Origin of the sequence: Rahnella perminowiae, from assembly GCF_019049695.1 — a bacterium.
Taxonomy (GTDB): domain Bacteria; phylum Pseudomonadota; class Gammaproteobacteria; order Enterobacterales; family Enterobacteriaceae; genus Rahnella; species Rahnella perminowiae.
In genome coordinates, this window is the sequence record NZ_JAFMOT010000176.1 from 57554 (window position 1) to 115224 (window position 57671).

Consider the following 57671-nt stretch of genomic DNA (forward strand, 5'->3'; position numbering starts at 1 on the left):
TTCAGCACTCCGATTTGTCCTCAGCCATTCCGGGCGAGGCCGATCTGTTTGTGATGGCAAAGGACATCGCTGCCAGCGCCAGTATTCCTGAAAACCAGCTGGTGGTGATCACTAACATCATTGATATTAATGAACTTGAAACAAAACTGATGGCTCACTTTGAAAAGCATCCGGTGTCCTGACCGGCACGGAATAACCCTACAAATAAAACAAATAGACAAACGAGGTGGATATGTTTATCCAGGAAACGCTCAAGTTTGTGGTCGATATATTAAAAGTGCCTTCTATACTGGTGGGGCTCATCGCATTAATCGGTCTGGTAGCGCAAAAGAAAAACTTTTCTGATGTGGTGAAAGGCACGGTTAAAACAATACTGGGCTTTTTAGTCTTAGGCGGTGGTGCCACAGTATTAGTCGGTTCATTAAATCCTTTAGGCGGCATGTTTGAACATGCCTTTAATATCCAGGGTATTATTCCTAATAACGAAGCGATTGTTTCCATTGCGCTGGAGAAATTCGGTGCGCCGACAGCGTTAATTATGGCGTTTGGTATGGTGGCAAACCTGATCGTGGCCCGTTTCACCCGTCTTAAATATGTGTTTCTGACCGGTCACCATACGTTTTATATGGCCTGTATGATCAGCGTTATTCTGACAGTGGCCGGTTTCGAAGGCGTTTCACTGGTGTTCACCGGCTCCCTGACGCTCGGCCTTATCATGGCGTTCTTTCCGGCGCTGGCGCAACGCTATATGCGTAAAATCACCGGTAGCGATGACGTCGCATTCGGTCATTTCGGTACTATCGGTTATGTCTTATCGGGCTGGATAGGCAGCAAGGTCGGTAAAGGTTCACGTTCTACGGAAGAAATGAACCTGCCGAAAAACCTCAGCTTCCTGCGTGACAGTTCCATTTCTATCTCGCTCACCATGATTATCATTTATCTGATTATGGCGGTATTCGCGGGGCAGGTCTTTGTTGAAGCAACCTACAGTGCAGGTCAGAACTATCTGGTGTACGCCATTATTATGGCAATTACTTTCGCGGCGGGCGTGTTCATCATTCTGCAAGGGGTGCGTCTGATCCTGGCGGAAATCGTTCCGGCATTCGTCGGCTTCTCCGAGAAACTGGTGCCTAATGCCCGCCCGGCGCTGGATTGCCCGGTGGTGTATCCGTACGCGCCGAATGCGGTGCTGATTGGCTTCCTGTTCAGCTTCCTTGGGGGGCTGGTGGGGCTGTTCCTGTTAGGGCAGATGCATCTGGTGCTGATCCTGCCCGGTGTAGTGCCGCACTTCTTCACCGGTGCAACGGCGGGCGTGTTTGGTAATGCCACCGGCGGGCGTCGCGGGGCGATGGTCGGTGCATTTGCCAACGGCGTGCTGATTACCTTCCTGCCGGTTCTGTTGTTACCGGTACTCGGCGCGCTGGGCTTTGCCAATGCAACCTTCTCTGATGCGGACTTCGGCGTTATTGGCATTCTGCTGGGTAACCTGGCCCGCTTCATGTCGAAGGAAGGCATCATGGCGCTGATTGTCGGAATCTTCGCGGTACTGGTTGCCTGGAACTATCTCGGTAAAAAACCGGTGGCTGAGAAAGAAGCCACTGAGAAGTAATAGCCTGCATCACTGCGTTTTTAACTCCATCCGGGAAACACTGTCCTGCCTGTTAGAAATAACAGGCCAGGATAAGCATTCATTAAAATAAGGACCCATGAAGATGAAAGATGTCCAGAAGGTTCGTGATCTTGCCCGCCATATCCGCATCGAGACGCTGAAAATGCTGACCGGTCTGGGATTCGGGCATTATGGCGGCAGCATGTCCGTGGTGGAAACGCTGGCCGTGTTGTATGGCGATGTGATGCGCATCGATCCGGAAAAACCAGACTGGCAAGATCGTGATTATTTCGTGCTGTCAAAAGGCCATGCGGGGCCGGCGCTGTATGCCACGCTGGCACTGAAAGGTTATTTCCCGGTCAGCGAATTACACACACTCAACCAGAACGGAACCCGTCTGCCGAGCCATCCGGACCGGCTGCGCACCACGGGCGTGGATGCGACCACCGGCTCGCTGGGACAAGGCGTGTCCATTGCGGCGGGCATGGCGCTTTCGCATAAGCTGGCCGGTCGCAGCAATCGTGTTTTTTGCATTCTTGGCGACGGTGAGCTGAACGAAGGTCAGTGCTGGGAAGCCTTCCAGTTTATTGCACACCACAACCTGCATAACCTGACGCTGTTTATTGATTACAACAAACAGCAACTCGACGGCACGCTGGATGAAGTCATCAAGCCGTTTGATCTGGCCGGAAAATTCAGTGCATTTGGCTTTGATGTGCAGACTATTAAAGGCGATGACATTGCAGCGATAAGTGAGGCAGTCACACCGGTTCGTCATGCTGAGCAACGTCCGCTGGTGGTGATACTCGACAGCATCAAAGGGCAGGGCGTGAAGTATCTCGAACAACTGGCGAACTCGCACCATCTGCGTCTAACGCCGGATGTGAAACTGGAAATCGAAAATGCTATCGCTGAGCTGGAGGCCACCCATGTTTGAAGTCTCTCTGGAATTACAAAAAGACGCGGTGGAAATGCGTAAAGTTTACGCCAATACCGTGCGTCAAAAGATCGTAGAGAACACGCCGGTTATCGCGCTTGAAGCCGACCTGATGAGCTCGATGGCGATGGACGGCGTGCATAAAGATCACCCTGATCATGTGATTAACTGCGGCATTATGGAAGCCAACGTGATCGGCGTTGCAGCAGGTTTGTCGCTGACCGGTCGCGTGCCTTTTGTGCATACTTTTACCGCATTCGCCAGCCGCCGCTGTTTCGATCAGCTGTTTATGTCACTGGATTATCAGAAAAATAATGTGAAGATTATTGCGTCCGATGCGGGCGTCAGTGCCTGCCATAACGGTGGTACGCATATGTCGTTTGAGGATATGGGTATCGTGCGCGGGCTGGCGAGTTCGGTGGTGATGGAAGTTACCGACGCCGTAATGTTCCGCGATATCCTGTTGCAGCTGATGGATTTGAAAGGCTTTTACTGGGTGCGCACCATCCGTAAACAGGCCACGCAGGTTTATCAGGAAGGTTCGACATTCACCATCGGCAAAGCCAATGTGCTGCGCGATGGCAAAGACGTGACGCTGATTGCCAACGGCATTATGGTCGCTGAAGCACTGAAAGCGGCAGAAATGCTCGGGCGCGAAGGCGTGAGTGCGGCGGTCATTGACATGTTCACCCTCAAGCCGATTGATAAAGACATCATCATTCAATACGCCGCGAAAACCGGCAAAATAGTGACCTGCGAAAACCACAGTATTCACAACGGGCTGGGATCTGCGGTGGCGGAAGTACTGGTAGAAAATCAGCCGGTGCCGATGCGCCGTGTCGGCGTGAAGGAACGTTACGGTCAGGTGGGCACGCAGGAGTTTTTACAGCAGGAATATGGCCTGACGGCTGAGCATATTCTGGAAGCCGCGAAAACATTGCTCTGAATTTTTATCGAAAGAAATGCGACCCAAAAAAAACGCCGGATATTAAGTCCGGCGTCTTACCTTCAGAAGTTCTGACTTATTTAGCCGGAACAGCCGCTTCTGCCTGAGCAGACTGAATCGCTGTCAGTGCAACGGTGTAGACGATATCGTCTACCAGTGCGCCACGTGACAGGTCATTGACCGGTTTACGCATACCCTGCAACATCGGTCCGATTGAGACCAGATCCGCAGAACGCTGTACCGCTTTGTACGTGGTGTTACCGGTATTCAGGTCAGGGAAGATGAACACGGTCGCTTTACCCGCAACCGGCGAGTTTGGCGCTTTGGACTGAGCAACGTCAGCCATGATAGCGGCGTCATATTGCAGCGGGCCATCGATGATCAAATCCGGGCGTTTTTCCTGTGCCAGACGGGTCGCTTCACGCACTTTTTCAACATCGCTACCTGCGCCGGAATTACCGGTTGAGTAGGAGATCATCGCAACACGTGGTTCGATACCGAACGCCGCAGCAGAATCCGCAGACTGGATTGCGATTTCAGACAGCTGTTCAGCGGTAGGATCCGGGTTGATCGCGCAGTCGCCGTAAACCAGAACCTGGTCAGGCAGCAGCATGAAGAACACAGAGGAAACCAGCGAGCTACCCGGTGCGGTTTTGATCAGCTGCAACGGCGGGCGGATGGTGTTTGCTGTGGTGTGAACCGCACCGGAAACCAGACCGTCAACGTTACCTTGTTCCAGCATCAGAGTGCCCAGAACCACGTTGTCTTCGAGTTGTTCACGTGCAACCACTTCGGTCATGCCTTTGTTTTTGCGCAGTTCAACCAGACGGGCTACATATTCTTCACGGACAGCCACCGGATCAACGATTTCGATGCCTTTACCCAGCGTCACGCCCTGAGCTGCTGCAACGCGTTTGATTTCGTCAGGATTACCCAACAGTACGCATTCAGCGATACCACGTTCAGCACACAGCGCTGCCGCTTTTACGGTACGTGGCTCGTCGCCTTCCGGCAGAACAATACGTTTACCGGCTTTACGGGCCAGTTCGGTCAGCTGATAGCGGAATGCCGGCGGTGACAGACGGCGTGAACGTTCGGAATGTGCGCTCAGGGAGTTGATCCAGTCAGCGTTAATGTGAGACGCCACGTACTGTTGCAGTTTCTCTACACGCTGATGGTCATCTGCAGGTACTTCCAGATTAAAGCTCTGCAGGCTCAGGGAGGTCTGCCAGGTGTTGGTTTCTACCATAAAGACAGGCAGGCCGGTCTGGAAGGCACGTTCACACAGGCTGTTGATGCGTTCGTCGATCTCATAACCACCGGTCAGCAGGATAGCGCCAATTTCCACGCCGTTCATGGCGGCCAGACAGGCTGAAACCAGCACGTCAGGACGATCAGCAGAGGTCACCAGCAGAGAGCCCGGACGGAAATGCTCCAGCATATGCGGAATGCTGCGTGCACAGAATGTTACGGATTTCACGCGGCGGGTTTTCACATCGCCTTCGTTGATAATACGCGCGTTCAGATGCTTAGCCATGTCGATTGCGCGGGTGGCAATCAGCTCGAAGCTCCAGGGAATGCAGCCAAGAACCGGTAGCGGGCTGTTAGCGAACAACTGGGTCGGGTCGATATTCGCCACGCTGGCTTTGGTGGAATCATCAAAGATTTCGGACAGGTCAGGACGTGTACGACCCTGATCGTCAACCGGTGCATTCAGTTTGTTAATGATTACGCCGGTGATATTTTTGTTCTTGCTGCCACCGAAGCTGGAACGGGCCAGTTCGATACGTTCTTTCAACTGTGCAGGAGAATCATTGCCCAGCGCCAGCACAAAGACGATTTCTGCATTCAGGGTTTTGGCAATTTCATAGTTCAGCGCATTGGCGAACTGGTGTTTACGGGTAGGCACTAAGCCTTCAACCAGCACCACTTCCGCATCTTTGGTATTTTCATGATAACGCGCGATGATTTCTTCCATCAGTACGTCTTGCTGGTTTGAGCTCAGCAAGGTTTCCACATGGCTCATTTTCAGCGGTTCTGCAGCGGTCACGCTGGAGTTAGCACGAATAATGGTGGTGGTTTGGTCAGGAGCATCTCCGCCAGTACGCGGTTGGGCGATAGGCTTGAAGATACTCAGGCTGACGCCTTTTTGTTCCATGGCACGGATCACGCCCAGGCTGACGCTGGTCAGACCGACGCTGGTGCCTGTAGGGATCAACATAATTGTACGGGACACGGCTAAACCTCTTTAACGGTTGCCAGGCAGGGACCTTCGCAGGTTTGTACAGAGAGGATAATGATCAGCATAAGCGCGATGATTATCCTGCGCGGTGCGTCCAAACGGGCGGCGTTTGCCTATAAGTGAAAAATTGCCCGCATTACGCGGGCAGTCTTGAATCGAATTATGCAGTCAGACGCGCGGCGTCTTGTGCAATCACCAGCTCTTCGTTGGTTGGAATAACCAGAGCGGCGCGGGTGCCTTCTTTGTTGATCGCCCCGGATTTGCCAAAACGCGCAGCCAGGTTACGTTCGTGATCCACTTCAAAGCCCAGCAGACCCAGTTTAGCCAGCGACAGTTCGCGAACCATTGCAGCGTTTTCACCGATACCACCGGTGAATACGACGGCATCCAGACGGCCTTCCATCAATGAGGTATATGCACCGATGTATTTCGCCAGACGGTGGCAGAAGACGTCCATGGCACGTTTAGCATCTGCTTTGGTGGTGTAGTTATCTTCAACATAACGGCAGTCACTGGTGACTTCAGTCAGGCCCAGCAGACCTGATTCTTTGGTCAACATTTTGTTGATTTGATCAACGCTCATGCCCAGTGAATCGTGCAGATGGAAGATGATGGCCGGGTCGATGTCACCGCTGCGGGTACCCATCACCAGACCTTCCAGCGGGGTCAGGCCCATGGAGGTATCAACACATTGACCGTTACGGATTGCACTGACAGAACCGCCGTTACCCAGGTGGCAAGTGATCAGGTTCACTTCTTCCACGGGTTTGTTCAACATTTTTGCGGCTTCCTGTGTCACGTAGAAGTGACTGGTGCCGTGTGCGCCATAACGACGGACGTGATGATCTTTATACAGGCTGTACGGCAGTGCGTAGAGGTAGGATTCTTCTGGCATTGTCTGATGGAAAGCCGTGTCGAAAACGGCAACGTTTTTATCAGCCAGTTTAGGGAATGATTTCAGGGCTTCATCGATACCGATCAGGTGAGCCGGATTATGCAGCGGCGCAAACGGAATAGATTCTTTGATACCCTCAATAACCGCGTCGTTGATCAGCATTGATTTGGTCAGCTTTTCGCCGCCATGAACGATGCGGTGGCCGATCGCAACCAGTTCTGCGGACAGCTCAGGTTTTTTGCTCAGAATGTTATTAACGATGAATTTCAACGCTTCACTGTGTGCGGCACCCGCACCCAAAGCGGCTTCTTCTTTGCCACCGTCCATTTTCCATTTAATGCGCGCTTCTGGCAGATGGAAACATTCGGCTAAACCTGAAATGTGCTCTTCGCCGTTTGCAGCATCAATGATGGCAAACTTGAGGGAAGAACTACCACAGTTAAGAACCAGTACAAGCTTACTCGACATGGAAGTACCTATTTATTGTTGGTGCTGTTTAAAAAAACAATACACGTGGTTAATAAATCGTCAGTCTGACATCAAGCGTAGCGCATAATGGCGGCGACAATTATGATTAACATCATGCCAGAGAGCCAAAACGGACATGACGATGAAAAAGCTGAAGAATCGCCGGGCTTTGGTTTTTTTAAGCGTCCGGATAACAGAAATAAATCAGTAAACAGCACTGTATATTTCGGTTTACACGTCTTCAGGATGTTACTAATCAGTAAAAACACTAACAAAAAATACAATAACTAATTACAAATCCTCTCAGACCGAGGCACTATGCTTATTATGGGGATGAAAGATTGCAATTCACCGCTTTCACCCCAACTTTATATTGATCCCGTTACCTGAGAGGGTTGCGAGGCTGCGATAGAATACCGACAGGTGCCAGCAAAAACAAAATATATTTTATCGTGGTAAACTCCAGTTTGTGTTTTACAACTATTTTTTAAATTTTATACGCGAAGTTGAGGTGCAACGATGACGAGTAAGCCAACAGGCTCCGTAGGCTGGTTCCAGGTATTCCAGCGCGGGCAGCACTATATGAAGACATGGCCGTCAGATAAGCGCCTGGCTCCGATGTTTCCCGAGAACCGGATTTCTACGGCTACGCGTTTCGCCGTGCGCATCATGCCGCCGGTAGCGGTCTTTACCCTGACGTGGCAAATCGCTTTAGGTGGACAACTCGGTCTGGCCGTCGCCACGGCGATTTTTGCCTGCAGCCTGCCGATGCAAGGATTATGGTGGCTGGGTCGCCGTTCTCTGACGCCGCTGCCGCCGGGATTACTCGGCTGGTTCCATGATGTACGCAACAAGCTCGCTGAATCCGGACTGGCACTGGCACCGATTGAAGGTACGCCGACGTACCAGTCACTGGCTGATGTCCTTAAGCGCGCGTTCAAACAGCTGGACAAAACCTTCTTAGACGATCTGTAAGCCTGGTTTCCCCGCTTGCTGCGCCTGTCATCAATGACAATCTTTCATAAGTCGTATCTCGCCGGGGAAATCTCCCCGGTGATTATTTCAGGTGAGATCCCGACTCAAATCAAAGAATGGTGTGCTTGCGATTTCGCAGAACTTTGCGCTATGCCATGCTTTGCGCATTATGCAGACATGAGGATTTTCACGATGGAAATGACGAACGCTCAACGCCTGATTTTGTCCAATCAATACAAAATGATGACCATGCTGGATCCCGATAATGCGGAACGCTATCGCCGGTTACAAACCGTTGTAGAACGGGGTTTTGGTTTGCAAATGCGCGAGCTGGACAGAGATTTCGGCGAATTGCCGGAGGAAACCTGTCGCACAGTGATTAATATCATGGAAATGCATCATGCGATGCAGGTGTCCTGGACCCATTTGAAAGATACGCAAGATTTGGATCGCCGCCGTATTGATTTTCTGGGTTTTGATGCCGCAACGGAATCCCGCTATTTAAGCTATGTTCGCTTTATGGTGAACACCGAAGGACGTTACACCGATTTTGATGCAGGCACTCACGGGTTTAACTCGCAGACCAAAATGTGGGATAAATACCAGCGTATGCTGGCGGTCTGGCAGTCGTGCCCGCGTCAGTATCATCTGAGTGCGGTAGAGATCGCGCAAATTATCAATGCCTGATGTCAATACTTAAAGGAGTCGCCTGTGCTTTGTAAGGGTTTTTTGTTCGACCTTGATGGAACGTTAGTTGATTCATTACCTGCAGTTGAGCGTGCCTGGGTGAACTGGGCGCTTAGCCGGGGCATCAGCCCCCAGGATGTACTGGCGTTTATTCATGGCAAGCAGGCGATCACTTCTTTGCGTCATTTTATGGCGGGTGAAAGTGAAGAAGCGATTCAAAAAGAGTTTCTGAAGCTGGAACAGATTGAAGCCACGGACACCGAGGGGGTAGCCGCGCTTCCCGGCGCCCATTTGCTGTTAAGTGAACTCAACCGGCAGAATATTCCCTGGGCAATTGTGACATCCGGTTCCTTGCCTGTCGCCAGCGCGCGCCATAAAGCGGCGCATTTGCCTGAGCCTGAAGTGTTTATCACCGCTGAACAGGTCAAACATGGCAAACCACAGCCTGACGCCTATTTGCTGGGAGCAGAACGTTTGGGTCTGGCACCGGAAGATTGCGTGGTGGTTGAAGATGCCGCCGCCGGTGTGATGGCCGGGCTGGCCGCGGGCTGCAAAGTCATTGCTGTAAACGCACCGGACGATACGCCCGGGATTGAAAATGTCGATTTCGACCTGACGACATTGGAAGTTCTGCTGATCAGCCGTACCGGCGAAGGTGTGAAAGTCAGTCTGCGTTAAGGTCAGAAAAAACACAATTTCCCTGTTTAAATTGATATAAACCCCGCCTGTGCGGGGTTTTTTTATGCCATTCTGGTACCCGTTCCTGCCTCTCAATCTCAACGCAAATGGAGTGTGTTTTGACCGGTGAATTGCTTTGGGTCGTCACGTTGCTGGCTATTGCGATGATGCTGTTTGCACGCAATACGCTGCGAATGGATATTGTTGCTTTACTGGTCATTATTGCTTTTGTGCTCAGCGGCACGCTGACTATCAATGAAGCACTGGCCGGATTCAGTGATCCGAACGTTATTTTGATCGCGGCGCTGTTTGTGGTCGGCCACGGGCTGGTGAGAACCGGTGTGGCGTATCAGGTCGGTGACTGGCTGATGAAAGTGGCGGGCAACAGTGAAACGCGGATGCTGGTTTTGCTGATGCTTACCGTCGCAGGTCTGGGCGCTTTTATGAGTTCAACCGGCGTGGTCGCGATCTTCATTCCTGTGGTGATGAGCGTCTCGGCGCGCATGAAAACCTCTCCCGCACGACTGATGATGCCGCTGAGTTTCGCCGGGCTTATCAGCGGTATGATGACATTAGTCGCTACGCCGCCGAACATGGTAGTCAACAGCGAACTGTTGCGTGAGGGATTCGACGGTTTTGGTTTCTTCGGCGTCACCCCGGTGGGACTGGTGGTACTGATAATGGGTATCGGATATATGCTGATTGCCCGTCGCTGGCTGTCATCAGAAGATGCGGCACGAGGTCAGCAACACTGGAAGCGGCGAACTTTCCGGGATTTGATCCGTGATTATCATCTGACCGGCCGTGCGCGTCGCGTCACTATCCGCCCCGGTTCGCCTTTGGTCGGGCGTACACTTGATGATGTGCATCTGCGTTCCCGTTACGGCGCGAACGTCGTAGGCATTGAACGCTGGCGTAAATTTCGCCGTGTGATGGTCAGCGCGACGGGGAATACGGAACTGTTTGCCCGCGATGTGTTACTGCTCGATATGTCGGATCCTGACATCTCCATCAGACAATTTTGCACTGACGAAATGCTCGAGCCTATGGTGCTACGTGGTGAGTATTTTTCTGAGCAATCGCGGGATGTCGGGATGGCCGAAGTGTCATTAATTCCCGATTCCGAACTGCTCGGCAAAACGCTGCGTGATGTGGCATTCCGCTCCACCTATGGCTTAAATGTTGTGGGTATCCGCCGCCAGGGTGAAGCGCTGGAGGGAAAACTGGTGGATGAGGAATTGCAGCTGGGCGATATGCTGCTGGTGATTGGCGACTGGAAGCTGATCCGCCAGCTTCAGCAACAAATGCATGATTTCATTGTACTTAATCTTCCCGCTGAAGTGGATGAAGTCGCGCCCGCTCTGAGCCAGGCACCCCATGCGCTGTTTTGTCTGGCGCTGATGGTGGCGCTGATGCTCACCGATGATGTGCCTAACGCTATCGCCGCCATTATTGCCTGTATTCTGATGGGTAAATTCCGTTGCATCACGATGGAAAGTGCTTATAAAGCCATTCACTGGCCTAGTTTGCTGCTGATCGTCGGGATGATGCCTTTTGCGCTGGCTCTGCAGAAAACCGGCGGTGTGGCACTGATTGTGAAGGGATTAATGGAGATAAGCGGCGGCTATGGCCCGTATGTAATGTTGCTGAGCTTATTCATTCTCTGTGCAAGCATCGGGCTGTTTATTTCTAATACTGCAACGGCTGTCCTGATGGCGCCGATTGCTATTGCGGCGGCACACCAGATGGGGGTATCACCGTACCCGTTCACCATGATTATTGCTATTGCGGCTTCTGCCGCTTTTATGACACCGGTATCGTCACCGGTAAATACGCTGGTTATGGTGCCGGGCAACTATCAGTTTGGCGACTTTCTCCGCATCGGTGTACCGTTCACTTTGCTGGTGATGGTCGTCAGCATATTTCTGGTACCTGTCTTATTCCCGTTCTGATCGCAGGTTCAGAGCGGCGAATCGAGACTGATTTCGTCCAGCGAGAGGCTGAAACTCGGAATGAAGACTTCCATAAAGTAATCCATTTCCGGGCTTTTTCTGTCTGCCAGCGTTTTCTCCAGACGGGCTTTCGCCAGGGTGAATTCGTTATTGCCTGCCGATAATTCCTCCAGACATTTCAGATAGGCGCACAGCGCATCAGCCTGTTTTACGGTCAGTTTTTCTTCTTCCGTATAATAATGTTCGTCAATCAGCGGGCGGAAATCCTCCTGTAATTCCTTCGGCAGCATTTCAATCAGTTTCTGCTGGGCAATTTTCTCAATCTTTTTGTACTCATGGGCAATCTGCGGATTGTAATACTTGATTGGCGTCGGCATATCTCCGGTAAGCACTTCGCTGGCATCGTGGTACATGGCGAGCAGAGCAACGCGTTCCGCACTCAGATTGCCATTGAATTTACGGTTCTTGATCACGGCTAAAGCATGGGCGACGAAAGCGACTTGCAGACTGTGCTCCGACACGTTTTCAGTACGGACATTGCGCATCAGCGGCCAGCGGCTGATCAGTTTAAGGCGGGAAAGGTGGGCGAAAAAATGGCTCTGATTCATAACACTCTCGATTACTGCGGTGAATGAATGACTATTGTGAGCAGTGCGAAACCGTTATGCAAATGCGGAAATTGAAAGGAAAGGCGAAAGGGCGCTGTCGTCAGCGCCCTGGCTTCATTACTGGCGATAGGTTTCGAGGAAACGTCCCAGTTTATTGACAGCCATTTCCAACTCATCCACACGTGGCAGCGTCACGATACGTACATGATCCGGATACGGCCAGTTGAACGCAGAACCCTGAACCAGCAATACCTTTTGCTGTAACAGTAAGTCGAGCACCATTTTCTGATCGTCATGGATGTTGAAACGTTTGGCGTCAATGCGCGGGAACATATACAGGGCGCCCTTTGGTTTCACGCAGGAAACGCCTGGAATTTCATTGATCAGTTCCCATGCACGATCGCGTTGTTCGACCAGGCGTCCGCCCGGCTGAATAAACTCGCTGATGCTCTGATAGCCGCCCAGTGCAGTCTGAATGGCATGTTGCATCGGCACATTGGCGCAAAGGCGCATCGAGGCCAACATTTCCAGACCTTCAATATAACCTTTCGCATGTTTCTTCGGTCCGTTCAGAACCATCCAGCCCTGACGGAAACCGGCTACGCGGTAGGTTTTTGACAGACCGTTAAAGGTGACCGTCAGTAAATCCGGTGCCAGGGAGGCGATGGAGATGTGCCGGGCTTCGTCATACAGGATCTTGTCGTAAATTTCGTCGGCAAAAATAATCAGATTATGTTCCCGGGCGATATCCACAATCTGCATCAGTAATTCTTTACTGTATACGGCGCCGGTCGGGTTATTCGGGTTGATAATCACAATGCCACGGGTACGCGGTGTGATTTTGTCACGAATATCGGCAATGTCAGGGAACCAGTCCGCCCCTTCATCACACAGATAATGCACAGCATTACCGCCTGATAACGAAACGGCTGCTGTCCACAACGGGTAGTCGGGCGCAGGGACTAACATTTCGTCACCGGTATTAAGCAGTGCCTGCATGGACTGAACAATCAGCTCTGAAACACCGTTGCCGATATAGATATCTTCAACCGTGATGTCACGCATATCGCGCGCCTGATAATGCTGCATGATCGCTTTACGTGCAGAAAACAGGCCTTTCGAATCACAATAACCTTGCGCGGTTGGCAGATTGCGGATGACATCGACCAGGATTTCATCAGGCGCATCAAAACCGAATGGCGCGGGGTTGCCGATGTTCAGCTTGAGGACTTTATTACCTTCTTCTTCAAGACGTTTTGCTTCTTTGAGCACCGGGCCGCGAATGTCATAACAGACGTTGTCCAGTTTGCGGGATTTTTCAATCGGGGACATGTAAGTGAGAGCCTTTTGCAGTAAAGCCTGTTCTTCCCTGGTGCCGAGCGACCGTAGAACAGTGCGAAGGGGTCAATTTACTCTCCCGCAAAGGGCATGAGAAGGGCTGTGCACCGTTTTGGTGAAAAACAGTATTAAAGCGGTCCGTGGTGGGGTATTACCGTATAGCACCTGAGTCTTAATGGTTAATTGTGCTAATTTATAGAGATATAACGATTTTATATGTTGTGATTGTGGGTTTTTTGTACAATAAATTCACTGTTTTTGCTGCCCTGCGCGCGTCCCCTGACCGACCATTTCATTGCCTTTAGGCACAGAACATCACGAAATCTTACCAAAGCTCGACAAATTCTGAAAAAAATTCAGGAAGCTTTGTTTTTCCGCTAAAAAACCTTAGCAAGAATTAGTTTTATTTATCTAATCATTAATAGTGAATGCTGGATGAATGATCATGTTCTAAGTAAAGTCTCAAACGTATTTCCTTTGATTATGTAAATGCTTTTGCTGCATATATTTCAGCAGGTCAGTGTAAACTAAATTTGATGAAACAAGAAAAATCTTAATGTTACTTAAAGATAAGCCTTGGGGCTTAAAATGATTATTCATGTGACTTAATGAATTTATTGAATTATATTTCCAGTAGTCACTTTTATCGGTTAATTTGGCTTATGTTTGCGCATGATAATATTGCCGAATGTCGGCTTTATGTTAGCAGCAGGCGGTATTGCAAGGGATATGGAACGGTTGGCGGCAACAGGCTATATTAAATAAGTAAATCTAATCATTTAGCCTTTGTGGGGAATTATTATGCACAGGTTTAATGACCGAATGCCCACAATGTTGAAAACTTGCATGCACAAATATTTCTCAATTTAGGTTATCAAATGAGTGAGTATCCGACATATCTGGTATTCTGCTTTTTGCGGGTACTTTGACGCACCATCAGGGTAGCTTGTTATTAGATTCTATAAAGTGAAGAAAAACTATGACAATTGCAAATCGTCCAATCCTCAATCTCGATCTTGATCTGTTGAGGACATTTGTAGCTGTTGCTGATTTAAATACGTTCGCTGCGGCTGCTGCTGCGGTGTGTCGTACTCAGTCGGCGGTAAGCCAGCAAATGCAACGTCTAGAACAACTCGTTGGAAAAGAACTGTTTGCCAGACATGGACGCAATAAATTATTAACTGAACACGGTATTCAGTTGTTGGGTTACGCACGCAAAATCCTTCGTTTTAATGATGAAGCCTGCACATCTTTGATGTATAGCAATGTTCAGGGTGGGATAACGATTGGCGCGTCAGATGATACTGCTGACACCATTTTACCCTTCCTGCTCAGTCGTGTGACATCCGTATATCCGAAGTTGTCTATTGATGTCCGCGTTAAACGCAGTCCTTTCATGTTGTCGATGCTCGAAAGTGAAGAAGTGGATTTGGCCATCACGACGATGACGAATACCGATCACCCGCACATCGTTCTGCGTACATCGCCCACACTCTGGTACTGTTCAGCTGATTTTGCGTATCCTTCCGGCGATAGTGTTCCGCTGGTGGTGCTTGATGAGCCAAGCCCGTACCGGATGATGGCAATAGAGCATCTGAGTCAGGCGGGGATCCCGTGGCGTATTGCTTATGTCGCCTCGACATTATCGGCAATTCGTGCGGCCGTGCGTGCGGGACTGGGCGTGACAGCCCGTCCTATCGAAATGATGAGCCCGGAGTTGCGTGTTTTGGGTGAACAGGATGGTTTACCACGTTTGCCGGATACGCAGTATGTGTTGTACAAAAATGCCCGTTGTGAAAATGAACTGGCAATGGCGATTTTCAATGCCGTTGAGCAAGGGAATGATCCATATTCTCTCAGTGCCTATGGTCCCCGTCCGGTAGCGGATGACGATCATGAGTTCCTGGCAGACTCTCAAAGTTAAGATAATCCCCCGGCTTTACCTTCCGCCTCCGTCTGACGGGGCGGGGGTAAAGGTTTCTCCCTCTTTAGAAGTAGCAAAATGATTACTTTTAGTGATTTTGTTTACTATCCTTTCTAAAACCCCTGTTTTGATTTGTTTACCTTCCGTGTCCCCCGCAACGACTGTTATCATCATCAACTATCACCGCAGTAAACCACGCAAAATGCTGGCTTTTCCAGGTTAAAAAAAAGCATAAAATTTTTCCGTAAATCGCTTGTCGTTTTTTGAAAATCAATAAAACTTGTTAAATGTATGGCTTTTTTTCTCTCAAAATTGACAGAACTCTGACATGGATCAAAAAAATAACCCTATTAAGAGAGTGGAAGCGGTGTCTATTCCTGCGACAATAGTAAAGTACGTAAGATGTCATCACTCCCGACACAGGCCCATGCTTTATCTCAGTATTTAACTGACACGATTTAGCTTAAGTTCCGGCGCATGATATGTTAATTAAATGATAAGCATGTAAACTAATGTGGAGATACTTTTGTCAAAGTTGACAAAAGGTTATAGAAAGGGGTAAAAAGCCCACAACAAATCACTGGCTTAATCCCTTGTTGAGCCGTGAACTGTGTGGTTTTTAATCCTTCCCTTGAATCGATGTGGTGCGCAAGCTGCCGACCTTACAGAGCAGATGCCAAAGTGCCACTTTTGATGAGTAAGCAATGAGTATGTCAACAGCCACTGAAGTCATCGCTCAACACTGGGCGTTCGCCGTTTTTCTTATCGTCGCAATGGGCATGTGCTGCCTGATGTTACTGGGCGCCGCGTTTCTTGGCGGGAGAGCCAGAGCGCGCTATAAAAACACGCCTTTTGAGTCAGGTATCGCCTCTGTCGGTACTGCCCGGCTGCGCCTGTCCGCCAAGTTTTATCTGGTCGCCATGTTCTTCGTCATTTTCGATGTTGAAGCCTTGTATCTCTATGCATGGTCAACGTCTATTCGCGAAAGCGGCTGGACCGGATTCGTTGAAGCCACCATTTTCATTTTGGTACTGCTGGCTGGTTTGTTCTATCTGGTGCGAATTGGCGCACTCGACTGGACACCAACACGTTCGAAAGGACCTGTTAAACCAAGCCCGGCGATTAATACCAACAGTCACCCTCAGTAAGCAGTCATAGCGAGGCATTAAGATGGACTATACGCTCACCCGCATAGACCCGGACGGTGAGAACGACCGTTACCCCCTGCAGTCTCAGGAGGTCGTCGGCGATCCTCTTCAGGAGCAGGTTAAACGCAGCGTCTTCATGGGAAATCTCCAGGAGTCACTGCATGGCATGGTGAACTGGGGTCGCAAAAACTCCCTTTGGCCCTACAACTTCGGTCTTTCCTGCTGTTATGTCGAAATGGTGACGTCATTCACTGCGGTGCATGACGTTGCGCGTTTTGGCGCAGAAGTGCTGCGTGCGTCACCACGCCAGGCTGACTTTATGGTGATAGCGGGAACCTGCTTCACCAAAATGGCTCCGGTTATTCAGCGTTTATACGATCAGATGCTGGAACCCAAATGGGTTATTTCGATGGGCGCCTGTGCGAACTCCGGCGGCATGTACGATATTTACTCTGTGGTGCAGGGCGTGGATAAGTTCCTGCCGGTCGATGTGTACATCCCGGGATGTCCGCCACGTCCGGAAGCCTACATGCAGGCTCTGCTGCTGTTGCAGGAGTCCATTGGTAAAGAACGTCGCCCGTTGTCATGGGTTGTTGGCGATCAGGGTGTTTACCGCGCGAATATGCAGTCTGAAAAAGAGCGTAAACGTGCTGAGCGTATTGCTGTGACAAATCTGCGTTCGCCGGACGAGATTTAACACTGCGGTCTGAGAGTCAACCCTGAGGGGGTATAAATATCCCCCTTACGGCATAAATGACCATTTAGTGTGGTGAAAAAAATATGACAGATTTGACGACGCAAGATTCCGCCCTGCCAGCATGGCATACCCGTGATCATCTCGATGACCCGGTTATCGGCGAATTGCGTAACCGTTTTGGGCCAGAGGCCTTTACTGTTCAGGCGACCCGTACCGGCATTCCGGTAGTCTGGTTCAAGCGTGAACAGTTACTGGAAGCGATTACCTTTTTACGAAAACAGCCAAAACCTTATGTCATGCTTTTTGATTTGCATGGCTTTGATGAGCGTTTACGTACACACCGCGACGGTTTACCGGCCGCGGATTTTTCCGTTTTCTACCATCTGCTCTCGGTTGAGCGTAACCGCGACATCATGATCAAGGTGGCATTATCAGAAAACGATCTTCATGTTCCGACCATCACCAAAGTGTTCCCGAATGCTAACTGGTATGAGCGTGAAACATGGGAAATGTTCGGTATTACCTTCGATGGCCACCCGCATCTGACGCGCATTATGATGCCGCAGACCTGGGAAGGGCATCCGCTGCGTAAAGATTATCCGGCGCGTGCCACTGAGTTCGATCCCTACGAACTGACCAGGCAGAAAGAAGAACTTGAGATGGAATCGCTGACCTTCAAGCCTGAAGACTGGGGCATGAAGCGCGGTACCAACAACGAAGACTTTATGTTCCTCAACCTCGGCCCTAACCACCCGTCTGCGCACGGCGCATTTCGCATCATCCTGCAGCTTGATGGTGAAGAAATTGTCGATTGCGTGCCTGACGTCGGTTACCACCACCGTGGTGCTGAGAAAATGGGTGAACGGCAGTCCTGGCACAGCTACATTCCTTACACTGACCGTATCGAATATCTCGGCGGTTGCGTAAACGAAATGCCTTACGTGCTGGCTGTTGAAAAACTCGCCGGTATCGTGACGCCGGACCGCGTGAACACTATACGTGTCATGTTATCTGAGCTGTTCCGCATCAACAGCCATTTGTTGTACATCTCTACGTTTATCCAGGACGTGGGCGCGATGACCCCGGTGTTCTTCGCCTTTACCGATCGTCAGAAAATTTACGATCTGGTGGAAGCGATTACCGGTTTCCGTATGCACCCGGCCTGGTTCCGTATTGGTGGCGTTGCGCATGATCTGCCGAAAGGGTGGGATCGTCTGCTGCGTGAATTCCTTGACTGGATGCCAGCCCGTCTGGATTCCTATGTTAAAGCGGCGCTGAAAAACACCATTCTGATTGGCCGTTCCAAAGGCGTGGCTGCGTATAACGCAGATGATGCCCTGGCCTGGGGCACCACCGGCGCTGGCCTGCGCGCAACGGGTATTCCGTTTGACGTGCGTAAATGGCGTCCGTATTCCGGCTACGAAAACTTTGACTTTGAAGTGCCGACCGGTGATGGCGTCAGTGACTGCTATTCCCGTGTGATGCTGAAAGTAGAAGAACTTCGTCAGAGCCTGCGCATTCTGGAACAGTGTTACAAAAATATGCCGGAAGGTCCGTTCAAAGCAGATCACCCGCTGACCACGCCGCCACCGAAAGAGCGCACGCTGCAACACATTGAGACCCTGATCACTCACTTCCTGCAAGTGTCGTGGGGGCCGGTTATGCCTGCGCAAGAATCTTTCCAGATGGTTGAAGCCACCAAAGGGATCAACAGCTATTACCTGACCAGTGACGGCAGCACCATGAGCTACCGCACCCGTGTCCGTACGCCAAGCTTCCCGCATTTGCAACAGATCCCGTCCGTAATCCGTGGCAGCCTGGTATCCGACCTGATCGTGTATCTGGGCAGTATCGATTTTGTAATGTCAGATGTGGACCGCTAACGATGACAGATATCAATAAAGACTCAGAAGTTCAGTACATCAATATCAGCGAGCCTGTTGCGCCGCCGGTATTTGTGCTGAGTGACGCTGAACGCGAAGCGATTGAGCACGAAAAACATCACTACGAAGATGCCCGCGCGGCCTCTATCGAAGCGTTGAAAATCGTGCAAAAAGCGCGTGGCTGGGTGCCTGATGGCGCTATCTACGCAATCTCCGATGTTCTGGGTATTCCTGCCAGTGATGTTGAAGGTGTGGCGACATTCTACAGCCAGATCTTCCGTCAGCCGGTCGGACGCCATGTGATCCGCTACTGTGACAGCGTGGTGTGCCACATCACCGGTTATCAGGGGATCCAGGCCGCACTGGAACAACAGTTGCATATTAAGCCGGGCGAAACGACCGAAGACGGACGCTTTACTCTGCTGCCGACCTGCTGTCTTGGTAACTGTGACAAAGGTCCGTCAATGATGATTGATGAGGACACGCACAGCCATCTGACGCCGGAAGCGATCGGCTCGCTACTGGAGCGTTACGCATGACATATATTCCCCGACACATTGAACGTACACCCGAGATGCATCCGCTGACCTGGCGTATGCGTGATGATAAGCAGCCCGTCTGGATCGACGAGTACCGCAGCAAAAACGGTTATGTGGGTGCGGAAAAAGCCCTCAAAGGCATGGCGCAGGAAGAAATCGTTAATCTGGTAAAAGACGCTGGCCTGAAAGGGCGTGGCGGCGCAGGTTTCTCCACCGGTCTGAAGTGGAGTCTGATGCCGAAAGACGAAAGCATGAACATCCGCTATCTGCTGTGTAACGCCGATGAGATGGAACCCGGTACTTATAAAGACCGCATGCTGATGGAACAAATGCCACACCTGCTGGTGGAAGGCATGCTGATTTCGGCCTTCGCGCTGAAATCTTATCGTGGCTACATCTTCCTGCGTGGCGAATACATTGAAGCCGCTGTGAACCTGCGCCGTGCAATCGAAGAAGCCAAAGCCGCTGGCCTGCTGGGTAAAAATATCCTGGGTACCGGTTTTGACTTTGAACTGATTGTGCATACCGGTGCCGGTCGTTATATCTGCGGTGAAGAAACGGCGCTCATCAACTCACTGGAAGGCCGCCGTGCCAACCCGCGTTCCAAGCCGCCATTCCCGGCCTCTGCCGGTGTATGGGGTAAACCGACTTGTGTCAACAACGTCGAAACGTTGTGCAACGTACCTGCAATCCTTGAGCACGGGGTGGACTGGTACAAAGGTATTTCGGCGGGCAAAAGTGAAGATGCCGGCACCAAGCTGATGGGCTTCTCCGGCCGGGTGAAAAATCCGGGCGTCTGGGAGCTACCGTTTGGGACCACCGCACGTGAAATCCTTGAAGAGTATGCCGGTGGCATGCGTGACGGCCTGAAATTTAAAGCCTGGCAGCCGGGCGGGGCAGGGACCGACTTCCTGACCGCTGATCATCTGGATCTGCCGATGGACTTTGCCAGCATTGGTAAAGCTGGCAGCCGTCTGGGGACTGCGCTGGCCATGGCCGTTGATAATGAAATCGGCATGGTCCCGCTGGTGCGTAACCTGGAAGAGTTTTTCGCCCGCGAATCTTGTGGCTGGTGTACGCCATGCCGTGATGGTCTGCCGTGGAGTGTGAAAATTCTTCGTGCGCTGGAGCGCGGTGAAGGCCAGCCGGGAGATATCGAAACTCTCCAACAGCTTTGCCGCCAGCTTGGCCCGGGCAAAACCTTCTGCGCACACGCGCCGGGTGCCGTGGAGCCATTGCAGAGTGCGATTAAATATTTCCGGGAAGAGTTTGAGGCGGGTATCGCCAAACAGCATTTCAACAACGCACGCGCGATTGGCGGAATTCAGCCAAACAATCTGCTGAAAGAACGCTGGTAGTGAAGGCAACAGGCAGCGGACGTGAGCCCGCTGTGCGCGAATTCCCGGAACAAGGGACGCGCTGTCGAATGATATACGCCAACCCGGCAAGAATTTTTGATTAACGCCCACTAAGTGGGCCACGTGGAAGCATGCTGACTATGGCTACGATTCATGTAGACGGCAAAGAATACGATGTAGACGGAGCGGACAACCTGTTACAGGCTTGCCTCTCTCTCGGCCTCGATATTCCTTATTTTTGCTGGCATCCGGCGCTGGGAAGCGTCGGCGCTTGTCGCCAATGTGCGGTTAAGCAATACCAAAATGCGGAAGACACGCGCGGTCGTCTGGTGATGTCATGTATGACACCCGCGTCTGATGGCACCTTCATTTCCATCGATGACGGCGAAGCGAAAGAATTTCGTGAAAGCGTTGTGGAATGGCTGATGACCAACCATCCGCACGACTGTCCGGTGTGTGAGGAAGGCGGTAACTGTCACCTGCAGGATATGACGGTGATGACCGGCCACAGTATGCGCCGTTACCGCTTTACCAAACGAACCCATAACAACCAGGATCTCGGCCCGTTCATTTCTCATGAAATGAACCGCTGTATCGCCTGTTACCGTTGTGTCCGTTACTACAAGGATTACGCGGACGGCACCGATCTGGGCGTTTATGGCGCACACGACAACGTCTATTTCGGCCGCCCGGAAGATGGACCGCTGGAAAGTGAGTTCTCCGGTAACCTGGTTGAAGTCTGTCCGACCGGTGTTTTCACCGATAAAACGCATTCCGAACGCTATAACCGTAAATGGGATATGCAGTTTGCGCCAAGCATTTGTCAGCAATGTTCTGTTGGCTGTAACACCAGCCCGGGTGAACGTTACGGCGAACTGCGTCGTATCGAAAACCGTTATAACGGTACCGTAAACCATTACTTCCTGTGCGATCGTGGTCGTTTCGGGTATGGCTACGTGAACCTCAAAGATCGACCGAAGAAGCCATTGCAACTGCGGGGCAACGACTGGATCGAACTTAACGCTGAACAGGCGATGCAGGGCGCGGCAGACATTATCCGTCAGGCGAAGAAAACGATCGGTATCGGCTCGCCACGCGCCAGCCTTGAAAGCAACTTTGCCCTGCGAGAGCTGGTCGGTGCTGAAAATTTCTATACGGGTATCAACGCGGCAGAGCAGGGGCGTTTGCAACTGATGCTGAACATTCTGCGCAACAGCGGTGTGCGTACACCGGCGCTGCGTGAAATTGAAGATTACGATGCCGTTCTGGTGCTGGGCGAAGATTTAACCCAGACCGGTGCGCGTATCGCACTGTCTGTTCGTCAGGCTGTAAAAGGTAAAGCTCGCGCGATGGCAGCGGCTCAGCGTGTTGCCGACTGGCAAATCGCGGCTGTACAGAATATCGGTCAGCATGCCAAACATCCGTTGTTTATCACCAACGTGGATAACACGAAGCTCGACGATATCGCCGCTTACAATTACCGCGCCCCGGTTGATGAGCAGGCGCGTTTCGGCTTTGCTATCGCCCATGCGCTGGATAATTCTGCGCCAGCAGTCAGCGACCTTGCTGATGGTCTGAACAAGAAAATCGACGTGATTGTGCAGGCGCTGACCGGTGCACGCAAGCCGCTGATCATCACCGGTACAAGCGCCGGTTCAGATGCCATCATTGAAGCGGCTGCTAACATCGCGAAAGCGCTGAAAGGTGCAGGCAGCGATGTCGGTATTACCTTTGTGGCTTCCGCAGCTAACAGCATCGGTCTTTCGATGATTGGTGGCGGCTCGCTGGACGAAGCACTCGCGTTGCTGACCCGGGGTGAAGCCGACAGCGCCATCGTGATGGAAAATGACCTTTACCGTCAGGCGCCTGAAGCGGAAGTGAATGCGGCATTAGCTAACGTGCAGAACCTGCTGGTCGTTGACCATCAGCGCACGCGCATCATGGATCAAGCCAGCCTGATCCTGCCTGCGGCAAGCTTTGCGGAAAGCGACGGTACTTTGGTGAATCAGGAAGGCCGTGCTCAGCGCTTCTTCCAGGTTTACGATCCTGCCTACTACGACACTACCATCACCATGCTGGAAAGCTGGCGCTGGATGCATTCGCTGCATTCCACCATCAACAGCCGCCATGTTGACTGGACGCAACTGGATCACGTCATTCAGGCGTGTGTTGCTGCGTTGCCACAACTGACAGGCATTGTTGAAGCTGCGCCTGATGCCACTTTCCGTATTCGTGGTCAGAAACTGGCACGTTCTCCTATCCGTTCGAGTGGTCGTACTGCTGCACGTGCGAATATCAGCGTGCACGAGCCGCGTCAGCCGCAAGATAAAGACACCATGTTTGCCTTCTCTATGGAAGGGAACAACAGTCCGACAGCCCACCGCAATCAGATACCCTTTGCCTGGGCACCGGGCTGGAACTCCCCGCAAGCCTGGAACAAATTCCAGAGTGAAGTCGGTGGCAGCCTGCGCTTCGGCGATCCGGGTGTACGTCTGATTGAAGCTGGCGAAGCCCGTCTTGAATACTTCACCGCCATTCCGGCTGCGTTTACCGCACAGAGCGATAGCTGGCGCGTTGCGCCTTATTATCACCTGTTCGGCAGTGAGGAAATGACACAGCGTTCAAAGGTGATCCAGCAGCGTATGCCACAGGCGTATGTGATGGTTAACCCGGCAGATGCTGCACAGTTAGGCGTGAACGCAGGTTCACAGGTGGAGTTCACCTGTGCCGGTCAGACACTGAAATTGCCGGTTCGTCTGAGTGAAACATTGAACCAGGGCCAGGTCGGCCTGCCGCTGGGCTTACCGGGTATTCCGCCGGTGCTGGTTGGCGCAACGGTTGAAAATCTGCGGGAGGCAGCACAATGAGCTGGTTTACACCTGTCGTGATTGATTCGTTGATCGCCATTCTGAAAGCTGTCGTGATCCTGCTGGTCGTGGTGATTTGCGGGGCCTTCATGAGCTTCGGCGAACGCCGTTTGCTGGGGCTGTTCCAGAACCGTTACGGACCAAACCGTGTCGGCTGGGGCGGTTCCCTGCAGCTTGTGGCTGACATGATCAAGATGTTCTTCAAGGAAGACTGGGTTCCTAACTTCACCGACAAAGCCATCTTTACGCTGGCACCGATGATTGCGTTTACGTCCCTGTTGATCTCCTTTGCGATCGTTCCGGTCAGTCCGACCTGGTTCGCCGCCGATCTGAACATCGGTATTTTGTTCTTCCTGATGATGGCCGGTCTGACCGTCTATGCGGTGTTGTTCGCTGGCTGGTCCAGTAACAACAAATACTCGCTGCTGGGTGCGATGCGTGCTTCTGCCCAGACGCTGAGCTATGAAGTCTTCCTCGGTTTATCACTGATGGGCGTCGTGGCGCAGGCGGGTTCTTTCAATCTGCAAGACATCGTCAATTCGCAGGCGCATGTGTGGAACATCATTCCGCAGTTCTTTGGCTTCGTGACCTTTGCGATTGCCGGCGTTGCTGTTTGCCACCGTCACCCGTTTGACCAGCCGGAAGCCGAGCAGGAACTGGCCGATGGTTACCACATTGAATATTCCGGTATGAAATTCGGCCTGTTCTTCGTGGGGGAATACATCGGTATCGTGACGGTCTCTGCGTTGATCGTCACTTTGTTCTTCGGTGGCTGGCAGGGCCCGTTCCTGCCGCCGTTTATCTGGTTTGCGCTGAAAACTGCTTTCTTCATGGTGATGTTCATTTTGATCCGTGCTGCTTTGCCGCGTCCCCGCTACGACCAGGTGATGTCATTTGGCTGGAAAGTTTGCCTGCCACTGACGTTGCTTAATCTGCTGGCGACCGCTGCGGTCATCTTGTACAACGCGCAATAAGGGGTGATGAAACCATGACATTGAAAGACATAGTGGTCGGGTTCGGTACCCAGGTTCGCAGCTTGTGGATGATAGGCATGCATGCCTTCGCCAAGCGCGAAACCCAGATGTATCCTGAAGTTCCGGTTAACCCGCCTCCACGTTATCGTGGCCGTATCGTGCTGACGCGCGACCCGGACGGTGAAGAGCGCTGCGTTGCCTGTAACCTGTGTGCCGTAGCGTGTCCGGTAGGTTGTATTTCTCTGCAAAAAGCAGAAATGAAAGATGGCCGCTGGTATCCGGAATTCTTCCGCATCAACTTCTCACGTTGCATTTTCTGCGGATTGTGTGAAGAAGCTTGCCCGACAACAGCCATTCAGCTGACGCCGGACTTCGAGCTGGGTGAATTCAAACGCCAGGACCTGGTATACGAAAAAGAAGATCTGTTGATTTCGGGGCCGGGTAAATATCCGGAATATAATTTCTACCGGATGGCCGGTATGGCGATTGATGGCAAGTCGAAAGGCGAAGCTGAAAACGAAGCCAAACCGATCAACGTCAAAGGTCTGATGCCTTAAGGAGCCGCAAGCATGGAATTTGCATTTTATATTGCAGCCCTAGTGGCCGTGTTGGCGACATTGCGTGTGATCACGCATACCAACCCGGTTCATGCACTGCTGTACCTGATCGTCTCTCTGCTGGCGATTGCTGCGGTTTTCTTCTCGCTCGGTGCGTATTTCGCCGGTGCCCTGGAGATCATCGTGTACGCCGGTGCCATTATGGTGCTGTTCGTCTTTGTGGTGATGATGCTCAACCTGGGTAACGTGCAGGAGCAGGAACGTGCATGGCTTAAACCTGCCACCTGGATCGGGCCTTCAATCCTGTCGGTCATCCTGCTGGTGGTGATGATCATGTCAATCCTCGGGTTGCATGCTCACGGTATCAAAGGCGACATGATTGATGCGAAAGCCGTCGGTATCGCGCTGTTTGGACCTTACGTTCTGGCGGTTGAACTGGCATCAATGTTGCTGCTGGCCGGTCTGGTCGTGGCATTCCATATCGGACGTGAACACAAACCAGGTGAAGTCTTTGGTGACGCACCGGTAACGACCGAAATGGCAACAAAAAGAAAAACGGAGGAGAGAGCATGATCCCTCTACAACATGGTCTTATTTTGGCCGCCATCCTCTTTGTGTTGGGGCTGACCGGGCTGCTGGTTCGTCGTAACCTGCTGTTTATGTTGATCAGCCTTGAAGTGATGATCAACGCAGCGGCGCTGGCGTTCATCGTGGCAGGAAGCTACTGGGGTCAGGCGGACGGGCAGGTGATGTACATTCTGGCTATCAGCCTGGCTGCGGCGGAGGCCAGTATTGGCCTGGCGTTGCTGCTGCAACTGTATCGCCGTCGCCACACTCTCAATATTGATACTGTCAGTGAGATGCGCGGATGAACTTACTCTATTTAACAATTCTGTTCCCGCTGATTGGCTTCCTGTTACTGGCCTTTTCACGCGGTCGCTGGTCTGAAAATACCTCCGCTACCGTAGGTGTCGGGTCGATTGGTCTGGCAGCGCTGACCACCCTTTATGTGGGTATCAATTTCCTCAGCCAGAAAGCGGCGGGCGTTGAAGTCTTTAACCAGAATCTGTGGAACTGGATGCAGGTCGGGGATTTCAATATTCCTGTCACGCTGACGCTCGATGGTTTGTCGATGACCATGCTGTCCGTGGTCACCGGCGTCGGTTTCTTCATCCACATGTTTGCTTCCTGGTACATGCGCGGTGAAGAAGGCTATTCACGCTTCTTTGCTTACACCAACCTGTTTATCGCCAGCATGGTCATTCTGGTACTGGCCGATAACCTGTTGCTGATGTACCTCGGCTGGGAAGGCGTGGGTCTGTGCAGTTACCTGTTGATCGGTTTCTATTACACCCATCCGGCAAACGGTGCGGCCGCAATGAAAGCATTCATTGTGACCCGTGTCGGTGACGTGTTCCTGGCTTTCGCATTGTTCATCTTGTACCGCGAACTGGGTACCCTGAACTTCCGTGAACTGATGATCCTGGCACCACAGAAACTGGCCGTTGGCGATACGGCTATCACCTGGGCGACCCTGATGTTACTGGGTGGCGCAGTGGGTAAATCCGCACAGCTTCCGCTCCAGACCTGGCTGGCAGATGCTATGGCTGGTCCGACGCCGGTTTCTGCGCTGATCCACGCCGCAACCATGGTGACCGCCGGTGTTTATCTGATTGCACGTACGCACGGCCTGTTCCTGATGGCACCGGAAATTCTGCATCTGGTGGGCATTATCGGCGCGGTAACGCTGGTGCTGGCGGGCTTTGCTGCGCTGGTGCAGACCGACATCAAACGTGTTCTCGCGTACTCGACCATGAGCCAGATTGGTTACATGTTCCTGGCGCTGGGCGTTCAGGCGTGGGATGCCGCAATCTTCCACCTGATGACGCACGCGTTCTTCAAAGCACTGCTGTTCCTTTCTTCCGGTTCGGTCATTCTGGCCTGCCACCACGAACAGAACATCTTCAAAATGGGTGGATTACGTAAGTCCATTCCGCTGGTGTATATCTGCTTCCTGGTCGGCGGTGCTGCACTGTCCGCCTTGCCAATCATCACTGCGGGCTTCTTCAGTAAAGATGAAATCCTCGCGGGTGCGCTGGCTAACGGCCACCTGAATCTGATGGTTGCGGGTCTGGTCGGGGCGTTTATGACCTCGCTGTACACCTTCCGCATGATCTTCATCGTCTTCCACGGCGAAGAAAAAATCAAAGCACATGCGGGTAAAGGCATCACTCACCACCTGCCGCTGCTGGTGTTACTGGTTCTGTCCACCTTCATTGGCGCGATGATTGTTCCGCCACTGAAAGGCGTACTGCCGGATACCACTGAACTGGCGCACGGCAGTGTGCTGACGCTGGAAATCACATCAGGCGTGATTGCAATTGTTGGGATTCTGCTGGCGGCGGCCCTGTATCTGGGTAAACGCTCGCTGGTCAACAGCATTGCGAAAAGCGCACCGGGCCGTTTCTTCACGACCTGGTGGTTCCATGCCTGGGGCTTCGACTGGCTGTACGACATGATTTTCGTGAAACCTTATCTGCTGGTCGCGAAACTCCTGCAACGTGATCCGCTGAACTCAATGATGAATCTGCCTGCGCTGTTTGCCCGTCTGGGTAACCGTGGTCTGACTCTCAGCGAAAACGGTCAGGTACGTTGGTACGTCGCGTCAATGGGGCTCGGTGCAGTCGTTGTTCTGGCGCTGCTGCTGGTGATTTAAGCCTGCATTCCAGGTGTAGTTATCAATGCCGGTCTGTTCCCGTAACGGGCCGGCAAGTGAAATAGCCTTCGGGCATAAAAGAAGGGAACGACACGCCATGCTATTACCTTGGCTAATATTTATCCCCTTTATCGGCGGACTGCTGTGCTGGCAGACTGAGCGCTTTGGGAGCAAAGTACCGCGCTGGATCGCGTTGATTGCGATGGGGCTGACGCTGGCTCTTTCCGTGCAATTGTGGTTGCAGGGAGGATATTCATTAACGACGCCTGCGGGGATTCCGCAGTGGCAATCCGAGTTTTCGTTGCCATGGATCCCACGTTTTGGCATCAGTTTCCATCTGGCACTGGACGGTTTGTCTTTGCTGATGGTGGTACTGACCGGTTTGCTGGGTGTGCTGGCGATCCTCTGTTCGTGGCGTGAAATCCAGAAATATCAGGGTTTCTTCCACCTGAATTTATTGTGGATCCTCGGCGGCGTTATCGGCGTGTTCCTCGCCATCGACATGTTCCTGTTCTTCTTCTTCTGGGAAATGATGCTGGTGCCGATGTACTTCCTGATTGCTTTGTGGGGCCACAAAGCGTCAGACGGTAAAACACGTATCAGCGCAGCAACCAAATTCTTCATCTATACACAGTCCAGCGGACTGGTGATGTTGATTGCGATCCTCGGCCTGGTGTTTGTGCACTATAACGCCACCGGCGTGTGGACATTTAATTATGCCGACCTGCTGAAAACGCCAATGTCGCACGGTGTTGAATACCTGCTGATGCTCGGCTTCTTTATTGCCTTCGCGGTGAAAATGCCGGTTGTGCCATTGCATGGCTGGTTACCGGATGCACACAGCCAGGCGCCAACCGCAGGTTCCGTCGACTTAGCCGGTATCTTGCTAAAAACTGCGGCTTACGGGATGTTACGTTTCTGTCTGCCACTGTTCCCGGAAGCCTCACACCAGTTCGCCCCGATTGCTATGTGGCTGGGTGTGATTGGTATCTTCTACGGCGCGTGGATGGCCTTCTGCCAGACTGACATTAAACGTCTGATCGCGTACACCTCCGTTTCGCACATGGGCTTCGTACTGATTGCTATCTACACCGGCAGCCACCTGGCATACCAGGGCGCAGTCATTCAGATGATTGCACACGGTCTGTCCGCCGCCGGGATGTTCATCATTTGTGGTCAGCTCTACGAACGTCTGCATACCCGCGACATGCGTCAGATGGGAGGATTGTGGGGGCGTATTAAATACCTGCCAGCGTTGTCTCTGTTCTTCGCTGTCGCCACGTTAGGGATGCCGGGTACAGGTAACTTCGTTGGTGAATTCCAGATCTTGTTTGGCAGCTTCCCGGTTGTGCCGGTGATCACTGTCATCTCAACCTTTGGTCTGGTGTTCGCTTCAGTTTACTCACTGGTGATGATGCAGCGCGCTTACTATGGCAAAGCAAAATCTGACGAACCGCTGCAGGGTATGACCTCACGCGAACTGTCGATCATCCTGTTGCTGGTGGTATTGCTGGTGGTGCTGGGCATCTTCCCGCAGCCAATTCTGGATACTTCGAGTGCTGCGATGAGTAACATCCAGCACGGGTTCGGGTCTTCAGTTTCCACTATTTCAACGACAAGGCCGTAACTCGCCATGACATTTACACTTCAAAATCTGATCGCACTATTACCGCTGATGATCGTCGGATTGACGGTGGTGGTGGTGATGCTGTCCATTGCGTGGCGACGCGACCATTTTCTCAATGCCACACTGACAGTCATCGGGCTGAACGTTGCCTTACTTTCCCTTTACTACGTCGGGCAGGTCGGTCCGCAGGATGTCACACCGCTGCTGCGTGTTGATGGCTACTCGATGTTCTACATCGGTCTGGTCTTGCTGGCGAGTCTGGCCACCAGTACGTTTGCTTATCCCTGGCTGGCCGGTTATCCGGACAACCGCGAAGAGTTCTATCTGTTAGTTCTCATTGCGGCCATGGGCGGCATTCTGCTGGCATGTTCTAACCATCTGGCGTCAATGTTCCTCGGGATCGAACTGATTTCCCTGCCACTGTTCGGCCTGATTGGTTACGCCTACCGCCAGAAACGCTCGCTGGAAGCTGCGATTAAATACATGCTGCTGTCGGCTGCTGCGTCATCTTTCCTGCTGTTCGGTATGGCGCTGCTGTACGCACAATCCGGTGATTTGTCCTTTGCGTCACTGGGCAAAAACCTGGGCGACGGCGTGATGTTACATCAGCCGCTGCTGATGGCGGGTCTGGGCATGATGATTGTGGGTCTGGGCTTTAAACTGTCGCTGGTACCGTTCCATCTGTGGACGCCGGACGTGTATCAGGGCGCACCGGCACCGGTTTCGACTTTCCTGGCAACCGCCAGCAAAATCGCTATCTTTGCGGTGGTCATGCGTTTGTTCCTGTACGCGCCTGTAGCTGACAGTGAATCAATCCGCATCGTGCTGAGCATCATTGCCTTCTGTTCGATCCTGGTCGGTAACCTGATGGCTATCAGCCAGAGCAATATCAAACGTCTGCTTGGTTATTCTTCCATCGCTCACCTGGGTTATCTGCTGGTGGCGCTGATTGCGGTACAAACACATCAGCTGTCGATGGAAACCGTTGGCGTGTATCTGGCCGGTTATCTGTTCAGCAGCCTCGGCGCTTTCGGTGTCGTGAGTCTGATGTCCAGCCCGTACAAAGGCCCGGATGCAGAATCGCTGTTCTCTTACCGTGGTCTGTTCTGGCATAAGCCAATTCTGTCTGCGGTGATGACCGTGATGATGTTGTCACTGGCCGGTATTCCGATGACGCTGGGCTTTATCGGTAAGTTCTACGTGATTGCGACCGGTGTGACCGCACATCTGTGGTGGCTGACCGGTGCTGTAGTGGTGGGTTCTGCGATTGGTCTTTATTACTATCTGCGCGTCACCGTGAGCCTGTACCTGAGTGCACCGGAAACGCTGGTACGTGATACCCCGAACAACTGGGCACTGACCGCAGGCGGTGTCGTGGTGCTGATTTCTGCGATTTTAGTGCTGTTGCTGGGTATCTTCCCGCAACCGCTGATTTCGCTGGTACAGATGGCCCAACCGCTGCTCTGAGGGCATCTGCAAAACCTGACGAAGCCGCTCACATGAGCGGCTTTTTTAATCGTATTGATTGATTTATGTGATGTAAGTCACATTTATATGTACGTTCAGCTAATTATTACATTAGTTTTGTGATCTCTCCCATTTCATTATTCCTGCCAATGCGTACACTGCGCGCTTGTTCAGATTCGTACAGGTTCACACCATGAATGTTTTAGTGATGATCGCCATCACCACCGGCATCCTCTCTGGTATCTGGGGTTGGGTGGCGATAAGCCTTGGCCTGATAAGCTGGGCGGGTTTCCTGGGGTGCACAGCGTATTTCGCATGCCCGCAGGGCGGATTACGCGGGTTGCTGATCAGCACCCTGACCTGTCTCAGCGGTGTATTTTGGGCGGTCGTGATTATTGCAGGCAGCGCCATGCGTCCCGAATGGAACATTCTGGGTTATCTGCTGACTGGCGTAGTGGCATTCCTGATGTGTATTCAGGCTCGGCAGCAATGGCTGGCCTTTGTGCCGGGCACCTTTATCGGTGCCTGCGCGACCTTCGCCGCGCAAGGTGACTGGCGTCAGGTGGTGGTATCTTTGCTGGTGGGGTTAATGTTCGGTTACGCGATGAAAAACAGTGGATTGTGGCTGGCCAAACAGCGTGAAAAGCAGCAGAACGAGGCTGTGAAAAGAACCGTTTTTACTGAAACTAAAGGGTCGGAAGGTTCTTAAAACCTCGATTTTTCGGCAGTTTAGGGCGGATCCTTCAGGCAATTACTCCCGATATGCGCTAGGGTTAAAGGCAGTCTATGCTTTTACACGAACCCATCATAAGGAGATAACCATGGCTGAACAATTTGAGACACAGCAGAATTCGTTGGATGACGATTTACGCATGTTGACTGAAACGCTGGAGGAAGTACTCAAATCCTCGGGTGACAAAGCGGATGAGAAATACATTCAGGTCAAAGCACGTGCAGAAAATGCACTGAAAGATATTAAATCACGTATTGACCCGGCGGCACGTTCTTACTGCAAGAAAGCCCGTCAGGTTGCAGAAAGAACTGATGATTATGTGCATGAAAATCCATGGCATGGTGTCGGCGTCGGTGCTGCCGTAGGTCTGGTTGTCGGCCTGCTTCTGCGTCGTTAATCTCACTGAACAGGGGCAGCGTCTGCTGCTCCTGTTTCTGCCCGGTGACTTACTCCTTTCTCCCTTCTTCTACTCCTTCTTAGCTAACGGCACTCACTTCAGCTTGATCTGTCGCATATTTTCATTTTTCGTATCGCCGCATAATTCTTCCGTTATTGATCCAACCCGTTTTTTGATCCAGAAGGGTATTTCTGCCCGTCACTAAACATCCGGTATGGTCCGAGGTAGCGGTGAAACAAATCTCAGCAATCATTGAACAGCTTGATACGAGGCTGGCAGGCGAATGGCCTGCTGCTGCGGGGATCCGGCAATTCAGTTATTCCCTGCAAAAACAGCCTGACACTGGCCTGCTCGAATGGCTGGCTGCGCAGCCTTGTTACCCGAAATTTTACTGGCAACAACGTGACGGAAATGAAGAAGCTGCCGTTTGTGGCGATGCTTATTCTTTTGGGCATATTGCGCAAGCGCAGGCGTTTATTCGCCAGTTTCCTGAGGTTCCCGATTTGCATATCTGGGGGCTGAATGCGTTTAACGGTACGGCGGATGATGCATCCGCTGCCAACGCACTGTTTCTTCCCCGCATCGAACTTTGCCGTCAGGGCAATACCTGGTGGCTGCGTTGTACCCTTTTCAGTCCGTATTCTTTACAGGATGAGGCACGCCGCACACGCTTGTTCCTGCGTTCACTGGTGGCCAGTCGCACCTTACCACCGCTTACCTCCCACGTATTACAGCATCAGCATTTACCGGCCGAGTCGCAGTGGAAGGCGCTGGTTGAACGTGCGCTTTCAGGTATTGAACAGCATCAGTTCGATAAAGTCGTGCTGGCACGCAAAACAACCTTAACGCTCAGTCAGCCACTGAATGCCTGTGCATTTCTTGCTGCCAGCCGCAGCGTTAATCATCACTGCTATCATTTTATGCTGGCGTTCACCGCACAACAGGCGTTTCTGGGTTCCAGCCCGGAACGTTTATTTCTGCGTGATAACACCGAACTCTATACCGAAGCGCTGGCGGGAACCGTGGCTAATCATCCCGATGATCAGCAAGCGCAGGCACTGGGTGACTGGCTGCTCAGCGATGGCAAAAATCAGCGTGAAAATTTACTGGTCGTTGACGACATCTGTCAGCGTTTACAGGGCGGGGCGCATTCGCTGGATGTCACACCGGCAGAGGTTTTACGTCTGCGCAAAGTGCAGCATTTACGCCGCAATATTCACGGTGAACTGACCGGGCCTGATGATGCCGGTTGTCTGCAACGCCTGCAACCGACCGCAGCCGTGGCCGGATTACCGAGACAGGCTGCACGCAAGTTCATTGCTGAATTTGAACCTTTTGATCGTGAATGGTATGCCGGTTCTGCCGGATATCTCAGTGCTGAACAAAGTGAATTTACCGTCGCGCTGCGTTCTGCCATGGTGAAAGGACATCATCTTGAACTCTATGCCGGTGCGGGGATTGTCGCCGGTTCTGACGCCGCTCAGGAATGGCTGGAAATCGAAAACAAAGCCGCGGGTTTGCGCACTTTGCTGGAAGAGCATTACACGCCTGCCGTTCAGGCCGGATAACCCTTTGCCGGAGTGAGTTGAACATGTCTGTAGCCGTTTTTAACCGCCGTTGGGCGACGCTTATCCTCGAAGCCGTAACCCGCCATCAGGTGCAGCATGTGTGCATCGCACCCGGTTCCCGGTCTACGCCGTTAACGCTGGCCGCCGCCGCACATCCGCATCTTATCTGCCATACTCATTTTGATGAACGCGGCCTCGGCCATCTGGCACTCGGGCTGGCAAAAGCCAGCGGGCAGCGCGTGGCGATTATCGTTACCTCCGGTACGGCGGTGGCAAATTTGTATCCTGCGTTGATCGAAGCCGGGCTGACCGGCGAAAAACTGGTATTGCTCACCGCTGACCGTCCCCCGGAACTCATCGGTTGCGGTGCTAATCAGGCTATCCGCCAGACCGGTATGTTCGCCAGTCATCCGGTCGGGTCGCTGGAATTACCCCGTCCGACACCGGAAATCAGTGCGAGCTGGCTGGTTTCCGCGCTGGATAATGTGCTGGCGCAGCAGACACACGGCGCCGTGCACATTAACTGCCCGTTCGCTGAACCGCTGTATGGCGAGGACAATGGCGAACATCTGGACTGGCTGCAAACGCTGGGCGACTGGTGGCAGGGACAACAGCCGTGGCTGAAGTATTCTCAGGTTTTGCCGGTGACCGAACAGCCGGACTGGTTTTCATGGCGGCAAAAACGCGGCGTCATTATCGCAGGCCGCCTTTCGGGACGTGAAAGTGAACGGGTGGCACACTGGGCGGAGCAACTGGGCTGGCCGTTGATCAGTGATGTGCAGGCATCAACCGGTAATCCGCTCCCTTGCGCGGATTTGTGGCTGGCGTCACCTCAGGCACAGGCAACACTGGCGCACGCCCAACTGGTGATCCAGTTCGGCGCAGGTCTGACCGGTAAGCGCCTGCTGCAATGGCAGGCGGCCTGCCAACCTGATGAGTACTGGCTGATTGATCCGCTGCCTGGCCGTCAGGATCCGGCACAACATCGTGGTCGTCGGATACAGGCCAGCGTCAGTGAATGGTTGCAGTCTCATCCGGCTCAGCCTCAGGGTGACTGGGCCCAAGCCCTTGAACATTGCTCGCAGCGCGCGTTACATGCCGTGGAAACCCGTCTCGAAGGTGTATTTGGCGAGGCCGCCGCTGCGTGGCAGCTACCGGCTTTATTACCTGAGCAGGGCCAGCTATTTCTCGGCAACAGCCTGATTGTGCGTCTGGCCGATGCCTTTGCTCAACTTCCCGCCGGTTATCCTGTTTTCGCCAATCGCGGCGCAAGCGGTATTGACGGGCTGCTGTCGACCGCTGCGGGCGTACAGCGCGCAACCTGCAAACCGACGCTGGTGCTGCTGGGTGATATCTCCGCGCTTTATGATTTAAACGCGCTGGCGCTGATGCGTCAGTGTTCTGCACCGACGGTGATTATTGTGGTGAATAACAATGGCGGGCAGATTTTCTCGTTGTTACCGACACCGGAAGCCGAGCGGCAGCGCTTTTACTGTATGCCGCAGAATGTGAGTTTCAGCCACGCAGCGGCAATGTTTGGTCTGGATTATGCCTGTCCGGTGTCGATGTCTGAGCTGCATCATGCAGTCAGTCAATGCTGGCAGCATGGGGGCGTGAAACTGATCGAGCTAAAAGTCAGTGAAACAGAAGGGGCAGAATGCCTGCGTTCGCTGGTACAGGAGATGAGCGCATCATGACGCTGGCCTGTCAGGTTCTCAACGCCGGGGTCACAGACCGTCCGTGGCTGGTGTTTCTCCATGGCCTGCTGGGCAGTGCAGACGACTGGCAGCCCTTGCTTCCTGCGCTTGGTGGCTGGCCTTGTCTGTTTGTGGATTTGCCGGGACATGGCCGTTCTGCGTCGCTGACGGCTGCCGGTTTTGCGGATGTCAGCCAGCAGTTAACCGACACCTTGCGTGTGAAAAACGTCGCCGCGTATTGGCTGATTGGCTACTCGCTGGGCGGGCGCATCAGTCTGTATCACGCCTGCCAGGGCGATCGTACCGGTTTACAGGGCCTGCTGGTCGAAGGCGCACATCCGGGGCTGACATGTCAGGCCGAAAGGGCACAACGCCGCCATCATGACCAGCAATGGGCGGCTCGCTTTTTGCAAATGCCGTGGAAACAGGCGCTGGACATCTGGTATCAGCAACCGGTGTTTTCCAGCCTGTCCCGTTCGCAACGCCAGCAAATGATTATGTTGCGTGAGAACAATAATCCGCACACTGTCGCCGCCGTGCTGACCGCTACGTCGCTTTCGGTACAACCTGATTTACGCGAACAATTGCTGCGGATTTCCCTGCCGGTTGTCTGGCTGTGTGGCAACCAGGACATCAAATTTATTCATCTTGCGCAGCAGTCCGGTTTCGGGCTGCGCACTGTCGCCAATGCCGGGCATAACGCACACCGTGATAATCCGGCCGAATATGCCCGTCAGGCGCTGGAATTTATTACTTCACCTGTCTTAAAGGAAGTTAAGCATGATTTATCCTGATGAAAAACAATTGTATGCACCTGTCGAATGGCGTGAGTGCACCGGCGAGTTTGAAGATATCCGTTATCACAAATCCACTGACGGCATCGCTAAAATCACCATCAACCGGCCGCAGGTTCGCAACGCGTTTCGTCCGCTGACCGTCAAAGAAATGATCCGTGCACTCGACGACGCCCGTAATGACGAAGGCATCGGTGTGATCGTGCTGACCGGTGAAGGTGAAAAAGCCTTCTGCGCGGGGGGCGATCAGAAAGTCCGTGGCGATTACGGCGGTTATCAGGATGCCAGCGGTGTGCATCATCTTAACGTGCTGGATTTCCAGCGTCAGATCCGCACTTGTCCGAAACCTGTGGTCGCGATGGTAGCCGGTTATTCCATTGGCGGCGGTCATGTACTGCATATGATGTGCGACCTGACCATCGCAGCAGATAACGCCATCTTCGGCCAGACCGGCCCGAAAGTCGGCTCTTTCGATGGCGGCTGGGGCGCGTCCTATATGGCGCGTATCGTCGGTCAGAAAAAGGCCCGTGAAATATGGTTCCTGTGCCGCCAGTACGATGCCAACGCGGCACTGGAAATGGGGCTGGTGAACACCGTGGTTCCTCTGGCTGATCTGGAAAAAGAAACCGTGCGCTGGTGTCGTGAAATGCTGGAAAACAGTCCGATGGCACTGCGTTGCCTGAAAGCCGCACTGAACGCCGATTGCGATGGACAGGCGGGGCTTCAGGAACTGGCCGGGAACGCCACGATGTTGTTCTACATGACCGATGAAGGTCAGGAAGGCCGCAATGCGTTTAATGAAAAACGTCAGCCGGACTTCAGCAAATTTAAGCGTAATCCATAATGCGTCGCGCCACGGTGTACCGGTACAGCGTGCCGATGGAGGCTGGGGTGGTGCTGCGCAATCAGCGCCTGAAAACCCGCGACGGTTTTCTCGTGTCACTGTGGCAGGATGAAAAAACAGGCTGGGGTGAAATTGCACCGCTGCCGGGGTTCAGTCTGGAAGATATGTCTCAGGCGCAGGATGCCGTTCAGCATGGTCTGAGCCAGTGGGTGCAAGGTGCCTCGCTGGCTGCCGTTGCCTCAGCATTCAGTGCATTACCTTCAGTGGCTTTCGGGCTGAGTTGTGCGGACGCCGAACTGCGCGGCGAATTGCCGGAAGTACTGAGCACGCGCTGTGCGCCGCTGTGTCATGGTGATCCGAATGAACTTTATGCCCGTCTCGGTGCACTGCCGGGCGATTTTCGTGGCAGGAAAGTTGCGAAAGTAAAAGTGGGGTTGTACGAATCCGTCGGCGATGGTCTGAATGTCAGTATGCTGCTGGAAGCCTTACCGGAACTGCATTTACGCCTTGATGCTAACCGCAGCTGGACGCCGGTTAAAGCCGAAGGATTTGCCCGCCATGTGGCACCTGAACTGCGTTCGCGTATTGCGTTTATTGAAGAGCCGTGTCTGACCCGCGGGCAGTCCCGTGATTTCGCCCGTCTGACCGGTATCGCGATCGCCTGGGATGAAAGTGTGCGCGAAACCGGTTTTACCGTACAGGCCGAACCCGGGCTGGCGGCAATTATCATCAAACCTACACTTACCGGCAGCCTGATGCGCTGTCGTCAGTTGATCGCGCAGGCGCATGCCGCAGGGCTGGAAGCAGTGATCAGTTCCTCCCTCGAATCCAGCCTCGGGTTGACGCAACTGGCGCGCATTGCCCAGTGGCTGACGCCGGACACCATTCCCGGACTGGACACGCTGGATCTCATGCACACACAGCTTATCCGTCGCTGGCCGGGCTCTGCATTACCGCTGACTGACGCGTCTGATCTGGAGATCGTATGGCAGAGCAAATGATCAACGACTGGCCATGGCGTGAAAGGGCAAACCTTTCACCTTTTGCCGTGGCGCTGAAAGCGGGAGATATCACCTGGTGCTGGCGTGATTTACAGCACCGTATTGATACGCTGGCAGCCGGTTTTATGGCACAGGGCGTGGGAGAAGGCGCGGGTGTTGTTCTGCGCAGTAAAAATACCCTGGATGCTGTACTCAGCTATCTGGCGTTATTACAAACTGGCGCACGCCTGTTGCCGCTTAATCCGCAACTGCCTCAGGCATTATGTGACGAACTGCTTTCACAGCTTGATATCGCTTTTATGCTGGATCTGGCAGAGCCGGGGCTGCTGCTGAATATCCCCGCGCTGACCCTGCAGAATGCCTGCTGGATCAGTTCTGCCGGATGGCAACCGCAGCGCATCGCCACACTGACGCTGACATCAGGTTCCAGCGGGTTACCGAAAGCTGCCGCGCACACGGTTGCGGCACACCTGGCCAGTGCGGCGGGTGTGCTGAAGGTGATCCCTTTCACCTGCAACGACAGCTGGCTGCTTTCCCTGCCGCTGTTTCATGTTTCCGGGCAGGGCATTCTCTGGCGCTGGCTGACGGCGGGCGCCACGCTGGTGCTGACTGAAGGGCAGCCGTTTGAAGTGGCTCTGGCCAGCTGCAGCCACGCTTCGCTGGTACCCACGCAGCTCTGGCGCTTGCTGCAAGGGACTGCGGTGCCTGAAAAGCTGAAAGACGTTTTGCTTGGCGGCGCGCAAATCCCTCCTGAACTCACCGGACAGGCTGAAAGCGCGGGAATACGCTGCTGGTGCGGCTACGGGCTGACCGAAACCGCGTCTACCGTCACGGCGAAACGCGCTGATGGCCGCGCCGGTGTCGGTCAGGCACTGGCGGGAAAGGAAGTTAAAATTGCGGATCAGGAGATCCTGATCCGCACTGACAGCCTGGCCAGTGGTTACTGGAAAAACGGTCAGTTATCGCCGGTAGCCGACGCCGGTGGCTGGTTGCATACCCGTGACCGCGGAGAATGGCGTGATGGCGAACTGCTGATCGCCGGGCGGCTGGATAATCTGTTTTTCAGCGGCGGGGAAGGGATCCAGCCTGAAGATATCGAAAAAGTGCTGGTCAGCCATCCGCAGGTTTTGCAGGCGTTTGTGGTGCCGGTGGAGGATGAGCAATTTGGTCAGCGGCCGGTCGCTGTGCTCGACGCACAAGCCGGGCTGCGGTATGAGGAACTTAACCTCTGGCTGAGCAATAAGATCCCGCGCTTCCAGTGGCCGGTGGCCTATTATCCGCTGCCCGTAGCCCTGTCGCAGGGCGGGATTAAAATCTCGCGGGCCAGCGTCCGGCGATGGATAGAAATGCTTTCGTAAAACTAGAGACTGGAATAAACAAAAAAGGCCGCGCAATGCGGCCCTTGTCATTTCTGAGGGTAAAAAATCAGTCTTTCAGTGCCTTTTCAACCCCTGCGCCATAAGCTGGATCGACGTTATAAAACAGCGCCAGTTGGCGTACCTGCGTGTCCGGCGAAGCCTGTTTCAGCTCACCGGCAATGCGTGCAAACATGCGCTGATGTTCAGCCTCAGACAACAGGTTGAACAGCAAACGTGGCTGAGTGAAGTAATCATCATCCTCACGGTGATTCCAGTGATCGGCCGCGCCTTCAATGCTCAGTGGCGGTTCGCTGAAATCCGGTTGCTCCTGGAATAAACCTGCGCTGTTCGGCTCGTAAGTCACACCGTTGCCACTGTTGCCGTCGATACGCATTGCGCCGTCACGATGATAATTATGGAACGGGCATTTTGGTGCGTTGACCGGGATCTGATGATGATTCACACCCAGGCGATAACGGTGCGCGTCGCCGTAAGAGAACAGACGCCCCTGCAACATGCGGTCAGGTGAGAAACCGATGCCAGGCACGACATTGGCCGGATTCATTGCAACCTGTTCTACTTCTGCAAAGTAGTTTTCCGGATTGCGGTTCAGCTCGAATTCACCCACTTCGATCAGCGGATAATCGCTGTGCAGCCAGACTTTGGTCAGGTCAAACGGGTTGTAAGGCAGCTTTGAGGCTTCTTGCTCCGGCATGATTTGCACAAACAGTTTCCAGCGCGGGAAATCGCCGCGTTCAATTGCTTCATACAAGTCCCGCTGAGAACTCTCGCGGTCGGCACCTACTTGTTTTTCCGCTTCCTCGTCCATCAGGTTTTCAATGCCCTGCTGGCAGCGGAAGTGGAATTTCACCCAGAAACGCGCATTTTCTGCATTGATAAAGCTGAAAGTATGGCTGCCGAAGCCGTGGATATGACGGTAAGACCTTGGCAGGCCGCGGTCGCTGACATCAATGGTCAGCTGATGCAGGGCTTCAGGAAGATGAGAGAAGAAGTCCCATTTATACGCCGGATTACGCAGGTTAGTGCGCGGGTCACGTTTGACGACGTGGTTCAGGTCAGGGAATTTCAGTGGATCGCGCAGATAAAATATTGGGGTATTATTGCCGACTAAATCCCAGTTGCCTTCTTCGGTATAGAATTTTATCGAAAAACCGCGAATATCACGTTCCGCATCTGCTGCGCCCCGTTCACCGGCAACTGTCGAGAAACGGATAAACAGGTCAGTTTGTTTGCCGATTTCAGCGAAGATTTTCGCGCGTGTGAAGGCGGTAATATCGTGTGTCACGGTGAAAGTACCATAAGCGCCGGAGCCTTTCGCGTGCATACGGCGCTCAGGGATCACTTCGCGGTCGAAATGCGCTAATTTCTCAAGAAACCAGACATCCTGCAAAAGCAACGGTCCATGGCGGCCAGCGGTAATCACGTTGTTATTATCGACGACAGGCGCGCCAGCGGCGGTTGTTAAACCTTTCTTGGTCATAAAAATTCCTTTCAGTGAGTGCGGGTGTATAGGGGTAGTGACGTTGATGTAGTTCTTTAAATCTGCCCGGGTAGCAGGTTGTCTCCCTAAGCCAAATTAACTCTACCGATTACAAATAAACCCTATATTGATCAGAGGCAAATAGGTGGGAATTATCATTTCGATGGGAAACGTTCATTTCATTAATGAAAACGATGTTACTTACAATTTTCCCGGCTTGACTGAACGTTTAAAAGATCCAAAACGTTGTGACAACAGAGTAAATTGCTTTAGACTTCGGGCGGAAGATTTAATGTTGTTTAGCAATTATTTGGGAAAAATAATGAAAAAGATCCTTGTCGCTGGCGCCGCTGCCAGTTTGATGTTCGCGGCTGCTGCCGCGAACGCGATCAGTGTAAATGGTGAAGTCGGTGAACATTACACGCATCTGGGTGTGGGCTTTGGCACCACGTCTCCGGGCCTGGCACTGAGCGGTGACTGGACGCATAACGACGATGACGGTGATGTGGCAGGTGTAGGGCTGGGATACAACATTCCGCTCGGCCCGTTCATGGCAACGGTTGGCGGTAAAGGTCTGTATACCAATCCGAAAGACGGTGACGAAGGTTATGCTGCGGCTGTCGGCGGTGGTCTGCAACTGCCAATCGCGAAAATGTTCACCCTGTACGGTGACTACTACTATTCTCCGGATTCACTGTCGAGCGGCATTGGCAACTACAAAGAAGCTAACGCCGGCGTGCGTCTGACCGCCATCCCGCTGGTTACCGTGAGCGTGGGTTACCGCTACATGGCGATGGATGGTAAAGACGGCAACCGCGATAACGTGGTGGCAGACGGTGCTTATGTAGGCGGCGCAGTGAATTTCTGATGTTGTCTGAAGCAAGATCTGAGGCTCGCATTCGTGCGGGCCTTTTTGTTTTCTGCCGTAGAGAGATTGTTTTTCTTGCCCAGCCTTTCTACAGTGGAATAACAAAAAATACAGAAGGAGAACGGGATGCTTAGGGTTGAGATGCTGAGTACGGGTGATGAAGTACTGCATGGCCAGATTGTAGATACCAATTCGGCGTGGCTGGCGAATTATCTGTTTGAGCAAGGTTTACCGATGACCAGCCGTGAAACGGTGGGCGACAGCCTGGATGCGCTGGTTGCTGTTCTCAAAGAGCGTAGCCACATTGCTGATGTACTTATCGTGAACGGCGGCCTGGGGCCAACGACCGATGATTTAAGTGCGATGGCGGCAGCGAAAGCCTGTGGGGTGGAGTTGGTAGAAGATGCCGGCTGGATTGAAACCATGCAGGCGTTCTTCAGGGAACGCGGCCGTCCGATGGCTGAATCCAACCGTAAACAGGCCCAGATCCCCGCCAATGCCGAGTTGTTGGATAATCCGGTCGGGACTGCCTGCGGCTTCAGTGTGCGACTTAACCGTTGCCAGATATTCTTTACGCCTGGCGTACCCTCTGAATTTAAAGTGATGGTGGAACAACAAATCGTTCCGCGTCTGCACAAACAATTTCCGGCGCTGGAAGCCCCGTTATGTCTGCGTCTGACCACCTTCGGACGGGGTGAAAGTGACCTTGCCACCGAACTGGATAAACTCGAACTGCCCGAAGGCGTGGTGATGGGGTACCGTTCGTCATCGCCTATCATTGAACTGAAAGTGACCGGTCCGCGTTCGCAGGAAAACGCGATGCACAAAGCATTCGAACGTGTGCGGGAAGTGGCCGGGGAAAGCACTATTTTCGAAGGACCGGGCAGCCTGCCGGATCGTCTTGCTGAACGTCTGCTGGCACAGGATTTACGTCTGGCGGTCAGCGAAAGTTTTACCGGTGGCCTGTTGAACTGGCGTTTGCAAAGTGCAGGAGTCCCGCTGACCAATGGTGAATTATTGCCACAGGACAGTGAAGCTTCCCCGGAGAAATCCCTCGAATGCCTGCTGGCACGCGCACAGACGCTGGCCGAAACTACCGGCGCCCAACTGGCGCTGGCTGTCGGGGCGCTGTCTGGTGAAGAGTTAAGTCTGGCACTGCATACCCCGGCCGGCACCCGTGGCCTGACGATCCGTTATACCGCGACGCGTCACGGGCTGGCATTACGGCAGGAGACGATGGCGATGGTGGCGATGGATATGTTGCGGCGCTATCTGAATAGCTGGGAGCCGGTGGCGGATTACCCGTGGCTGGATCGGGTTGCTAAGGTCTGAGTTTTAGCTCCTCCCCTGTGAAGGGGAGGAGCAAGGACTAAAACTCGACTTCAATATCCCCGGCCGGCATGCAACAGCACGGCAAAATTTCGCCGTCTGAGATGAAGGCTAAAGGTTTTTCACTGTAAGTGACTTCCCCGCTGATAAGCTTCATCCGGCACGATCCGCAATAACCTTCCCGGCACTGGTATTCCACTTCAACCTGATGATGTTCAAACACTTCCAGCAAATTGCGGTGCCCGGCTTTACAGACCAGTTGCTGTCCGTTGGCTGAAAGTGTGAGGATCCTGTCGGTCATTTAAAGCTCAAAATCACTCAGGTCATCGGCGTTAACTTCAGAGTCGATCTGACCGACCAGATACGAACTGACTTCCACTTCCTGCGGCGCAACTTGCACGTTATCGGACACCAGCCAGGCGTTGATCCACGGGATTGGGTTCGAGCGGGTTTTGAACGGCGCATCCAGCCCGACAGCCTGCATACGGATATTGGTGATGTATTCGACGTACTGGCAAAGAATGTCTTTGTTCAGGCCGATCATGGAACCGTCTTTGAACAGGTATTCTGCCCAGTCTTTTTCCTGTTGTGCCGCCAGAACAAACAGGTCGTGGCATTCCTGCTGGCATTCCCGCGCAATTTCAGCCATTTCCGGATCGTCCTGGCCTGAACGCAGCAGGTTCAGCGCGTGCTGAGTGCCGGTCAGATGCAGCGCTTCGTCGCGGGCGATCATCTTGATAATTTTCGCGTTGCCTTCCATCAGTTCACGTTCAGCGAACGCAAATGAACAGGCGAAACTGACGTAGAAACGTACCGCCTCCAGCGCGTTAACGCTCATCAGACAGATGTAGAGCTTCTTCTTCAGCTCACGCAGATTAACCACGACCGTTTTGCCGTTGACCTGATGCGTGCCTTCCCCCAGCAGATGGTAGTAGCTGGTCATTTCAATCAGCGTGTCGTAATAACCGGAGATGTCTTTCGCGCGCTTGAGGATTTCTTCGTTGGTCACGATATCGTCAAATACCATTGCCGGATCGTTAACGATATTACGGATGATATGAGTATAAGACCGTGAATGAATCGTTTCTGAAAACGCCCAGGTCTCGACCCAGGTTTCCAGTTCCGGAATGGAAATCAGCGGTAGCAGTGCGACGTTCGGGCTGCGGCCCTGAATGGAATCCAGCAGCGTCTGGTATTTCAGGTTGCTCAGGAAGATGTGCTTTTCATGTTCCGGCAGCGCCTGGAAATCGATACGGTCACGGGAAACATCAATCTCTTCCGGACGCCAGAAAAATGACAGTTGCTTTTCGATCAGTTTTTCAAAAATTTCATGCTTCTGTTGGTCGAAACGGGCAACGTTAACCGACTGGCCAAAGAACATTGGCTCAAGAAGCTGATCGTTTTTATTCTGGGAAAAAGTACTGTAGGCCATAACTTCCTCGACATTCTCGGCAAAAACCCCCTGACGGGGGTTTTGAATAATATTTTTAATTAAAACAGAAGATTAGATTTTGCAGGCGCCGCTTTCACAGTCATCAGCCACCTCGGCTTTCATGTCTTCCTGTACATCATCGGCACCGTCACGGGTGTTCTGATAGTACAGAGTTTTCACGCCAAATTTGTAGGCGGTCAGCAAGTCTTTCAACAACTGTTTCATCGGCACTTTGCTGTTCGGGAAGCGCGACGGATCGTAGTTGGTGTTTGAAGAAATCGCCTGGTCGATGAATTTCTGCATCACGCCCACCAGTTGCAGATAACCGTCGTTGTTCGGCATATCCCACAGCAGCTCATACTGATCTTTGAGACGCTCATACTCAGGCACAACCTGACGCAGGATGCCGTCTTTCGAGGCTTTAATACTGATATGGCCGCGCGGTGGCTCGATGCCGTTGGTGGCGTTGGAGATCTGCGAAGAGGTCTCAGACGGCATCAGCGCAGACAGCGTCGAGTTACGCAGGCCGTGCGTTTTAATGCTTTCGCGCAGTGTATCCCAGTCCAGATGCAGCGGCTCATCGCAAATGGCATCCAGATCCTTCTTGTAGGTATCCACAGGCATGATGCCTTGCGAATAAGTGGTTTCATTGAACCACTGGCATGCGCCTTGTTCTTTCGCCAGCTCGTTGGAAGCTTTCAGCAGGTAATACTGGATGGCTTCAAAGGTTTTGTGGGTCAGGTTATTAGCGCTGCCATCGGAATAACGTACGCCATTTTTTGCCAGATAATACGCGTAGTTAATCACGCCGATACCCAGGGTACGACGGCCCATCGCACCGCGTTTTGCGGCTTTAATCGGGTAATCCTGATAATCGAGCAGGGCATCCAGCGCACGAACCGCCAGTACCGCCAGTTCTTCCAGATCGTCGAGGCTGTCGATAGCGCCGAGGTTAAAGGCAGAGAGCGTACACAGTGCGATTTCGCCGTTTTCGTCGTTCACGTCATCCAGCGGTTTGGTTGGCAGCGCGATTTCCAGACAGAGGTTGGACTGGCGAACAGGCGCGATAGCTGGATCAAACGGGCTGTGGGTGTTGCAGTGGTCAACATGCTGAATGTAGATACGGCCGGTTGATGCCCGTTCCTGCATCATCAGGGAGAACAGTTCAACTGCTTTCACTTTCTGTTTACGGATGCTGGCGTCCTGCTCGTATTTCTCATACAGGCGTTCGAACTCGTCCTGATCGGCAAAGAATGCATCGTACAGGCCCGGCACGTCAGACGGGCTGAACAGGGTAATGTCGCCACCTTTCACCAGACGCTGATACATCAGTTTGTTGATCTGCACACCGTAGTCCATATGACGGACGCGGTTGCCTTCAACACCACGGTTGTTTTTCAGTACCAGCAGGCTTTCCACTTCCAGATGCCACATCGGGTAGAACAAGGTGGCTGCACCGCCGCGAACGCCACCCTGAGAACAGGATTTCACCGCAGTCTGGAAATGTTTGTAGAAAGGGATACAACCGGTGTGGAAGGCTTCCCCGCCACGGATCGGGCTGCCCAGTGCACGGATACGACCGGCGTTGATGCCGATACCGGCGCGTTGTGAAACGTATTTCACGATGGCGCTGGAGGTGGCGTTAATGGAATCGAGACTGTCGCCACATTCGATCAGAACGCATGAGCTGAACTGACGGGTCGGGGTACGCACGCCGGACATAATGGGCGTAGGCAGAGAAATCTTGAAAGTTGAAATCGCGTCGTAGAAACGTTTGATGTAATCCAGACGGGTTTCGCGCGGATAGCCGGAGAACAGGCAGGCCGCGACCAGAATGTAGAGGAACTGTGCGCTTTCGTAGATATCGCCGGTCACACGGTTCTGCGCCAGATATTTCCCTTCCAGCTGCTTAACCGCCGCGTAAGAGAAATTCATGTCGCGCCAGTGGTCAATAAAACTGTCCATCTGCTCGAACTCTTCAGCCGTGTAGTCTTCCAGCAGATGTTTGTCGTATTTACCCATTTCAACCATGCGGGTCACCTGGTCGATCAGTTTTGGAGGTTCAAACTGGCCGTAGGCTTTTTTACGCAGATGGAAGATGGCCAGTCGCGCCGCCAGATATTGATAATCCGGTGCATCCTTAGAAATCAGATCAGCAGCGGCTTTGATGATGGTTTCATGAATATCGGCGGTTTTAATCCCGTCATAGAACTGGATGTGTGAACGGAGCTCTACTTGAGAAACTGATACGTTTTGAAGACCTTCCGCTGCCCAGTCAATGACACGGTGGATTTTATCAAGGTTAATGCGTTCTGTGCGGCCATCACGTTTAGTAACAAGCAGACTTTGGTTCATGGGGTGCGATACCTTAAAGGTTTATAAAAGGTCTGACCCGACCGCGTTAAACACGCGCGGCAGCACAAGAGGTCCCTAGTGTGCTGGTCAGGATATAAACACAATATATTGTGGGTTTGTTATTTTCTGATGACAAGATAGTGACTGAATGTCCCTTTTGCAAGTGAACAAAATCGGCAGATTTGTGGATAAGTTGGGGAGAAATTTTACGCTCCCGTCTGAGGAGTCCGCCATTGCTGGTGCGACAATCCTGTCAATATCTGAGATACGATTTTCTTATATTTTTACGAAAGGTGATCGACTGCCGGTTTATTAAACGTTAGAAAAAAACGCTATATTGATCTGAATAACTATTCTAAAAAATCATGTTGCGGCGTCACTATTCACCAAAGCCCTAAAAACTAACGTTTTAACCCCGGTATGACCTGTTACTTAACACAAATTCAGCAAAAGCCGATGAAAAAAGGGCTTGCAACCGCAGAGGATTTGACGTTGCCCGCACAGCGGCAGACTGGCTGACACGCGCCTTGACCTGACCCGTGGCATTTATTTTATCGCAGAATGTGGGAGAAAAATTAGCCATATAATAAATACATATCATGAATAAATGACCATGTTTATATATTCTAAATTTATCATTAAGTGGTCTCTCCACATCGAGCATATTACCTTCGCCCCCTTCTTTTATCGGGTCCGGGAGCGGGGTTTCCATGGCGTTCAATAAAATCACAGCATGTCTATTTTTAGTTTTTAATTTAGTCCCCTTTTCAAAAGGCGTATTTGCCGAATCTCTCCCGGCCTGTTCAGGTATGCAAATCACTGAAAGTTGTGGTGCCACAGCCACGACGCTGGAAAATAAAACCCTCAATAGCTATACCATCGCTGACGGGGCTGTGATGCAGTTTTCCGGGCTCAGTGTGTCCGGTGATTCTGGCGGTGCATTCCATCTGGGGAACGGCAGCACACTGGAGATTATTCCCGAGGACACCTCCGGTTACAGCCTGTTCAGGGGGAATAGCAGCTCAGAAAATGGCGGTGCGATATTTGCTAAAGAAAACTCGACTGTCTCTGTGCAAAATACCCTATTCATTGATAACGTCGCCCCTGAATACGGGGGTGCGATATATATGAATGGCACAAATGACGAAGGCGAGACTGACCTGACGATAACGAACGGGGTATTCTCAGGAAACATTTCCAGCGAAGGAAAAGGCGGGGCGATTTATTCCCTGAATAACGAAGTCCGGCTGACAAATGTTTTATTTGCCGACAACCAGGCGAAAACCCATAAAAGCGCCAGTGCGGGTAATGGTAACGGCGGCGCTATTGATGCCACAGATAATACGACCGATTCCCATGGCGGAATGTTTATCACCAACAGCGAATTTACCGGCAACCAGGCCGGAGGACTGGGTGGGGCAATTTATACCAACAGTGCATCCACACCTTTCCTTGTCGACATCAAAATCGATGAAAACTATGAAGATAATGGCGGGGTGGCTTACTACCACGATAATGTTGCAGACAATTATAGCAACCAACCGGAGGCATCAGGCGGGGGGTTCATGTACCTCGGTCACAGTGAGGCGGAGTTTACTGTCGCCGCAGATAAGTCGCTGATCATCGGTAATGCCGGTAATGATGGCGCGTATGACTCGATAGCGGGATACGGTGCCATTTTCAAAGGTGGTGCGGGTGAACTGGTATTGAACGCCGACAACAGCAGTTTTACCGGTCTTTTCGACATTCTGGAGGGGACGGTGACACTGGGGCGTGACGATACCCTTATCAATGTGGGTGAGACTCATTGCCAGAACGACGCGGATACCTGTCACGGCATCGTCATAGGTAGCGACATTTCTCCGAACCCCTCAGCCCGACTTAATGTGGGCAGTACGCAACAGACATTTAAAAATGCATTTACGGGTCATGAAAACAGCACCCTGAATATTGATGCGGGGGGCAATGTCATGGTTAACAGCGGCTCTATGGCAGGAACCACAACCGGCTCAGGTAAGCTGACCGTGGCAGAAAATGGCAGTTTCGGTATGACCGGCGCACAGTCTATGGGGCTGGATGGCGACATTGTGGTGGAAAAAAATGCCGTTCTCAGCCTGCGTGGCGATGCCGGAGACTTAGCTATTTTACAGGCCGATCCTCAGTCCATTGTGTTAGACGGCGGCGTACTGGATTTATCAGATATGACCACGTTTACCGGTGAGACCGAACAGGCCAAGGACGGCCTGGCGATCAGTGGTTCCGGTGGTACGGTGATCGGTAATGACGATCGGGTGTCATTCAGCGCAGGCAGTGATTATCACGTTGATGGTGGCGTCTATGTGGTGGTTAACGCGGGTGCCGGTCGCGTCACGCTGGCGGATAACAATGCATATCTGGGCACAACGCAAATTGCCTCCGGCACGTTGCAGGTCACCGGTAATTCTCAACTCGGTGACGAGGCATACAACCGCCAGGTTATTTTTACCGATCCGACGCAGGCCGGTACGCTGGAGGTTTCTGCAACGGCGGAGGGCAACGTGCAAATTGATACCACATCAGCACAGACGGGTAAGGCGCGGGATATTGAAATGCGGGCCTCAGGGACGGTGCAGGTAGACGACGGCGTGACGACGCAATGGGGAGGCTTAGTGGCCGACAGCACCGGCGGGAGGGCAGACGTTAACAGCACCTTCACGAAAAGCGGTAACGGTACGTTAATTCTGCAGGATCCAGGCAGCAGCCATTCCGCCGTGCGCGTCGAACAAGGTACTTTGCAGGGTGGGGCGGAAAATATCATCACTGATGCCTCTTCACTGTATGTCGGTGAAAACGCCACGTTTGAAACCGGGATGGATCAGTGGGTACAAAGCATTGATGCGACATCTACCGGTGCGGTATTAATTTCCGAGGGTACACGACTGGTACTGGTAAATCAGGACACGTCTGCGACGCTGAATGCCAGCCTGTTTACGGGCACGGGCGGTACGCTGGTGAATGCCACATCAGGCTCGGGGCTGGAAGGTACACTGAACAGCAGTCTTTCCCTTGACGCATTAACCTATCTGAGCGGTGTGACGGTGAAGGGGGATCTCGATAACGGCGCCGGAACCGCCAGCCTGCAGAATGGTACGGCGGGCGATACGCTGACGGTCAAAGGCGATTATACCGGCGGCGGCACCGTGGTACTGGAAACGGAAATGAATGGCGATGCCTCAGCCTCCGATCAGCTCATCCTCAGTGGCAATACTGCCGGTGATACCGCACTGACCATTGTGCCGGTCAGCGGCACCGGGCAGGCGACGCAAACCGGTATCAGGGTGGTTGATTTTGCTGCGGATCCACAAAACGTTCAGAACGGCGCAGATTTTCATCTGGCCGGTGAGCAGCAATATATCAATATGGGCGCCTATGACTATTCGCTGGTGAAAGATAATCAGGACTGGTATTTGCGCTCGCAGGTGGCGACGCCAGAACCGCAGCCCGATCCTGATGTCCCCCCGCAGCCCCAGCCAGTACCCGGTGGCGATAATTTTACCCCGGTGCTGAACCCTAAGACGGGGGGATACATGAGTAACCTGCGTATCGCCAATAATGCGTTCAGCATGACGGCACAGGATCACGCCGGTGCAGCCCATGACAACCTCAAACTGCGTGTGGAGTCTGCGCACGACAGTTCCACATTCAGCCATCAGATTGACCGCCACAACGACAGCACCGTTGCACAGATAAGCGGCAATTTTTGGCGGAATAACCTGGGTGACAGCGAATTAATGGCCGGTGTGGTGGGCGGTTACAGCATCAGCCACGGTGACAACACCAGCGTGCTGACCGGTCGTCAATCCGATAATAACACTCAGGGGTATGCTGTCGGGCTGACCGGTTCCTGGTATCAGGATGCGCGCAATCATCAGGGGATGTATCTCGACAGCTGGCTGCAATATGCCTGGTTTGATAACAGCGCCAGCGAAGACGGTACGGGTGACGATAATTATCACGCTTCCGGCGTTTTAGCTTCACTTGAGGGCGGTTACCGTTTCACCCTGATGCAGGGAAAACGGTGGAACTGGACACTGCAGCCCCAGGCACAGGTGATTTATCAGGGCGTGAAGCAGAAAGATTTTACCGCATCGAACCAGTCGAAAGTGGCACAGGCTGGCAATACTCCTGTTCAGACACGGCTGGGGATCCGCAGCGAATGGGACATTCACCCGGCACCCGCGTTACACCTTAAACCCTTTATTGACGCGAATTACCGACACAACAGTGCGCAGACTTCACTGAACGTTGATGGCGTGAACTTCACTGATAGCACAACCAAAGACAGTGCGGAACTGAGCATCGGCATCAACGGTGACCTGGGCGCAAATACCACAGTCTGGGGCAAAATGGGTCAGCAGCAAAGTTCAGAGGATTTTACACAAACCCAGGGGGCGATGGGGATAAGTGTTCGCTGGTAAGGCAGCGGGGCGGGCGGAAAAGCAAAAAGAGGACAGTATTAGCTGTCCTCTTTTTACCGGTAGAATTTTATAACGCCTGGGTGTGGATCATGTAATTCACATCCACATTCGGACCGAGCTTGAAATGGTCGGTCAGCGGATTGTAGTGCAGGCCAATGATGTGGCGCTCGGACAAGGGCGTGCGGTCAATCATCCCCAGTAACTCAGACGGTTTGATAAATTTTTTAATATCATGCGTGCCTTTTGGCACCATTTTCAGCACATACTCAGCGCCGAAAATTGCCATCAGCCAGGCTTTATTATTGCGGTTGATCGTGGAGAAAAATACATGGCCGCCGGGTTTCACCAGACGCGCACAGGCGGCAACAACAGAAGCCGGATCAGGAACGTGCTCCAGCATTTCCATACAGGTCACCACATCGTATTGCTGTGGATGTGCATCGGCATGTGCCTCAACGGTTTCCTGTACGTAATCGACTTTTACGCCGCTTTCCAGCGCATGCAAACGTGCCACCTGTAAGGGTTCGCCCCCCATATCCAGCCCGGTGACTTTCGCCCCTGCCACCGCCATGCTTTCACTCAAAATACCGCCACCGCAACCGACATCAAGAACATTTTTCCCGAACAGGCCACCGGCGCGTTCGAGAATATAGTTCAGACGCAGCGGATTGATGCGATGCAGCGGTTTGAATTCACCTTCCAGATCCCACCAGCGCGAGGCAACAGCCTCGAATTTGGCAATCTCTTCATGGTCGATGTTTTGGGGTGTTGCTGACGGTGTGGTTGTCATGAGCGTGATGAACTCCTTATAACTTGATTAGCGGATTATACATATTCCATCTGCTTTGGCTCAGTTTTGTCGTTCTGGTTAATGTTTATACGAAATGATGCCGATTGTGCAAGGGTTTGAATCGTGTTGAGTAATAGTACGCAAAAGGGGGCGGTTGTTTTCCACGTTTCGCTGGTTTGTGGTATAGTTTTACACCTTTGCCTATACAGGCAGCGGCCATGAATAATCAGTAGAGGGATAGCAGCTCCATGAGCGACCTTGCCAGAGAAATCACACCGATTAACATCGAAGAAGAGCTGAAAAACTCTTATTTGGATTATGCGATGTCCGTTATTGTCGGACGTGCGCTACCAGATGTGCGCGATGGTTTGAAACCGGTGCACCGCCGCGTACTTTTCGCAATGAATGTCCTCGGTAACGACTGGAATAAAGCCTATAAAAAATCGGCCCGTGTGGTCGGTGACGTTATCGGTAAATATCACCCACACGGTGATACTGCGGTATATGACACAATCGTGCGTATGGCACAGCCTTTCTCACTTCGCTATATGCTGGTGGACGGGCAGGGTAACTTCGGGTCAGTGGATGGCGACTCCGCAGCCGCCATGCGTTATACCGAAATCCGCATGTCAAAAATTGCCCACGAATTGCTGGCAGATTTAGAAAAAGAAACTGTCGATTTCGTGCCAAACTATGACGGCACAGAGCAAATTCCTTCTGTTATGCCAACCCGTATCCCTAACCTGCTGGTTAACGGCTCGTCAGGTATCGCTGTCGGTATGGCAACCAATATTCCGCCACATAACCTCACCGAAGTGATCAACGGTTGTCTGGCGTATATTGAGGATGAAAACATCAGCATTGAAGGGCTGATGGAGCACATCCCGGGGCCAGATTTCCCGACGGCGGCCATCATCAACGGTCGCCGTGGTATCGAAGAAGCCTACCGGACCGGCCGTGGCAAAATTTACATCCGTGCCCGTGCTGAAGTAGAGGCCGATGCTAAAACCGGTCGCGAAACCATCATTGTTCACGAGATCCCGTATCAGGTGAACAAAGCCCGTCTGATCGAAAAGATCGCCGAGCTGGTGAAAGAAAAACGCGTCGAAGGTATCAGTGCACTGCGTGATGAGTCTGATAAAGACGGCATGCGCATCGTCATTGAAATCAAACGTGATGCGGTGGGTGAAGTGGTTCTGAACAACCTGTATTCACTGACACAACTGCAGACTTCTTTCGGTATCAACATGGTGGCATTGCACCAGGGTCAGCCGAAGATCCTCGGCCTGAAAGAAATCCTTTCTGCGTTTGTTCGTCACCGCCGTGAAGTCGTCACGCGCCGGACTATTTTCGAACTGCGTAAAGCCCGTGACCGTGCGCATATCCTTGAAGCACTGGCGATCGCTCTGGCTAACATCGATCCTATCATCGAACTGATCCGTGCTGCACCGACACCGGCTGAAGCAAAGGCTGGCCTGGTCGCGCGTTCATGGGATCTGGGCAATGTTTCAGCGATGCTGGCAAGCGCCGGTGACGATGCTGCCCGTCCTGAATGGCTGGAGCCACAATTTGGTATTCACGACGGGAAATATTTCCTGACGGAGCAACAGGCCCAGGCCATTTTGGATCTGCGTTTGCAGAAGCTGACCGGCCTTGAGCACGAAAAACTGCTGGATGAATATAAAGAGCTGCTGGTGCAAATCGGCGAGCTGCTGTTCATCTTGTCCAGCCCTGACCGTCTGATGGAAGTCATTCGTGAAGAACTGGAAGCGATTCGTGATCAGTACAATGATCCGCGTCGTACTGAAATTACGGCGAACACTTCTGACATCAACATTGAAGACCTGATCAATCAGGAAGATGTTGTGGTGACGCTGTCGCATCAGGGCTACGTAAAATACCAGCCTCTGACCGATTACGAAGCACAGCGTCGCGGTGGTAAAGGTAAATCGGCAGCGCGCATCAAAGAAGAAGATTTCATTGACCGTCTGCTGGTGGCTAACACCCACGACACTATTCTGATGTTCTCAAGTCGCGGACGTTTGTATTGGATGAAAGTCTATCAGTTGCCGGAAGCCAGCCGCGGTGCACGCGGTCGTCCTATCGTCAACTTGTTGCCGCTTGAACCGAACGAACGCATCACGGCGATCCTGCCTGTACGCGAGTACGAGGAAGGTCGTCATGTGTTCATGGCAACCGCCAGCGGTACAGTGAAGAAAACTGCCCTGACCGATTTCAGCCGACCACGCAGCGCCGGCATCATCGCCATCAATCTTAACGAAGGTGATGAGCTGATCGGTGTGGACCTGACTGACGGCCAGGACGAAGTCATGCTGTTCTCTGCGGCCGGTAAAGTGGTGCGCTTCTCCGAAGCAGCGGTTCGCTCAATGGGCCGTACGGCGACCGGTGTTCGCGGTATCCGTCTGGGCGAAGGTGACAGCGTTGTTTCGCTTATCATCCCGCGGGGTGATGGTTGTATTCTGACTGTGACGCAGAACGGTTTCGGTAAACGTACTGAATCGACTGAATACCCAACTAAATCCCGTGCAACCCAGGGCGTTATCTCCATCAAAGTGAGCGAGCGTAACGGACCGGTTATTGGCGCGATCCAGGTTGATGAAGCGGATCAGATCATGATGATCACCGACGCAGGTACGCTGGTGCGAACCCGTGTTTCTGAAGTGAGTACTGTCGGCCGTAACACCCAGGGTGTGACGCTTATCCGTACCGCCGATGATGAGCATGTGGTTGGTTTACAACGTGTTGCAGAGCCGGTTGAAGACGAAGAACTGGATGGTGTCGCCACCGAAGCGGGCGAACTGGAAGCGGCACAAGCAGCCGATCTGCCAGACGACGCGGAAAGTGAAGACGATCAGCCGGCTGATGACGAAGAAGAATAAGTTTTCGTAGCTGGCAGACAAAAGGGCATAACAATAGTTATGCCCTTTTTTATTGAATTCGTCTTAAAACAAATCTTTCACCTAAACTGCATTATCAGGCGCTTTTTAGAAAGTCTGGCAATAGTGTATCCTGATCCACATTCCGCTCACTGAGCCGCTTTGCTAATGGTTAATCTTTGAAATATCTTGCTTCGTTTCGCACAACGTTAAGAATCTCCCGTTATCTTTTCCGGGTGCTGGCGCTTATGTTGTGGACGCTGGGGGTGCTGCTGACCACCTTTTATGTGCTGAATATTTTCCACAACAAAGAGTCCGAGATCCGCGATGAGGATAACCTCAATTACGATCTGGCGCAGAGTTACATTAAGAACTCCAATGATGTGATGCACAGCATTAAGTTCATGGCTGAGAATCGCCTGAGCGCGTCGATGAACGGGCTGGATATCATCAATGGCATTATCAGCACGAAGAACACGGCGCCCACTTATCTCGCCTTGTTCCCTGAGTCCGATTGTTCCGGGATTAATGACAGCTACCGTAATTCGCTGGCTTCGTTGGGCAACATGATCCATTACTGGAAAGATAACTTTTCCGATGCCTACGATCTCAGTCGTGTGTTCTTCATCAGCGGCGAGAATTTATGTCTGGTTGATTTTGGGATCAGCAATGAACCGTTCGAGCGCGAAAGCCAGGAACAGTTGAAATCCTTACATGAAAAAATCCTGCAATATCGCAATGCGAAGAGCAAAGCTAAAGAAAACAGTCTGTACTGGGTGTCGCAGTCCGGCAGTAAAGATTCCGGAAATCTGTATGTGCTGACCCCGATTTATGTGGGCAATAAACTCGAAGCGCTGATGGGGATTCAGCAAAATCTTCGGGCTGAAGATTTATTGAATCCGAATTCTCAGCACACTGCGGTTACCTTACTCGATGAAGACGATCAGCCTCTGCTAGAGATTTCTGAGGACGAGCATTCCGCTAGCTCCCCGGAGGGTTATCCGCAGGACAGTTCATTCTTCGGGTATGTCAATGGCTACAAAGATTTGGTTTATAAAAAACCGCTGACACCGTCCTCGCTGAGTGTGGTGTATTCAATGCCGTTTAATACAGTGATTGACCGGTTTAAGATCCTGATTTTTAATGCTGTGTTATTGAATATTTTCTCCGGTTTGTTGTTGTTCATCCTGGCCTGGGTGTTTGAGCGCAAGATGTTTTTACCGGCCGAGGAAAACGCATTCCGGCTTGAGGAACATGAACAGTTCAATCACAAAATCGTGGCCTCAGCGCCGGTCGGCATTTCCATTTTGCGTATCAGCGATGGGGTTAACATCCTCAGTAATGAACTGGCGCACAATTACATCAGTATGCTGACTCAGGAAGACCGGCAGCGTATTACCCGAATCATCTGCGATCAACAGACGAATTTTGTCGATGTCATTACCAAGAACAATAACAATATTCAACTGAGTTTCGTACATTCACGCTACCGTAATGAAGATGTGGCGATTTGTGTGCTGATCGACGTCAGTGCGCGCGTGAAAATGGAAGAGTCATTGCAGGAAATGGCCAATGCGGCCGAGCAGGCCAGCCAGTCGAAATCGATGTTCCTGGCGACCGTCAGCCATGAATTACGCACACCGCTTTACGGCATCATCGGCAACCTGGACTTACTGCAAACGCAAGGGTTGCCTCAGGGAGTGGACCGTCTGGTGACGGCGATGAATAACTCGTCGGCGCTGCTGCTGAAAATCATCAGCGATATTCTCGATTTCTCCAAAATTGAATCCGAGCAACTGAAGATCGAGCCGCAGGAATTCTCCTGCCGTGAAGTGATCACTCATATTGCCGGTAACTATCTGCCGCTGGTGGTTAAAAAGCGTCTGGGGCTTTACTGCTTTATCGAACATAACGTGCCGCTGTCGTTCAATGGCGATCCGGTAAGGTTGCAACAGGTCATCTCCAACATTCTTAACAATGCGATTAAATTTACCGATACCGGATGCATCGTTCTGAATGTCAGAACCTGCGGTAACTATCTTGAGTTTCAGGTGCGCGATACCGGCGTCGGTATTCCTGAGCGGGAAATCACGCGCCTGTTTGATCCGTTCTTCCAGGTGGGGACCGGTGTGCAGCGTCATTTCCAGGGCACCGGGCTGGGGCTGGCTATCTGTGAAAAGCTGATTAACCTGATGGATGGCGATATCGAGGTAGAGTCAGAACCGGGACTCGGCAGCTCGTTCACGGTGCGTATTCCGCTTTACAATGCCACGTTCCCGTCGGGTGAACCGCTGGATCACTGGCAGGACAAAACGGTCTGGCTGGATGTGCGCAATGCTTATCTGGAAAGCTACCTGATGCAACTGATGCGCTATCACGGTGCGAATGTTCAGCGCTGCGAGCCGGAGCTGCAAAGCCAGCGGGAAGATGTCTTGATCACCGATACGCCGCTGATCCATAAGGGCGAACTGGCCGCACAAATTGAATTCTCCATCGACCATATCGGGCCGCCCGTCGAAACGCGGCCAGGTTACTGGGTTCACAGCACCTCGACCCCT

Annotated in this window: 45 protein-coding genes (2 of these 45 running past the window's edge); 35 read left to right on the forward strand and 10 right to left on the reverse strand. The window is 52.5% G+C overall.

The window, feature by feature from the left end:
- The 4 genes from J1781_RS12885 to J1781_RS12900 form a co-directional block, all read left to right on the forward strand.
- Positions 1 to 182: the 3' portion of a PTS sugar transporter subunit IIB gene (locus tag J1781_RS12885; protein WP_129952321.1), read on the forward strand. 100 nt of this gene lie to the left of the window's left edge; the window shows 182 of its 282 coding nt (coding positions 101-282); the start codon falls outside the window, past its left edge; its stop codon occupies positions 180 to 182.
- A gap of 50 nt (positions 183 to 232) precedes the next feature.
- Positions 233 to 1609 carry a PTS ascorbate transporter subunit IIC gene (locus J1781_RS12890; RefSeq protein ID WP_129952322.1) on the forward strand — a complete coding sequence of 459 codons (1377 nt, stop codon included), beginning with the start codon at positions 233 to 235 and terminating at the stop codon, positions 1607 to 1609.
- Between the two features lie 103 nt (positions 1610 to 1712).
- Positions 1713 to 2546 carry a transketolase gene (locus J1781_RS12895; protein ID WP_129991761.1) on the forward strand — a complete coding sequence of 278 codons (834 nt, stop codon included), beginning with the start codon at positions 1713 to 1715 and terminating at the stop codon, positions 2544 to 2546.
- On the forward strand, positions 2539 to 3492 hold the full coding sequence (locus J1781_RS12900; protein WP_217156824.1) for a transketolase family protein: 954 nt from the start codon (positions 2539 to 2541) through the stop codon (positions 3490 to 3492). The genes J1781_RS12895 and J1781_RS12900 overlap by 8 nt, the downstream gene beginning before the upstream one ends.
- Before the next feature lie 76 nt (positions 3493 to 3568).
- On the opposite strand, the gene pta is transcribed toward J1781_RS12900, so the two are convergent.
- Both pta and ackA read right to left on the reverse strand, forming a co-directional pair.
- Positions 3569 to 5713: a phosphate acetyltransferase gene (gene pta, locus J1781_RS12905; RefSeq protein ID WP_205951578.1), complete on the reverse strand. Its 2145-nt coding sequence runs from the start codon at positions 5711 to 5713 to the stop codon at positions 3569 to 3571.
- A gap of 181 nt (positions 5714 to 5894) precedes the next feature.
- The gene (gene ackA / locus J1781_RS12910) at positions 5895 to 7097 is read right to left on the reverse strand and encodes an acetate kinase (protein ID WP_129952326.1); all 1203 of its coding nucleotides are present in this window, start codon (positions 7095 to 7097) and stop codon (positions 5895 to 5897) included.
- A 519-nt stretch (positions 7098 to 7616) separates the two neighbouring features.
- On the opposite strand from ackA, the gene yfbV reads away from it, so the two are divergent.
- From yfbV to J1781_RS12930, 4 genes are all read left to right on the forward strand, one after another.
- On the forward strand, positions 7617 to 8072 hold the full coding sequence (gene yfbV, locus J1781_RS12915) for a terminus macrodomain insulation protein YfbV (protein ID WP_129952328.1): 456 nt from the start codon (positions 7617 to 7619) through the stop codon (positions 8070 to 8072).
- Positions 8073 to 8264: 192 nt separating this feature from the next.
- Positions 8265 to 8759, forward strand: coding sequence for a YfbU family protein (locus tag J1781_RS12920; RefSeq protein WP_129952329.1), 495 nt, complete (start codon positions 8265 to 8267; stop codon positions 8757 to 8759).
- A 24-nt stretch (positions 8760 to 8783) separates the two neighbouring features.
- The gene (locus tag J1781_RS12925) at positions 8784 to 9437 is read left to right on the forward strand and encodes a sugar phosphatase (protein ID WP_129991765.1); all 654 of its coding nucleotides are present in this window, start codon (positions 8784 to 8786) and stop codon (positions 9435 to 9437) included.
- A 119-nt stretch (positions 9438 to 9556) separates the two neighbouring features.
- Entirely contained in the window at positions 9557 to 11389 is a 1833-nt protein-coding gene (locus J1781_RS12930) for an SLC13 family permease (RefSeq protein WP_217219618.1), read from the forward strand.
- 8 nt (positions 11390 to 11397) lie between these two features.
- On the opposite strand, the gene yfbR is transcribed toward J1781_RS12930, so the two are convergent.
- Both yfbR and J1781_RS12940 read right to left on the reverse strand, forming a co-directional pair.
- Positions 11398 to 11997 carry a 5'-deoxynucleotidase gene (gene yfbR / locus J1781_RS12935; RefSeq protein ID WP_129952332.1) on the reverse strand — a complete coding sequence of 200 codons (600 nt, stop codon included), beginning with the start codon at positions 11995 to 11997 and terminating at the stop codon, positions 11398 to 11400.
- A 117-nt stretch (positions 11998 to 12114) separates the two neighbouring features.
- A complete protein-coding gene (locus J1781_RS12940) occupies positions 12115 to 13329 on the reverse strand; it encodes a pyridoxal phosphate-dependent aminotransferase (RefSeq protein WP_129952333.1) in 1215 nt (404 codons plus the stop codon).
- Positions 13330 to 14314: 985 nt separating this feature from the next.
- On the opposite strand from J1781_RS12940, the gene lrhA reads away from it, so the two are divergent.
- From lrhA to menE, 22 genes are all read left to right on the forward strand, one after another.
- The gene (gene lrhA / locus J1781_RS12945; RefSeq protein ID WP_129952334.1) at positions 14315 to 15259 is read left to right on the forward strand and encodes a transcriptional regulator LrhA; all 945 of its coding nucleotides are present in this window, start codon (positions 14315 to 14317) and stop codon (positions 15257 to 15259) included.
- Positions 15260 to 15963: 704 nt separating this feature from the next.
- A complete protein-coding gene (locus tag J1781_RS12950; protein ID WP_129952335.1) occupies positions 15964 to 16407 on the forward strand; it encodes an NADH-quinone oxidoreductase subunit A in 444 nt (147 codons plus the stop codon).
- A 22-nt stretch (positions 16408 to 16429) separates the two neighbouring features.
- On the forward strand, positions 16430 to 17104 hold the full coding sequence (locus tag J1781_RS12955) for a NuoB/complex I 20 kDa subunit family protein (RefSeq protein ID WP_129952336.1): 675 nt from the start codon (positions 16430 to 16432) through the stop codon (positions 17102 to 17104).
- 83 nt (positions 17105 to 17187) lie between these two features.
- Positions 17188 to 18987, forward strand: a complete 1800-nt coding sequence (gene nuoC / locus J1781_RS12960; protein ID WP_129991767.1) for an NADH-quinone oxidoreductase subunit C/D — start codon at positions 17188 to 17190, stop codon at positions 18985 to 18987.
- Positions 18988 to 18989: 2 nt separating this feature from the next.
- Positions 18990 to 19526 carry an NADH-quinone oxidoreductase subunit NuoE gene (gene nuoE, locus J1781_RS12965; RefSeq protein WP_231576087.1) on the forward strand — a complete coding sequence of 179 codons (537 nt, stop codon included), beginning with the start codon at positions 18990 to 18992 and terminating at the stop codon, positions 19524 to 19526.
- Complete coding sequence (gene nuoF / locus J1781_RS12970) at positions 19523 to 20884, forward strand: NADH-quinone oxidoreductase subunit NuoF (protein ID WP_129952338.1); 1362 nt, start codon at positions 19523 to 19525, stop codon at positions 20882 to 20884. The genes nuoE and nuoF overlap by 4 nt, the downstream gene beginning before the upstream one ends.
- A 140-nt stretch (positions 20885 to 21024) precedes the next feature.
- Positions 21025 to 23751: an NADH-quinone oxidoreductase subunit NuoG gene (nuoG, locus tag J1781_RS12975; protein ID WP_217233706.1), complete on the forward strand. Its 2727-nt coding sequence runs from the start codon at positions 21025 to 21027 to the stop codon at positions 23749 to 23751.
- Positions 23748 to 24725, forward strand: a complete 978-nt coding sequence (gene nuoH / locus J1781_RS12980; RefSeq protein WP_129952340.1) for an NADH-quinone oxidoreductase subunit NuoH — start codon at positions 23748 to 23750, stop codon at positions 24723 to 24725. Before nuoG ends, nuoH begins: the two co-directional genes overlap by 4 nt.
- A gap of 14 nt (positions 24726 to 24739) precedes the next feature.
- Positions 24740 to 25282, forward strand: a complete 543-nt coding sequence (gene nuoI / locus J1781_RS12985) for an NADH-quinone oxidoreductase subunit NuoI (RefSeq protein WP_013574596.1) — start codon at positions 24740 to 24742, stop codon at positions 25280 to 25282.
- A gap of 12 nt (positions 25283 to 25294) precedes the next feature.
- Complete coding sequence (nuoJ, locus tag J1781_RS12990) at positions 25295 to 25855, forward strand: NADH-quinone oxidoreductase subunit J (RefSeq protein WP_129952341.1); 561 nt, start codon at positions 25295 to 25297, stop codon at positions 25853 to 25855.
- Positions 25852 to 26154, forward strand: a complete 303-nt coding sequence (gene nuoK, locus J1781_RS12995; protein ID WP_004936014.1) for an NADH-quinone oxidoreductase subunit NuoK — start codon at positions 25852 to 25854, stop codon at positions 26152 to 26154. Before nuoJ ends, nuoK begins: the two co-directional genes overlap by 4 nt.
- A complete protein-coding gene (nuoL, locus tag J1781_RS13000; RefSeq protein ID WP_129952342.1) occupies positions 26151 to 27998 on the forward strand; it encodes an NADH-quinone oxidoreductase subunit L in 1848 nt (615 codons plus the stop codon). The genes nuoK and nuoL overlap by 4 nt, the downstream gene beginning before the upstream one ends.
- A gap of 97 nt (positions 27999 to 28095) precedes the next feature.
- Positions 28096 to 29625 carry an NADH-quinone oxidoreductase subunit M gene (nuoM, locus tag J1781_RS13005; RefSeq protein WP_129952343.1) on the forward strand — a complete coding sequence of 510 codons (1530 nt, stop codon included), beginning with the start codon at positions 28096 to 28098 and terminating at the stop codon, positions 29623 to 29625.
- A 6-nt stretch (positions 29626 to 29631) separates the two neighbouring features.
- Complete coding sequence (nuoN, locus tag J1781_RS13010) at positions 29632 to 31092, forward strand: NADH-quinone oxidoreductase subunit NuoN (RefSeq protein WP_015696468.1); 1461 nt, start codon at positions 29632 to 29634, stop codon at positions 31090 to 31092.
- Between the two features lie 193 nt (positions 31093 to 31285).
- The gene (locus J1781_RS13015) at positions 31286 to 31801 is read left to right on the forward strand and encodes a DUF1097 domain-containing protein (RefSeq protein ID WP_217220315.1); all 516 of its coding nucleotides are present in this window, start codon (positions 31286 to 31288) and stop codon (positions 31799 to 31801) included.
- A gap of 112 nt (positions 31802 to 31913) precedes the next feature.
- Entirely contained in the window at positions 31914 to 32222 is a 309-nt protein-coding gene (gene elaB / locus J1781_RS13020) for a stress response protein ElaB (RefSeq protein ID WP_129952345.1), read from the forward strand.
- Positions 32223 to 32452: 230 nt separating this feature from the next.
- A complete protein-coding gene (gene menF, locus J1781_RS13025; protein ID WP_129952346.1) occupies positions 32453 to 33790 on the forward strand; it encodes an isochorismate synthase MenF in 1338 nt (445 codons plus the stop codon).
- Between the two features lie 23 nt (positions 33791 to 33813).
- Entirely contained in the window at positions 33814 to 35487 is a 1674-nt protein-coding gene (gene menD, locus J1781_RS13030) for a 2-succinyl-5-enolpyruvyl-6-hydroxy-3-cyclohexene-1-carboxylic-acid synthase (RefSeq protein WP_217233707.1), read from the forward strand.
- Positions 35448 to 36281, forward strand: a complete 834-nt coding sequence (gene menH, locus J1781_RS13035; RefSeq protein ID WP_370278355.1) for a 2-succinyl-6-hydroxy-2,4-cyclohexadiene-1-carboxylate synthase — start codon at positions 35448 to 35450, stop codon at positions 36279 to 36281. The genes menD and menH overlap by 40 nt, the downstream gene beginning before the upstream one ends.
- On the forward strand, positions 36268 to 37125 hold the full coding sequence (gene menB / locus J1781_RS13040; protein ID WP_129952348.1) for a 1,4-dihydroxy-2-naphthoyl-CoA synthase: 858 nt from the start codon (positions 36268 to 36270) through the stop codon (positions 37123 to 37125). Before menH ends, menB begins: the two co-directional genes overlap by 14 nt.
- The gene (gene menC / locus J1781_RS13045; protein ID WP_217233708.1) at positions 37125 to 38126 is read left to right on the forward strand and encodes an o-succinylbenzoate synthase; all 1002 of its coding nucleotides are present in this window, start codon (positions 37125 to 37127) and stop codon (positions 38124 to 38126) included. The genes menB and menC overlap by 1 nt, the downstream gene beginning before the upstream one ends.
- Complete coding sequence (menE, locus tag J1781_RS13050) at positions 38111 to 39484, forward strand: o-succinylbenzoate--CoA ligase (protein ID WP_217233709.1); 1374 nt, start codon at positions 38111 to 38113, stop codon at positions 39482 to 39484. The genes menC and menE overlap by 16 nt, the downstream gene beginning before the upstream one ends.
- Positions 39485 to 39551: 67 nt before the next feature.
- Here the strand turns inward: menE and J1781_RS13055 are convergent, their stop codons facing one another.
- Positions 39552 to 40985, reverse strand: coding sequence for a catalase (locus J1781_RS13055; RefSeq protein WP_217233710.1), 1434 nt, complete (start codon positions 40983 to 40985; stop codon positions 39552 to 39554).
- 322 nt (positions 40986 to 41307) lie between these two features.
- Between J1781_RS13055 and J1781_RS13060 the strand changes: the two genes are divergently transcribed.
- Both J1781_RS13060 and J1781_RS13065 read left to right on the forward strand, forming a co-directional pair.
- Complete coding sequence (locus J1781_RS13060; protein ID WP_129952351.1) at positions 41308 to 41853, forward strand: YfaZ family outer membrane protein; 546 nt, start codon at positions 41308 to 41310, stop codon at positions 41851 to 41853.
- A gap of 126 nt (positions 41854 to 41979) precedes the next feature.
- A complete protein-coding gene (locus J1781_RS13065) occupies positions 41980 to 43185 on the forward strand; it encodes a nicotinamide mononucleotide deamidase-related protein YfaY (protein ID WP_217157565.1) in 1206 nt (401 codons plus the stop codon).
- 37 nt (positions 43186 to 43222) lie between these two features.
- Here the strand turns inward: J1781_RS13065 and yfaE are convergent, their stop codons facing one another.
- From yfaE to J1781_RS26180, 4 genes are all read right to left on the reverse strand, one after another.
- Positions 43223 to 43483, reverse strand: coding sequence for a class I ribonucleotide reductase maintenance protein YfaE (gene yfaE, locus J1781_RS13070; RefSeq protein WP_217220296.1), 261 nt, complete (start codon positions 43481 to 43483; stop codon positions 43223 to 43225).
- The gene (gene nrdB / locus J1781_RS13075; protein WP_129952354.1) at positions 43484 to 44614 is read right to left on the reverse strand and encodes a class Ia ribonucleoside-diphosphate reductase subunit beta; all 1131 of its coding nucleotides are present in this window, start codon (positions 44612 to 44614) and stop codon (positions 43484 to 43486) included.
- A 72-nt stretch (positions 44615 to 44686) separates the two neighbouring features.
- The gene (nrdA, locus tag J1781_RS13080) at positions 44687 to 46969 is read right to left on the reverse strand and encodes a class 1a ribonucleoside-diphosphate reductase subunit alpha (RefSeq protein WP_129991776.1); all 2283 of its coding nucleotides are present in this window, start codon (positions 46967 to 46969) and stop codon (positions 44687 to 44689) included.
- Between the two features lie 409 nt (positions 46970 to 47378).
- Positions 47379 to 47807: a hypothetical protein gene (locus tag J1781_RS26180; RefSeq protein ID WP_238483199.1), complete on the reverse strand. Its 429-nt coding sequence runs from the start codon at positions 47805 to 47807 to the stop codon at positions 47379 to 47381.
- Here J1781_RS26180 and J1781_RS13085 point away from each other — a divergent pair.
- A complete protein-coding gene (locus tag J1781_RS13085; protein WP_238483529.1) occupies positions 47779 to 51426 on the forward strand; it encodes an autotransporter outer membrane beta-barrel domain-containing protein in 3648 nt (1215 codons plus the stop codon). The genes J1781_RS26180 and J1781_RS13085 overlap by 29 nt on opposite strands.
- 67 nt (positions 51427 to 51493) lie before the next feature.
- Here the strand turns inward: J1781_RS13085 and ubiG are convergent, their stop codons facing one another.
- Positions 51494 to 52216 (reverse strand): bifunctional 2-polyprenyl-6-hydroxyphenol methylase/3-demethylubiquinol 3-O-methyltransferase UbiG, encoded by a 723-nt coding sequence (gene ubiG / locus J1781_RS13090; protein WP_217219497.1) that lies wholly within the window; start codon positions 52214 to 52216, stop codon positions 51494 to 51496.
- Between the two features lie 248 nt (positions 52217 to 52464).
- Here ubiG and gyrA point away from each other — a divergent pair, with 248 nt between their 5' ends.
- Both gyrA and rcsC read left to right on the forward strand, forming a co-directional pair.
- Positions 52465 to 55116, forward strand: a complete 2652-nt coding sequence (gene gyrA / locus J1781_RS13095) for a DNA topoisomerase (ATP-hydrolyzing) subunit A (RefSeq protein ID WP_129952357.1) — start codon at positions 52465 to 52467, stop codon at positions 55114 to 55116.
- Between the two features lie 176 nt (positions 55117 to 55292).
- Positions 55293 to 57671 carry the 5' portion of a two-component system sensor histidine kinase RcsC gene (rcsC, locus tag J1781_RS13100; RefSeq protein WP_217219496.1) on the forward strand. 477 nt of this gene lie beyond the right edge of the window, so the window shows 2379 of its 2856 coding nt (coding positions 1-2379); the start codon lies at positions 55293 to 55295; its stop codon lies beyond the right edge, outside the window.

Bases quoted from the DNA above. Each gene is read 5' to 3' on its own strand.
- J1781_RS12890 (WP_129952322.1), top strand. From the start codon at position 233: ATGTTTATCCAGGAAACGCTCAAGTTTGTGGTCGATATATTAAAAGTG.
- J1781_RS12895 (WP_129991761.1), top strand. From the start codon at position 1,713: ATGAAAGATGTCCAGAAGGTTCGTGATCTTGCCCGCCATATCCGCATC.
- J1781_RS12900 (WP_217156824.1), top strand. From the start codon at position 2,539: ATGTTTGAAGTCTCTCTGGAATTACAAAAAGACGCGGTGGAAATGCGT.
- pta (WP_205951578.1), bottom strand. From the start codon at position 5,713: ATGTTGATCCCTACAGGCACCAGCGTCGGTCTGACCAGCGTCAGCCTG.
- ackA (WP_129952326.1), bottom strand. From the start codon at position 7,097: ATGTCGAGTAAGCTTGTACTGGTTCTTAACTGTGGTAGTTCTTCCCTC.
- yfbV (WP_129952328.1), top strand. From the start codon at position 7,617: ATGACGAGTAAGCCAACAGGCTCCGTAGGCTGGTTCCAGGTATTCCAG.
- J1781_RS12920 (WP_129952329.1), top strand. From the start codon at position 8,265: ATGGAAATGACGAACGCTCAACGCCTGATTTTGTCCAATCAATACAAA.
- yfbR (WP_129952332.1), bottom strand. From the start codon at position 11,997: ATGAATCAGAGCCATTTTTTCGCCCACCTTTCCCGCCTTAAACTGATC.
- J1781_RS12940 (WP_129952333.1), bottom strand. From the start codon at position 13,329: ATGTCCCCGATTGAAAAATCCCGCAAACTGGACAACGTCTGTTATGAC.
- lrhA (WP_129952334.1), top strand. From the start codon at position 14,315: ATGACAATTGCAAATCGTCCAATCCTCAATCTCGATCTTGATCTGTTG.
- J1781_RS12950 (WP_129952335.1), top strand. From the start codon at position 15,964: ATGAGTATGTCAACAGCCACTGAAGTCATCGCTCAACACTGGGCGTTC.
- J1781_RS12955 (WP_129952336.1), top strand. From the start codon at position 16,430: ATGGACTATACGCTCACCCGCATAGACCCGGACGGTGAGAACGACCGT.
- nuoC (WP_129991767.1), top strand. From the start codon at position 17,188: ATGACAGATTTGACGACGCAAGATTCCGCCCTGCCAGCATGGCATACC.
- nuoE (WP_231576087.1), top strand. From the start codon at position 18,990: ATGACAGATATCAATAAAGACTCAGAAGTTCAGTACATCAATATCAGC.
- nuoF (WP_129952338.1), top strand. From the start codon at position 19,523: ATGACATATATTCCCCGACACATTGAACGTACACCCGAGATGCATCCG.
- nuoG (WP_217233706.1), top strand. From the start codon at position 21,025: ATGGCTACGATTCATGTAGACGGCAAAGAATACGATGTAGACGGAGCG.
- nuoH (WP_129952340.1), top strand. From the start codon at position 23,748: ATGAGCTGGTTTACACCTGTCGTGATTGATTCGTTGATCGCCATTCTG.
- nuoI (WP_013574596.1), top strand. From the start codon at position 24,740: ATGACATTGAAAGACATAGTGGTCGGGTTCGGTACCCAGGTTCGCAGC.
- nuoJ (WP_129952341.1), top strand. From the start codon at position 25,295: ATGGAATTTGCATTTTATATTGCAGCCCTAGTGGCCGTGTTGGCGACA.
- nuoK (WP_004936014.1), top strand. From the start codon at position 25,852: ATGATCCCTCTACAACATGGTCTTATTTTGGCCGCCATCCTCTTTGTG.
- nuoL (WP_129952342.1), top strand. From the start codon at position 26,151: ATGAACTTACTCTATTTAACAATTCTGTTCCCGCTGATTGGCTTCCTG.
- nuoM (WP_129952343.1), top strand. From the start codon at position 28,096: ATGCTATTACCTTGGCTAATATTTATCCCCTTTATCGGCGGACTGCTG.
- nuoN (WP_015696468.1), top strand. From the start codon at position 29,632: ATGACATTTACACTTCAAAATCTGATCGCACTATTACCGCTGATGATC.
- J1781_RS13015 (WP_217220315.1), top strand. From the start codon at position 31,286: ATGAATGTTTTAGTGATGATCGCCATCACCACCGGCATCCTCTCTGGT.
- elaB (WP_129952345.1), top strand. From the start codon at position 31,914: ATGGCTGAACAATTTGAGACACAGCAGAATTCGTTGGATGACGATTTA.
- menD (WP_217233707.1), top strand. From the start codon at position 33,814: ATGTCTGTAGCCGTTTTTAACCGCCGTTGGGCGACGCTTATCCTCGAA.
- menH (WP_370278355.1), top strand. From the start codon at position 35,448: ATGCCTGCGTTCGCTGGTACAGGAGATGAGCGCATCATGACGCTGGCC.
- menB (WP_129952348.1), top strand. From the start codon at position 36,268: ATGATTTATCCTGATGAAAAACAATTGTATGCACCTGTCGAATGGCGT.
- menC (WP_217233708.1), top strand. From the start codon at position 37,125: ATGCGTCGCGCCACGGTGTACCGGTACAGCGTGCCGATGGAGGCTGGG.
- menE (WP_217233709.1), top strand. From the start codon at position 38,111: ATGGCAGAGCAAATGATCAACGACTGGCCATGGCGTGAAAGGGCAAAC.
- J1781_RS13055 (WP_217233710.1), bottom strand. From the start codon at position 40,985: ATGACCAAGAAAGGTTTAACAACCGCCGCTGGCGCGCCTGTCGTCGAT.
- J1781_RS13060 (WP_129952351.1), top strand. From the start codon at position 41,308: ATGAAAAAGATCCTTGTCGCTGGCGCCGCTGCCAGTTTGATGTTCGCG.
- J1781_RS13065 (WP_217157565.1), top strand. From the start codon at position 41,980: ATGCTTAGGGTTGAGATGCTGAGTACGGGTGATGAAGTACTGCATGGC.
- yfaE (WP_217220296.1), bottom strand. From the start codon at position 43,483: ATGACCGACAGGATCCTCACACTTTCAGCCAACGGACAGCAACTGGTC.
- nrdB (WP_129952354.1), bottom strand. From the start codon at position 44,614: ATGGCCTACAGTACTTTTTCCCAGAATAAAAACGATCAGCTTCTTGAG.
- nrdA (WP_129991776.1), bottom strand. From the start codon at position 46,969: ATGAACCAAAGTCTGCTTGTTACTAAACGTGATGGCCGCACAGAACGC.
- J1781_RS13085 (WP_238483529.1), top strand. From the start codon at position 47,779: ATGCAAATCACTGAAAGTTGTGGTGCCACAGCCACGACGCTGGAAAAT.
- ubiG (WP_217219497.1), bottom strand. From the start codon at position 52,216: ATGACAACCACACCGTCAGCAACACCCCAAAACATCGACCATGAAGAG.
- gyrA (WP_129952357.1), top strand. From the start codon at position 52,465: ATGAGCGACCTTGCCAGAGAAATCACACCGATTAACATCGAAGAAGAG.